Origin of the sequence: Thalassoglobus sp., assembly GCF_048270125.1 — a bacterium.
In the GTDB taxonomy this organism is placed as follows: domain Bacteria; phylum Planctomycetota; class Planctomycetia; order Planctomycetales; family Planctomycetaceae; genus Thalassoglobus.
The window spans coordinates 1-57,671 of record NZ_JBLWTN010000028.1 but is presented as its reverse complement, the minus strand read 5'-3'; the positions used below and the strand labels follow the sequence as shown (position 1 = coordinate 57,671).

The following is a 57,671-nucleotide window of genomic DNA, read 5'->3' as shown; positions in this document are numbered from 1 at the left end:
AGTCCGGCCAGTTTCATCATCGATAATTTGAGCTGAGATGTTGCGATTACTGCGACACACAGTCAAACGAAGCCGACCAGTTGCACGAACACGATTCCGCACATGGTTTCGACGTCTAACACGCTGAACAGCAATTCGCTTTCCAACTTTCATGACTTACTTCCGAACGTTTGATTTCTGTTGCATCAATTAAAAAAGAACAACGATAATACCACCGGTCAAATCGTTTAACTACCGAAGGCCTTACCTGACTTACGACGAACTTGTTCACCTTCGTAGCGAATCCCCTTGCCTTTATAGGGCTCGGGTGGTCGAACACGGCGAATATTCGCAGCAAATTGACCAACAGCTTGCTTGTCTGTGCTCTTCACAACAATTGATGTGGAGTTAGGAAGTTCACAAGTAACATTCTCTGGAACAGGCAACCGCACCGTATTGGCGAATCCTACCTGCAAGGCAAGTTCCTTACCGTTCAATGTTGCCTGGTAACCGACACCTTGAATTTCTAATTTTCTCACGAAGGGTTCATTAACCCCTGTGACCATATTTGCAACCAAAGCTCTAGTCAGACCATGCAAAGCACGGTTTTGAGGTTGATCGTTTGGTCTATTGATCTGAATTTCTCGATCACTGTCATTCCACACTACTTCCATATTTGGATGATGCTCAAATGACAGTTCACCGTTCTTACCTTTTACACGAATCACACCATCTGAGATGGTGATTTCTGTGCCAGCGGCGACTGGAATCGGTTTTTTTCCAATTCTCGACATGACTCTTACCTGAATTTCAGGACTAGAACGTCCTAAGTATTTGTTCTCAGAAGGTGTTGGTGACTACCAAACTTCACAAATCACTTCACCACCAACATGATTCTTTTTAGCTTCGCGATTACTCAAGACGCCTTGATTCGTAGACATCACACAAATGCCCATTCCATCAAGAACTTCAGGGAGATTGCGATAATCAACATAAACCCGACGCCCAGGTTTACTTACTCGAGAGATCTTTTGAATGACCCGCTCGCCGGTCGGACTGTACTTCAAATTGACTCGGAGAATAGATTGAGGTTCTTGCTCAACGAGTTCGAAATCCCAAATATAACCTTCTCGCTGAAGTACTTCAGCGATTCCAATCTTGACTTTTGACAATGGAATGTCAACGAAAGGTCGTTCGATTTGTATAGCATTGCGAATACGTGTCAACATATCAGCAATCGGATCAGTCATCATTATTCGGGAATCCTCGGATCTCGTCTGTCTTCATTGTATTGTTGATTCTGTTTATCGTTCAAACTTCAATCTGCGAGTGAGTATTACCAGCTCGCTTTTTTCATCCCGGGAACAACGCCATCTAAGCACAAGTCACGGAAGCAAATTCGACAAACTTTGAACTTACGATATACCGCACGAGGTCTGCCACACAATGCACAGCGACGCTCAATGCGTGAACTAAATTTAGGAGTTCTGCCTGCTTTCGCGATTTTTGATTTGCTAGCCATGTCTAATCCTAACGCTTCTTACTTGGGTCTTTGAACGGCATACCAAACTCTTTCAGCAAGAGACGCGCTTCATCATCGTTTTCAGCAGAAGTGACAATGGCAATATTCATTCCTTGAATATTCTTGACCTTGTCTGCATTGATCTCAGGGAAAACAACTTGCTCGCTCAGTCCGAGACTATAGTTGCCTCGACCGTCAAATGCATTTGGATTCACACCACGGAAATCTCGTACTCGTGGAAGTACCAGGGTGATCAAACGATCCAAGAATTCGTACATTCTCTGTTTACGAAGAGTCACTGCACCACCAATTCGCATTCCTTCACGGAGTTTGAACTGTGCAATCGACTTGCGCGAACGGCGTACCGAAGGCTTTTGACCAGTGATTTGCATCAGGTACCCCAAAGCCTCATCAAGAACTTTTTGATCTTGAATTGCAGCTCCGACTCCCATGCTGACCACGATCTTTTCAATCTTGGGTAAGCTATGCCGGTTCTGTCGTCCAAGCTCTTCAACGAGCTTGGGGACGATCTCGGTATTGTATTTTTCTTTAAACCGGGCCATTTGAACCCAACCTCACGATACTTAGACAGCGATATATTCTAATTGGTCAGTTACGACTTAATGTATTTTTCGCGGGCAGGAGAAACAACTCCGATACCATTAGAACACTTTCGGCAATAGCGTTCTTTTTCACCATTTTCGTTGTAACGATAACCTAGCTTCACACCCTGTTCACAAGTGGTGCAGTAATAGACCACATTTGAACTTTGGATTGGCTTTTCCATCCGTAATCGTCCACCCTGGGGACTTTTCGGATGGCCACGTTTCACATGCTTGTAAACGAGGTTCACACCTTCAATAAGAACTTTTTGTCCGTTATTAAGGACTTGCTGAACCGGCCTGGGTGTTGATGATCGATCGTCACCTGCTGTGACCAGGACCATATCTCCGCGTTTAATCTTCATCGTTACACCACCTCACTAGCGAGGCTAATGATCTTCATGAACTTATGATCTCGTAATTCTCTAGCAACTGCGCCGAAGATCCGGGTGCCCCGAGGACTTCCGTCAGGATCGACAAGCACGATAGCATTGCTATCAAAACGGACGTAGCTTCCATCCGATCTTCGAGTATTCTTACGAACTCGAACAATAACTCCACGTGTAACCTTTCCTTTTCGGAAAGCTTCAGGAGCACCTGCGATCGACTTTTGAATACTCACGACGATCACATCACCCAGTGAAGCCGTCCGACGACGAGTTCCACCAAGGACGCGAATACAACGGACGGTCTTCGCCCCTGTATTGTCTGCGACATCCAAGACTGTTTGCATCTGGATCATGACGCCATAATTCCTGACAAATAACAGGGTAACACGACCCTGTAGAGTGTTTTAACTTTGGCTGAAATGCACACTTGAAACAGAATGTGTGACACTCTTTGCTATTGAAAAGACCAACTGGACTCTTCACCTGCTTTCGCAGGTCTTACTTTGATTCTTCAACAGAAGGCTCTTCAGCACCTGCATCCTGAACAGCGTTCTCATTATTTCCACTGGCGTCAATCTGCTCCTCAATATCAGCAGCATTCAACTCACCATCGGTAACCTGGTCCTCACGCTTCAACTGACTTGCGACGTCGGAAACGCTCTTAACAATACGGACCAGTTCCCAGCGTTTTGACTTTGATCGAGGACGACACTCAGTGATTTCGATCGTATCACCAATTTTCGAGTCGTTATTCTCATCGTGGACATAACAAACTGTCCGGCCTCGTACAATTTTCTTGTACTTTGAATGCTGATGCAAACGTTCAACATCGACGCGGCGCGTCTTCGAATTTCGATCACTTGTGACAACACCAATCAACGTAGTACGCATATCAGCTGTGCTCTTACAGGCTCGTTGTTTCAATTATTATGACTCTGCACCAGCCAAACGGCTTTCGTGCAGAAGTGTTTTAATTCGCGCGATAGTTCTACGGAGCTTCTTCAGATTACTGGGTGCATCCAGTTTTTCTGTCGACGCCTGAAAACGTAGTCGGAAAAGCTCCTGCTGAGTCAACTTTAACTCAGCCTGAAGCTGTTCTTCATTCATTTCGCGAAGTTCATTTGCTTTCGACATGATTCTTGTCGCATTGCGTATTGTAAAGATGACAGAAAAAAAGTGCCATCAAGAAGAGACAAAAATTAACCGGGTTGACGTTCAACCAACCGAACTCTAACTGGAAGCTTGTGTGCAACGCGGTTGAAGCAATCACGAGCAGCGTCGTGTGTTCCACCAGCAATTTCAAACAAAACTGTTCCAGGCTTAACAACTGCAACCCAGTGATCCGGTTCTCCCTTACCCTTACCCATACGAGTTTCAAGGGGTCGGGCCGTTACGGACTTATCCGGGAAGATACGGATGAAAAGTTTTCCACCCGTTCCGCGAATATATTGAGTTGCCGCAATTCGACAGGCTTCGATGGTTCGGGCTGAGATATGTCCAGCTTGTGTAGACTGCAGACCAAATTCACCGAAAGCAACCGTGTTTCCACGAGTCGCATTACCTTTTATGCGACCTCTTTGCCTTTTTCGATACTTTACCCGCTTCGGCATTAGCGCCATCGGAATTCTCCTCGTCTGCGTAGTCGCCGAGGTCCACCCAGACCTTAACGCCAATCACACCTTGTGCTGTTTTCGATTCAGTAAAACCGTAGTCAACTTTTCTTTGTAGCGTCGATAATGGAATTGATCCTCGACTCGCCTTTTCGCGACGGGACATTTCTGCCCCACCAAGACGGCCTGAAAGTTCAATCTTCACACCCAACACACCAGCTTCCATCACTTGATCAAGTGTTCGCTTGATCGCACGTCGAAAACTACCCCGCTTTGTCAATTGTTGAGCAATGTCTTCAGCAATCAATTGAGCACAGCGATATGGGTTGTTGATTTCAACAATCTTGACCTCCATACGTCGCCCGAATTTATCTTCGAGGCGAGCTTTCAGTCGGTCAATTTCCTGGCCTTTACGACCAATAATAATCCCAGGTCGAGCCGAGAAGAGATGAATAATCACCTGGTCTCGAGTCCGGTCGATCTCAATCTTTTCGATTGCTGCCGACTTATATTCTGACTTCACGAAGAGTCGAATATTGCGATCTTCAACTAAAAGATCACCGTATTCTTTCTTGTTGGCGTACCAACGACTTCGCCAAGGTTCGACGATGCCGACACGGAATCCTCGTGGGTGAACTTTTTGTCCCATGTTCCCGTCCTTATCCTATTCCACTTCTGGTGCGTCAATTGCCACATGAATGTGAGCAAACCGACGACGAATCAGGAATGCCATTCCGCGTGCTCGCGGTTGTAATCGTTTGAACATCGGTCCGCCATCAATACGACATTCCACAATAGGAAGATTGTCGACATTTCGTGCACCACGATCTTCTGCGTTCGCTGCAGCACTCCTGAGAACTTTCTCAAGAAAACGTGCTCCACGATTCGGCTCATACTTCAGAACCTGAAGACCTTCTTCAACAGAAAGTCCACGAATCAGGTCCGCAAAAGGACGAACTTTCGTCGCGGAAATTCTTGCGTGTCGGTGACTCGCTTTGACCAATGCCATAATTCCAAACTCCTGCCTGTCTTATCAACTTCCACGATCAAGTCAGATATTGAACGTGGCGAGAGTTGACTCAACCGACTACCTGTTTCCTTTTGCCCCGTGTCCACGAAATGTTCGGGTCGGAGAAAATTCGCCGAGTTTATGCCCGACCATATCCTCTGTCACATAAACCTGGACGTGTTGACGCCCATTATGGACAAGGAAAGTGTGTCCAATAAATTCAGGAGAGATCGTTGACCGACGAGCCCATGTCTTAATGGGATCTTTACGATCACTCTCGTCCAATTTTGCGATCTTCTTCAGGAGCTTCTCATCAACGTAAGGCCCCTTCTTCAATGACCGACTCATACGATAACCTCTATGCTTGAAGCAATCGCTTCAATCCAATCTGCTGAAATACAGTTTTATGATCTACAGTTTCTTTTGTCCGTAACGACGTGAACGTCGGCGTCGAATAATCGCTTTCGATGATGGTTTCCGTCGCTTCCGAGTATTTCCACCCTTTGCCAACTTTCCAGTTGGACTACAAGGATGTCGTCCACCCGAGTTTCGACCTTCACCCCCACCCATTGGGTGAGCGACAGGATTCATCACCGTACCTCGAACATGAGGACGACGACCTTTCCACCGAGTTCGACCAGCTTTCCCTAGAACAACTTTGGAGTGATCAACATTGCTGACAACTCCAATTGTCGCACGGCAATCAGCAGGGAGTCGGCGAACCTCACCAGAAGGTAAGGTAACCTGAGCCCAACCTTTTTCACTGGCATTTAATACAGCATAGTTTCCGGCACTACGGACTAGTTGTCCGCCACGACCAGGCTGCATTTCAATATTATGAATCTCTGTCCCTTGCGGGATCTTCGACATTGGGAGGCAATTCCCAACAGTCGGCTCGGCATTCTCTCCATTGACGACGACGTCGCCTGCTTTGAGACCATTCGGTGCCAAGATGTAACTTTTAATCAGCTTGCCTGATTCAGGACAGGCATATTCCAACAATGCAATACGAGCTGACCGATTCGGATCATACTCAATGTGAGTCACTTTCATTTCAACATCGTCGAGACGACGCTTGAAATCGATGATTCGGTAGATCTTCCGATGACCACCACCGCGATGACGAACTGTAATTTTCCCGTGGTGATTACGACCACCAGTGCGGGTCAAGCGAACCGTCAGGCTTTTTTCGGGTTGTTTCTTACGATCCGTAATTTCAGCGAAATCGCTGACGGATGCTCCGCGACGCCCTGGCGTGACCGGCTTGTAATAACGAATTCCCATCGAACAGTTCTCAAACTTCTAAATGTCTTCTAATCTACACCAAACGACGCTTTTCACATTTTTAGAAAAACGCGATTCGGTCTTCATCGTGCAATTGGACAATTGCTTTTTTCCAACTCTGTGTATGACCTTGAGTCAAACGATTCCGGCGTGGCTTTCCTTTGCGATTTTGTGTACGCACATCAACCACACGAACTTCCCACAATTCTTCGACAGCTTTGCGGATATCTGCCTTATTCGCCTGCGGGTGTACCGCAAACGCATAAGCGTTATATTTTTCGGATTGATGAACCCCCTTCTCAGTCACGAGAGGGCGGAGGACCACCTGATGCGATTCTAATTCAATGCCTGCCACAATTCACTCCAATGCTTCGCAAAACAATCCACGTCAAATCAACTCAAACCCTTAGCCAACAGCTGCAGATTCTGCAGTCGACGCGAACGCTCCCTGGCGAGCAAGGTCAATAGCTTCTTTCGTGATCAACAAATGCTTCTGATGCAGAAGCGAATACGCATTCAACTCACTTAACGGTGCCACCCAGAGATTTGGAATATTTCTAGCTGAACGCCAGACATCCAGATCATACTCCGGAATCACGAGAAGCACTGAAGCTCCTCCGAGGCCAACTGCGTTCAACATATCAAACACAGGTTTTGTTCGTGGCTCACTCAATTGAAGCTCGTTCAAGACAATCGCTTCACCATCTTGAAACTTACTTAGCATTGCCATACGAGTCGCCAACCGAATCGCCTTCTTTGGCAACCGATAAGAGAAATCTCGTGGACGCTTCGCAAATGCATGACCACCACCGACGCGGACTGGAGACTGCTTGGTACCCATACGGGCATTACCAGTCCCCTTTTGACGGAACATCTTCTTCTTACGACCCGACACTTCACTACGGGTCTTCGTTTTGAACGTTCCCTGACGTCGATTCGCATCATACATCACGACAACATCGTGAAGTAACTGCTTACTAATTCGATCAGCCAAATCATTGCCGTCGAATTCGTACGTCCCAACATCGCCACCAGCTAAGTCGCGAATTGGTGCTGTAATTTTTGTATCGTCTGACATTTCTACCAACCTACTTTGCTGCTCGAATAATGACATACCCACCATTCGGCCCCGGAATGGCACCTTTTACGAGCAACACATTATTTTCGACATCAACACTGACCACCTTAAGGCTCCGAATTGTTGCCCGCTTGTTTCCATACTGGCCAGCCATCCGCTTCCCCTTCCAGACGCGAGCAGGATCGGTTGCAGCACCAATACCCCCTGCCTTACGGTGAACTTTCTTCACACCGTGAGTCGCTCGTTGCCCCTGAAAGTTGTGACGCTTCATCACACCGGCAGTTCCCCGCCCTTTACTCGTGGCGGTGACATCAACTTTTTTCACTTCATCAAGAACGGCAACAGTCAACTCTTGACCAATTTCGTACTCGCGACCTTCCCCATCAATCCGAAATTCCCGGACAACTCTTTTTGGCTCACAACCAGCCTTTGGAGAAGACTCTACACCAGCCTCAGACAATCGCTGTTGACGCTTACTCTTCAACTGAGCAACATGTCCACGCTCTGCTCGATTTGCACGAGACCTTTTACGCTGACTCTCTTCGCGATCTTTATCTTTATCACTCAACTTGTCATCGTAGCCAAGCTGAACACCTTCATAGCCATCCCGCTCAACAGTCTTCAACTGCAGAACAACACAGGGGCCAGCTTCAATGACCGTAACAGGCACAGCGACACCATCATCGTCGTACACTTGAGTCATTCCAACTTTTTTACCAAGGAGCCCCAAAGGCATGGCTCATCCTCTTATTAACAGACAGCTTCCGCTGTTTTTTAAATCAATCTTGCACCCAGCAGCGGGTCACTCAAACTAGAGCAGCACACACACTGACAAACGGCAAAACACACCCAGACTTCACAACACCTTCAACGGAGAACCTGGCAAGCACACATGCCATCGCCACTTCAGCACTGCCTCGCAACCCACTAACCGAGCTACGGGCAACCCCCTACTACGAAGATGCCTTAATCTTAATATCCACACCAGCAGGCAACGAGAGCTTATTCAAAGCATCAATCGTCTTCCCGGTTGGTTGAACAATATCAATCACTCGCTTATGAGTCCGAATCTCGAACTGCTCACGAGACTTCTTATTCACGTGCGGACTTCGCAGTACCGTGTACCGCTCAATCCGTGTTGGCAAAGGAATCGGACCATGAACAATCGCACCAGTCCGTTTCGCCGTGTCGACAATGTCTGACGCCGACTGATCAAGGACAGAATGATCAAATGCTTCCATCCGGATCCGGATACGTTCGTTCGCAGCCACCGCTGTCTTCCTCTACGAAAAAACCACTTCGAAAGTTACTCACCGAGGCATTTCCCTAAACACCTTAAGCACTCCCGTTTAAGCGATTTGTCTAAAAACGACTTAACAGGCGCCACTCACAACACTTACACATCCCGGCCGTGGCCACGCCGAGTATGGGAAACGGAGGATGTTACTGGCGACCATTCTCTTTGTCAACGAAGAGTCGCTGCTCATCTCACCAGTTTTTTGCAGCTTCTTCAACTTCCGCTAACAATCGACTTCGGAACCCTCCCTGGAACGTCTTCAAGGTCGAACACTCGCCATATATTAGCCTCAGGCAATGAGCGTGGACTGACTCTCGAAGCCTCATGATTGTTGCATAATCCCCTAGCGAAGCCAATAAACAGACCACAGTTTTTTCCACTACATCTCCACCTGACACCAAAGGGGCAGCTACCACCCCCATCCACAGCAGTGATAGCCCAATCGCCCCCTTCTCAATCCTAGAAACCTCCCGAAGACCACACCCAGGACGTTTTTTTAATTTTCAAAACCAAAGAAAACCAACAGTCGAGCCCCCATCACCCCCACATTACTTTCAGAACTTCCAGCATCCTCAGACTTCAGAAAATCCTCACGCTTAGCCTGCAATTACATTGCTGTTCACCTGAGGGTAGCACTTCAGCCTCCAGTGGATTACCGGACGCTACACAATCACCACAAACTCACACAGAACACGCTCCACCAACTCTCTAGAAGGTTTTCGCACGCTATCCCCCCAACTTCTCAAGTCACCCCGCACATATTTTCTTCAAAATTGCACCCAAAACCGACAACACCGTATTATCAATGCAAACAACCATCCAGATCTAACGAACTCCACCTGCATGCAACAGTGCCCTTCCAATTCACCAAAGCCTGCATTTTCCCAAGAACTTAGAGAGAGACATCGCCCCGAGAAAGTCCCCGTAAAAGTCAGCATCCGAACCAAATGTCTCTGAACTGCCGAACTTGTCTCCTTTCAGAGATTTTCCTCTCGTCAATCAGTTGCAGTTCAGTTCCTTCTCTGCCATAATAGTGGGCTTGAATTCGCGTTAGATTTTCCAGGTAGACACTATGGCGTCCATGACAAAAGCTGACATCCGCAAGATTCGCAAAAAGCGAGCACGCCTCAAGCGGAAAATGACCTGTCGTTTCTGCCCCGATGGGCAAATTCCACGACCTGTCTATGTCGATTACAAAGACACAAAAACTCTCAAACAGCTCGTTGATCGCGAAGGCCGAATCTTGCCACGACGACGAACTGGAACCTCAGCCATTTACCAACGGGCTGTTCGCAAAGCAATTTTGCGTGCTCGCTTCATTGGCTTGTTGCCATACGTCTCTGACGAATAGTAACAATACAGTCTTCCACTCGCTGTGACAGACTGCGAAGCAAAAAACACTTAAGGGGAGCATTTGCTCCCCTTTTTTTACGTCTTGTGACATGCTTTAACCCCACATTTGTTACAAACCTGACACTTCTCTATGCCTTCAGATCCCTCATTTGCTCACGAAAACCGTCTTCGCGCCAACCTGGAGCATGTTCAGCAACGTATCCAAGACGCCGCTCACAGAGCAGACCGAAACCCCGAAACTGTCAAGCTTGTTGCTGTCACCAAATACACACCACTCGACCTCGTCCAGCTGTTTCACGATCTGAGCAACTCTCCATTAGGCGAAAACCGCCCACAACAACTCATTGAACGCGCAAATCAGCTACCCAAAGACGTCAACTGGCATCTGATTGGGCAACTCCAAAGAAACAAAGTGAAAGCGGTCTTGCCGTATGCAAGCTTGATCCACTCAATCGACACAATGCGGCTACTCAATGCGGTTAATCGCCACGCTGAAGAACTCAAACTCCACCCTCGCGTACTTTTACAAGTGAACGTCTCAGGCGAAGAGACCAAAAGCGGTTTCACGCCAAGCCAATTGACCTCGAACTGGGAAGAAATCGGCCAACTCCGGCATGTTGAAATTCGAGGATTGATGACAATGGCTCCCAACACTCCCGACGAAAAGATCATTCGAGAATCGTTTCGCGGGTTAAGTAGACTCAAAGACGAACTCAATGAAGACTCAGAAGAAGAACGGCTCACAGAACTTTCAATGGGAATGAGCCAGGACTTCGAGATTGCCATCGAAGAAGGGGCCACACTAATTCGACTCGGCTCAGTTCTATTCACTGGGTGCGAGCCAACGCCATGACTCTGGAAATCCTGACGCAGGCAGATGACGTCCAACTACTCCCAATACAGGCACTTCCTGGATCGCGAAGAAACGAAATTATTGGCGAGCATGACGGCCACTTAAAAGTCGCTGTGACTCAGGTTCCGGAAAAAGGAAAAGCGAACAAAGCGATCATCAAATTGCTATCAAAAGAGTTGCAGCTCAGCAAATCACAATTAATGATCATCTCCGGTGAAACCAACCCCAGAAAAAAGCTGCGTATCACAGGGATTTCCAGCGACCAGCTGCGTGAGCGATTAAAAAAAATCCTCAACAGTTAACGCTGAATGAAATCTCTCACCCTAGAGCATCTTTCGAATTGGTTTGCAGGTTCTGCCTCGTGGCGAACAGCATTTTTACCAGAAAAAAGCGTTCATCACGGGCAAACGGTAGAGCAAACTGCTCTAAGGGGATTACTCTTGATAGCCCGCGGAGATGACACGGTGCCCGGGTAAATATTTCCCCTTGCGGTTCCGCCGACGATCAAGCTTGTCATTCCCGTCGGTGTAGGCATCCAGAGGCCAAGGCCCTTCTGAAAGATGGATTCCGGAGTACTCCAAAAGTGTTCCCTTAACGCGATGCATCTCACGAATGGAATTATTGTACTCAACCAGCGTATCGTAATAGTGAGACTCCGAGTCCGCCAAGCGGCGCTGAGCATCAAGCACCAGATCGAGCTGCGCCTGATCCTGTTCGAAGGCTACTTCCAAAGCCCGTACACGTTCCCGAGATGCCTCACGACGATTGTAAACCGTTTGCAAAACATGATACGCACGGTCAACCTCTGAGTAAGCGTTACTCAAGTCAAGAACGACTCGCTGTTCTTGCTCTGTCAGTAACGCCCGTTCGCGAGCGAGCAAGAACTCTGCATTGCGAACGGCTGCATGGGCCTGACGATTTCCTAGAGGAAAGGCAAGCTCAACTCCGATTTGAGTCTCCTGAAAATCGCCATCTGCAAAATTCCCGAGAGCACTCCCGAACCGGTCTGGATCGTCATATCGAGCAAAGTCTTCGCCAAACCCTCGCCAACGCGAAAGAGCCACGACATCCAGTTCGGGTAACAGAAAATTCCGACTCGCAACGAGCTCTAACTCACGACGTTTGATCATCCATTTCTGACGACGCAACTCCGTCCGCTTGGCCAGTGATTCTTCCAAACTGAGATCCCAGTCGAAGACAACCTCTGCACGGGTCGGCTCTTCCGATGGTCGAAGCAACGTTCCGTCCGCCGACGGCAAACCGATCAGGTATCGCAAACGCCGTTCTGTCAAATGCAGCCCCCGACCCGACGGAGAGGTTCCATTTCGAATACGTCCAGTGAGCGCGTTTTCAACTTCTTCCTTGAAGCGATAATACTGCTCGCGGGCCTCAGCTTCTTTATCTTTTTCCCCGCCGATTCGACCTTGCGAGGCAAGAGCCTGGACGCGTTTCCATGTCGAAAGCGCTGCATCGCGAGCAGCAATTTTTGTATCCAAATCTCGATACGAGAAGTAAAGATTCCAATAAGCTTCTTCGACATCATCGATAAAATCACGAACTGAAATTTCGAAGTCAGCGACAGAGACATCGGTATTTGCCCGAGCAATTAGAACACCGTTATACACCCCAGGAACGCGACTTGTGCCAGCAATTCGACCGAAGTCAATTCCGGCTCCTCGCAACAGCGACTGTCGGTATTCTGCTTCAACATTAAAATTCCACGCCCCAGCAAACTGGTTACCCGGTGCGTTGTTGTCGTCGTAATCAATATTATTTCGAAGAGTGAACTGACTACCAAAGGGAGTCCGTTTGGAGATTTGCGTTTGATAGACCATTGCCTCTTGTGCCAGAATCCGTGTTCCTCCACCGAAGAACTCATTGTTCAGAGCACGATCGTTCTTCTCGTAAAAAACACTGGCAGCGAAAGTCGCATCAAAGGCAGACAAGGCAGCCTGGGGACCAAATCGCGGGTCCGTCTCAAGAATGGCAGTGTCCATCGTTGAGCGCGTTGACTCTGGTGACTGCAGAACAATTCCACCGAGGTCACGAAAAATTTTGGAGTTCGCAAGCGAGATTTGAACCGCTTCCTGCAAACTGATTTCTCGAAACTCGGCAGGAACTTCAGTCGACAACGAAACGGGACGAACAGCTAAGTGAGCTTGTTCATCGACCGGAGAGTCCAGTTCCGGAGTCTCAATTGCGGTCGCGGCCTGCAGGTACGCCGATGAATCCGTAACGACGACATCGTGGTGCTTGCAACTGCTCAGAAGCGTTGCCAAAGCAACAGGCGCGACAAGAAATTGGCGAGTCCTGCGGCTAAACCCGAGAACCGCCGTCTCTGTCTGTCGAAGAATTATCTGGCCAATGCTCATGAATCCACGATAACATTCAAACTATCTCCAGCTTGATTTACTGGAGAACCCTTACAATCGCGCTATTACGCACACATCAAAATGTTCATCGGCATCGCTTGTACTGGTCGTGATGGGAATTCGGGTTCTAAGGGCAGGTGAAGTCAGCTTTCAGCCCCACTGCCCCGCATAAAACATCACTCCTGCCTAGTTTAACGTCACCGGTACACTTCAGAAATTTTCCGGAATTCCTTGAAGATCAACTCAAGTATCGCCACGACTCAGAGGAATGGGCACCATTCCCGCAAGTACTCGAGAGCTTCCGCTTTCCCCACTGCATCTGAACTGGGCCCCTCGCAGAGCAGTTGAAGCAAACCTGACAGCAACCTTCGCAAGATTCAGCGTTCCGCCTCAAGCGGTCTTGCCCCCACAAAGATGGCATCCGTGACCACTCAACTGGTTGAGACCTCTTTCCAGTGTGTTGAGAAGCAAAGACGAGGCAGAACATCTCAATATGGCCAATGCAATAGAGCGTCCTTCGAACTGGTTCGCAGGATCTGCCTCGTGGCGAACAGCATTTTTACTAGAGAAATGCGTTCTTCACGGGCACACGGTAGAGCAAACTGCTCTAGCAGTGGCCTCAGACGCCCCTGCACTGATTCAGACAGAATCATGAACACAAGAACCACGAGCGCATAAAAAACCCGGTCACCACATCAGCGGGACCGGGTTCGAAATTTTAGAGACTCATCAAGCAGAGATGCCTGACTCATCTGAACTGGATCAAAAAGTGATCAACCACAAGACTGCACGCCCTCTTGAGCATGTCGCCTACCTGTTGCACTGCGACAATCCAGTCCCGTGGAGAGCCTCCTACAGGACGGCTCTGATTTTCTGTAGAAACTCTTTATTCGTGTCAAACTTGGCCAGTGTCTTACTCAACTGTTCCATTGCTTCAACAGGATTCATTGAAACAAGGCTTCGGCGAAGCATTGTCACACCGTCGAGAATTTCGGGATCGAGAATTTTCTCTTCTCGCCGAGTTCCAGACTTTGAGATGTCGATAGCTGGCCAGATTCGGCGATCAGCAAGATCTCGACTCAAGACGAGTTCCATGTTTCCAGTTCCTTTGAACTCCTGGAAGATGGCTTCGTCCATTCGCGAACCAGTATCAACCAGTGCGGTTGCAACAACGGTTAACGATCCCCCTTCATCAAAGCGGCGTGCTGTTCCGAACATCTTTCTTGGGATGTCCATTGCACGAACGTCAAGACCACCGGTTCCGATTTTCGATTCACGGCCACCAGTCATCCATTTATTAAATGCACGAGCAGTTCGCGTCACACTGTCCATGAGGATCAGGCAGTCTTTGCCAGACTCGGCAAGACGTTTGCCACGCTCGAAGATCAACTGACTGATACGAACATGGCTTTCCACGTTTTCATCCATCGATGATGCAATGACTTCGCCGTTGACCATGCGTCGCATTTCTGTGACTTCTTCCGGTCGCTCATCGATCAGCAGCACAATCAAGTGAACCTCAGGATGATTCTTGCTGACAGACTCAGCAATGTCCTGAAGAAGCATTGTCTTACCAGAACGAGGAGGAGCAACAAGAAGTGCTCGCTGCCCTTTGCCAATCGGTGTCAACAAATCCATCACACGCATTGTGACGGGAGAAGGTCCAATTTCGAGCTTGAGTTGCTCAAATGGATTGATCGGTGTGAGATGATCAAAGTGGCTACGTGATTCGTACTCTTCAATCGTTCCGCCATCGATCGTTTCGATATCAAGAAGTCGTGGCCCCTGGCCGCGTGTTCCCGGTCCGATCTCACCAACAATCTTGATTCCTTCGCGAAGGTGATGCTTTTCGACGAACGAACTTGAAACAAACGGATCCGATTCCCGAGCACCATAATCGTTGGTTGCTGCTCTCAGGAAACCATAACCCTTCGGGTGCAATTCGAGCACACCTTCGATGGTCCCGGTCGTTTGAATTGGCTGAGGAGGAGCGGCGTTCTTCTCGAACTTTGCTGGAGTTCGACCGCGTCCACGTTGGTTGCTGTTGCCGTTACTGTTCCCACCACGCCGACCACGACCGCCAGATTCTCGGTTTGAGTCTCGACCTCCACCACCTTTGGAAGCATTCGAAGCATTTGAGGAACCGGAAGAATTTGCATTCTCACCACCGCGACGACGACGACGACGACGGCGGCGACGAGGCTTGTCTTCTCCGTCTCCTTCGGATGAACCTTCGCGTTTCTCGCCCTTTTCACCGCTTTGACTTTTAGTAGTGGAAGGACTCTCTTCAGCAGACTCGCTTCCGGAATCGTCACGATCTTCGGAGTCGTCACCAAAGTCAAAATCGTCAGAGAAGTCTGACTCCTGAATGTTCGCCTGGCTCACAGGAGCGTCAGCCACATCGACAGATTTCTTCGCGACTGGTTTTTCCTCAACAGTTTTTTCTGTAACTGTTTTTTTTGCCACAGGCTTTTTCTCGACACGGACTTCATCATCGAGGCCGGCGCCGAAGTCTGAATCATCTTCAGCTTGGACGACTTTCTTTTTCTTCGCAGCCTTTTTCCGAGGCTTGCTTGTTTTTGTTGTCGAAGAAGAGACAGCTTTCTTGCGAGTCGTCTTACGTTTTGGCTTGCTCGGCGTCTCGGAAGACGAGGTGCTTTTAGGAGGCATGCATAGACCTAAATCTTAAAGAGAGTAAATGTATTCGGGATCCAGGAGAGACATTGAAGAACTCACCTAATATCCATTGTTGTTTGGCTTGTCGCTCGTTGCGAACTCAGCAATCACCATTTGAAAAAAGGGATTCGAGCGAGTTCCCAAAAGAGTCAAAAGTTTCATTGGGCATCATGCCCACACTTAAAGATGAGGATTCCACTACTCAGTGAGAAAACATTCCGTGAGAAAACAGTTCATGTGATGAGAAACAAATGTTAAGCAAGAGGAAAAACATTCGAGTTCGTACTCGCTTCCCTCTTTGATTCGACTGTTCGCATCGTGTTGAAACGAATCCAAAAACCTGACTTTAGCCACTCGAACACTAAGAAAACCATGTTCCTAGAGAATTCATTCCATCAGGTTTACGAATTGATTCCAAGCTCGCCTGCGCGATGATCCAGATACGGTTTGTTCTGTTTGTTTTGTTTGTTTTCACTAATGCGAAATCTTGCCCACCGCATGCCCAACGAGAGACATTCAGCTTTCCTGCGGCTTCCAGATTTGATTCAAGAAGACTGAATCTCGCTTCTCAATCACTCAGAAAAAGAAACGCCGAAAAGGTCGCAAACTGCAAAACCAAGCTACTGAGAAAACCCCTCATTTTTTGGTTGCTGGATGAGATTCTAAAGAAAACCAAGTGCAAACAGTGATCACTATTTTACCTAGTGTCCACTGGATCACATTCAAAAATGAGGTTTCCCGATAGATCAAAAAGGAACAAAACTGGTCTTGTAATCGACCATCCCTTTTCCACAAACGAAACGCTTTGCTGAATTTGGTAATCGAATGTTGGAGAAAGATTTCCCGCAACTGTTACCAAAGCCAAAACGTCGCTGAAGCATTGACTCTGAGTCGTAATCTTATGCTTAGAAACAAGTGATGTCAATTCACTCGACAACGGAAGTATCGGCGATCTTGGATAGAAAAGTCAAGATAGATCTCCCCAGTTGCTCCAAACTACTTTGCAGCTTTTTCAGATTCTTTCTTTTTCTCTCCTGAAACTTGCTGAATTTTCTCTTCTTCCGCCTCCTCAGCAAGTGCTGGATCTGCTTTATTTTCAGGTAAAGTGAAGACCATTGACTCACGGTAAGCAGCGATCGGGCCTCGCAAACCGTCACGTTCATGCTCATGCAGCGGAACTTCCAAGGTCGATCCGGCAAACTTCACCCCATCATTATGGATCGATCCTTTCTGAAACGGACCGGCTCCCATAACCCACAGGTCGCGCGAAGTCGACTTCCCGGTGAGCATCCCTGATTGCCAAACACGTTCCCGAGATTCTTTTTCGTATGCAAAAACTGCCAGTTTTGCTGCCGAAATCTGATTGCTCCGTTTCGCGATCGCAAGTTCTGGAATTCCAGGAACCGCAGGAGCTTGTGAAAGCGCAGCGACAGCATCGGCTGCCTCATTCAAAATACTTGTTGAGGGAATCCCATAAATCACCTCGTTCGAATCAGTGCCCAATGCTCCGATACGCCCTTCAACAATGAAATCCGCAGTCTCCTCTTTATCTTGAAGCAGCACACCTGCTGCCATCATCTGCTGTCTGGTCGAGCTGATGACATAATCAGAGTTGACGAAGCCAACACCCTTGTAGTCCTTGATGAATTTTGTGTCAAAATACACTTTTTGGTTTTCCAGAGGCGTAAAATCAATCCTTGCAACTGCCCCGTCGACTGCATCCGACATCAAAAGCTGATCCGTCGCAGTGGTGTTTTTCGTCGTTCCACACCCAGCGCAACCAAAGAAAACCGCAGCAACGGCACTCCACAATCCGAGATTGCGGACCACAGATCGAACATACAATTTGCTCTGGAGCGGGAACATGGGCGAATGAGTGAGCGATTTGCTGAAGGAAACAGGGTGGGGGGAAATCTGGAAGGAGGCGTATTCTAACCATGATGCCGAAAGTCAACAAACCCCATTTCCTGGGCGCGAATTCGGATTCACAGATTCTCTTTTGAGAAAGTCAAATTCTTTTTTTGACATCGGTCCTTAGCACTTCTTAGCGTGAAAGACGGCAAAACTTGCAAACTTTCTCTAAACCGAATAAGGATCCTGCCATGATGGATGCGCCCCAATTGACCCCGAAGAACATGTTCTTCACATTGTCCCAATCCGTTGCCGCACTCTGCCTGCTGACTCTCGCGACTCAGCCCTCAAACGCACTCGCACAGGAAAAAAGCGTCGTTCCTCCATCTCCAACCCCTGCAATTGCACCGAAAACTGTCACACCGGAGCAACCTCCTCTTCCTCCGAGAGTCATCAAAGCGATGAAACCGCAATTGCCGGAAAACGCTGTGACTCAGCCACAAAAGGGACAAAAGCCTCTTGATGGCACAGAATGGGCGATGCAAATCACTCCGAGCAACGCCAGGAAAGTGAATGTTAACGAAAAGAACTACGAGTCGATCTACAACTCGATCCCGTATCGTCGTTCAGAGTATCTGGCCAATCCGAGCTACAGACACGACACAACTGTCGAAATCATGTTCGGCAAGATGCGTAACACGGTTGTCCACCGTACCGACACGCCTCAACGTATCGTGAACCCACGCCCAAACATTTACGAGCCAAGACTTTACCGCGAAATGGAATTCTGGAACTACCCAGGCCGGTTCTTCCGATACTTCCCAGGATTCTCGCCACTCGTTAACCCACTGTTCTAACTTCGTATTCAGATTCACGTTTTTCGTACCTGCGAAAACCGTGAAAATCGTTTTCGCTCAGAGAAACGCTGACATAACCACTGGCTCGGCTATGAATTAGCGATCAGCGGATACGTCGCCAGCAAACAAAAAGACTCCCTCGGAAATTGTCCGGAGGGAGTCTTTTTTCATGTTTTCAGTTCGAAAATCCCGATACCAAACGAGCATTCGCTCTGATTCAGGACCTCTTTACGTAAGGCTACTGGAGATCTTCCAGGTCCTCATCGCTTGCTTCACCCGTTGCCCGATACTCTTCAAGAGCCAATCGAAGGTTTGGAAGTTGCATTTCTGGACCAGCTGGAAAGAACTGGACGTCATCACGCAGATAGTATGCAGAGGGCAATGTTTGACCTCCCATCTGTGTTTGACACCCACACAGTCCGCCAGAGACCAACATTCCTACCAAAACCAAGGCATACGGTTTGGAAAAGATTTTTTTGATGTCCATGCCGATCTCGTTCACTGATGAAATTAAAACCCAAGCGGATTGCGTTTGACTGATCAGAATGTAGTGATGAATCCATTCGGAAACTCTCAACATCCATTCCATCTATCGACCAGTAATACCGGCCTCTTCAGCAAAACCGGAAAAATCGGAACTCTTTTACAATTTGCACTCTGACCAGCCACACCGGCAACATCTGCCGGTTTGACGTTGCAAAGCCGGCTCGACCGCAAGATTCACCAGAAATCGTTCGCCATCGAGCCTCGCTATCACCGCGAAACGGTCAAGCGTCTCTGGCAAAGCTGAGCGAACGTAAGCCCTTCTCCGAAAACCTCTGACCTGAGACATCCCCGAACTCATTGGGAGGCCTGATCAGGTTTTCGGATGAGTCCTCAAGATCCTTTGTTCTCATCACCAGATCGGACTACACTCAGCGAGAACTGACGATCACTTTGCCAAACTGTTTCATGTCCTCAATTGCACCAACTCAACCGAATCCTATCACGCATCGCTTGCGGGTCATCTGGTACATTTTGCGAACATGCATCAGTGAACGGCTGATGTATCGTGCTGACTTTGCGCTGGGAACTCTGTTTCGATTCCTCCCTATTGTCACGACGCTGTTTCTCTGGGGAGCAATTTTTGCGGTCGGGACTGACCACGAAGAAACAGACATCGCCGGTTACAGCTATCGTCAGATGATCTCCTACTACCTGCTCGCCATGCTCGCGAGAGCCTTTTCAAGTATGCCCGGACTCGCCTCTGGCATTGCTCGACAAGTCCGCGACGGAAGCATCAAGAAGTTTCTCACGCAACCTATCGACATGCTTTCGTACCTGTTCTGGCATCGAATTGCGCACAAAGTCGTCTATTACGCCGTCGCTGCTGGCCCCTTTGCCCTTGTCTTCTGGCTCTTAAGAAATTATCTCCCTAGCTGGCCGGGGTGGACGATTTTCGGTGCGTTCCTGGCATCGTTAATCATGGCCTTTTTGATTGGCTTTCTGATTGAATCGCTGCTCGGCCTGATTTCATTCTGGTTTCTGGAAGTCAGCTCATTGCTGTTCATCTACATGATGTTCAATTACTTCCTCTCCGGGCACATGATCCCGCTGGATTTCTTACCCCCCGAAATATTGAGAGTGGTCCAGTTCTTTCCGTTCCAATATCTGGCCTACGTTCCGCCAGCCATCTTTTTAGGAAAGTACACTCACCCTGAACTGGTTCAACTCTTGCTGGTCGAATTTGCCTGGATCGTCGCCCTCTTTGTCGCAAACCGAGTTGCGTTCAAATACGGAGTCCGTCGATACAGCGCATTCGGCGGCTAGAGCAGTTTGGCGTACAGCCTGCCCGTGTAGAATGCGTTTTACCAGTCAAAGCGCTGTTCGACATCATGCAGAACCCGATCACCAATTCAAAATTGCTGGCATAGAAGCTTCGCAAAAGAGATTCAGAAATGCCCACACGCAGAGAATCGCTGGATCAAATTCCGCCCCCTTCGAATAGACGGTTTGCGACGATCTCAATAAGATGAGTTCACCAAATTGCGAACTCTGGACAAGAATGATTCGCCCAGCACGGCTTCTCCACGACAAAATCGAAAGTGACCACATTGTCTCTCAATCAAGACTTGACTGCAAAACTGACTAAGTTCGGACAAGCACTTGTGAATCAAGAGCAAGCCCGAGTGATTGTGCCTCCACAACAGAACTCCACAGGCTTCTGGTTCGGTGGGGGGAATATGATTGAGTCAGTCAACAGAGACCTGTACGTGGTCGGCCGCTACCGCAACTTCGGAGACTCACGCACCGGAATCGGATCGGGAGAACGCGGGCTCGAGCTGGCAATCTTCAAGTCGGAAGATCAGGGAGAGACATTCAACAAAGTCGCCAGCTGGTCGAAATCCGATTTAGACGTTGAAGGATGCCCGGTCCTTTCCATCGAGGGGAGTGCCATTCGCTGGACGGATGATGGAGTCGAGCTTTATGTTTCGACCGAAAAAGACAACGTCGGCTACCCTGCTGGTTTTGAAGACTATCTGAAGCCGGGAACCGGCGTCTGGACAATCGACCGCCTTCAGGCAAAAAACATCGAAGCACTGCCCGGATCGCCGGTGAAGCCGTTTTGCTCGAACAACGAGCCAAACCATTTGCACTTGAAAGACCCGTTCGTTTACGAAGGCCAGGAAGATGACGCCATCGTCTTCTTTTGCACCCATCCTTTCAGCTGGTCCAGTTCGAACACCGGCTTTATTGATTCCAACCTCCAGGACGACGGTGTTTTCGGATTCTTTCCGCGAGGAGAGTCCTGGGATGTCGCGATGACCCGCGGGACGTGTCTCGTCGATGTGCCAATGGTCGGAGCCTTCGAAGAGATCGATGCAACACTCGTCTTCTACGATGGCGGAGAGTGTGTTCGCGACCTGGAACAGCACAAGACTGCGGTCACCCGGCCTCGTGGATACTCATGCGAAGAACTTGGTGGCCTCGCCTATTTCGTTGAGGGTGACATCTCACAAATCAACCGAATCTCAAAATACGCTCCCTTATTCGTCAGCCCACACGGAACCGGTTGCAGCCGTTACGTCGATATCCTGACCACCGGAGAAGGCTTGTACGCCACGTGGCAACAGGGACAGGCTGACGGTTCACAACCATTGGTCATGAACTTTCTTTCGAATTCAGAAATCGAAAACATCCTCAGCTAGAGCAGTTTAAGACACGCAGCCTGCACGCAAAGCCGGTAGAGCAAACTGATCTCAGATCAAGATGGCGGAGAAATTCAATCGTTGCCATGCGACATACTTTCTCTCTCACCGGCATTCGCAAAGCCATCTTGTCCCGGCGAATGAAATTGAGTCTTGCGAAGGCATGATGTCGAGCGTAAGATTTCATTGCCCGGCGTCGCTTTGATGGGCGAGTAATCGACGCAACAAAATCTATGAATGCTGACAAAGTTCGGCGGCAAATCACCTTTGAAGCCGCCCGCCTGATGTATACCCGGCAAGAAACCGAGTATTACCGAGCGAAGATGAAGGCTGGTCGCAAAATCTGTCGCGGCTGGGTGAAGCCCTCTTTGCTTCCATCGAACACCGAAATTCGTGACGAAGTTCAACGATTCGTTTCGCTCTACGAGGGAGACAAACGCTTCGACAACCTGCGAGACATGAGATTGACGGCGTGGCGGATGATGTGCTTACTGAAAGCCTTCAAGCCGAAACTGATCGGCAGCACGCTCACCGGATTCGTACGTCGTGGAAGCGATATCGACCTCCACCTTTTCACCAGCAGTATTGAAGCCATCGTCGGGACGCTAGATGAGCAAGGCCTCTTCTTCGACGTTGAGCACAAACGCGTGCGCAAGGACGGAGAGGAACGAGTCTTCACGCACATTCATATTCATGAAAAATTTCCGGTAGAACTGACCTGCTACGCAGCTGATCAGTCTCACTTTGTCTTCAAAAGTTCCATCACGGGAAAAGCGATCGAACGAGCAAATCTCTCTGAGTTCGAAGAGATTCTGCTTCGAGAATATCCGGACCTTGATCTGGACGATGTCATCGAAAACACAGACTACGACATTGATCGCTTCGAGCTGTACCGCTTGCTGCTCATTCCCATGGAAAATGTTGAGCAGAGCAAAAAGTACCACCCGGAAGGGGACGCTCTCTATCACAGCTTGCAGGTGTTCGACCTGGCACTTGAGGCGCAACCGTACGATGAAGAGTTTTTACTCGCTGCTTTGTTACACGATGTCGGAAAAGCGATCGATCCACTTGATCACGTTAACGCAGGATTAGAAGCCCTCGAAGGAGCAATCACTCCGCGCACAGAATGGTTGATCGCGAATCACATGGAGACTCACAAGATTGTCGCAGGAACAATCGGAGCGAGAGCAATGAGACGGTTGCAACAAAGCCCGGACTACGAAGACTTAATCTTACTCGGTGAATGCGACCGAGGCGGACGCGTGCCGGGAGTCGATGTCCCCGATATAGACGAAGCAATCGAAATCATTCGCGAACTCGCCCGAACTTGTTCCGCGTAGTTATTTATCGCTTTGCAATTTTGTCCATCCCCATCCACTTCTGAAGTGCTTCCGGAATTCGGATGCTCCCATCGGCTTGCTGATGATTTTCAATCAACGCGATCATCGCACGAGTAATGGCGATGGCGGTTCCGTTGAGAGTGTGGACGAACTGTGTCCCTTTTTGATTTGCAGACTTGCAACGAATCCCAAGACGCCGAGACTGAAAGTCGGTGCAGTTGGAAGCGGATGTCACTTCGCCATACTCTCCACCGTCGCCACGCCCAGGCATCCATGCTTCCAGGTCGAACTTTCGATAGGCTGGTCCGCCCAAGTCGCCAGCAGCTGTGTCGACAACCTGATACGGAATCTCAAGCGCCTGAAAAATCTCTTCTTCAATGCGAACGATCAGCTGGTGAATTTCATCTGACTTTGCCAAGTCGGGGGCTGTGAACCCGAACATTTCCACTTTCGTGAATTGATGCACACGATAGATCCCCTTCGATGCTTTTCCGTGCCCGCCCGCTTCGGTACGGAAACAGTGCGACAGACCCGCAGCTTTGAACGGCAGGTCTGCTTCGTCGAGAATTTGATCGCGAAGCATTCCCCCGAGTGGAATTTCAGCAGTTGCAATGAGCGACAAATCCGTATTTTCAACGCTGTAAATCTGAGTCTCAGGTCCGCGTGGTTGATACCCGGTCCCTTGCAGGATTTCCTGGCGAGCCAGATCGGGAGTGGTATAAAGAGTAAAACCTTCGCTGCGAACTTTCTCAACGGCAAATTGAATGAGTGCCAATTCCAACAGGACAGCTTCGTTCTTCAGGAAATAAAATCCCGAGCCAGCCACCTTCGCCCCCGCTTCGAAGTCGACCAGATCCAGATCGGCCATCAGTTCAACATGGTCTTTAGGAGTGAAGTCGAACTTTGCAGGCTCTCCCCAAGTGCGGAGTTGCTTGGCGTCCTCTTCTCCCCCCAAAGGGGCATCCGGATGCGTCATATTCGGAAGTTTCGATTGCTCCTCGAACAATTCCGCTTCAACGTGTTTGAGATTGGCTTCATTCGCTGCGACAGCAATCTTCAGTTGCTTGCCACCTTCGATGAGCGCGGGACGTTCTTCGGCAGTCGCCTTGGGAATCTTCCCAGCTGTCTCTTTTTGTTGCCGCCTGATCTCATCTCCTGCGGTAATCAGCGAGCTACGCTGCTGCCGCAACTCCACGATGCGCGGAATATTACACTCGACACCCCTGCTTCGACAGTTCTTCTCAACGAGTTCCGGGTTGTCACAAATGAATTGCAGATCAAGCATAGTTCTTAGTAGATTCGAGTTCAGTCTAATGGAGATTCGCTGGGAGCTTAACTGCTCCACCTTGAGACGAATGATTCTGGCAAGGAGCAGTGCCCATTGCTACCCCAGGGCTATTTCGCCAGCACAATTTCGATTTCCAACATCTTTTACGAAGTGAAATGATGGATCACTGGAGATCCCACGTTCTTACTGCTGTCCCAACTCTTGCCAGAGCCAGGCACTGGAGAGAGTTCCTTGCTGGAAAGAGTCGACGCTGAATTTTTCGTTCGGACTGTGAAGGTTGTCGGTATTTTGCCCCCAACCAAGTAGGAGAGTATCAACACCGAGTAAATCCTTGAATGTGCCGACCACGGGAATTGAGCCACCTTCCCGAATCATCACCGGTGCAGTTCCGAATCCTTTTTCAATCGCCACTTTTGCAGCTTGCATGTACGGGCTGTTCAGATCACACAAAACCGCCGGGCAACCATGGTAGTGTTTGAATTCGATTCTCAGTCCGGGTGGGCAATGCTCTTTCAGAAAGGCTTCCATGCTTTGGACAACCTTGGACTCTTCCTGGTTCGGAACGAGTCGACACGAAATCTTTGCGGTCGCTTTGGCGGGAATGATCGTCTTTGGCCCTTCTCCGGTATAGCCACCAAAGATTCCGTTCACGTCACAAGTCGGGCGTGACCAGCGGCGCTCAAGTGTCGAAAAGCCCTGCTCTCCGTGAGTTGCAGAAACTCCCAGACCTCCGAGATATTCGCCTTCATCAAATGGAAGCGCTGCGAAAGCTGCTCGCTCTTCGTCCGTCAGCGGAAGGACATCATCGTAGAAACCGGGAATCTGAACCGTCCCGTTTTCATCAATCATTTTCCCAATGAGAGAAGCAAGTCCGTTCACAGGATTCGCAATGGAGCCTCCGAAGACTCCGCTGTGCAAATCCTGATTCGGACCATGCAGTGTTACTTCACAGCACATGATTCCTCGCAAGCCGTACGTAATCGCCGGCATCCCGGGTCCGTATTGAGCAGTGTCGCTGACGACAGCGACATCGCAAGCACATTTCTCTTTGTTAGCTTCGATGAATTTTTCGAGGTTATCACTCCCGACTTCTTCTTCACCTTCGATAATGAATTTCACATTGACTGGCAGTTTGCCAACCGCTTGCAGCCACGCTTCAACGGACTTGATGTGAGTGTACATCTGCCCTTTGTCATCGGTCGCGCCACGAGCATAAATGTTTCCATCACGAATTTCAGGCTCGAACGGTGGAGTCGTCCATTCATCGAGCGGGTCTGGTGGTTGAACGTCGTAATGCCCATAAACCAGAGCGGTCGGAGCGCCTGGGCTCTTGGTCCAACTCCCAAAGACAATCGGGTGTCCGTCGGTTTCAACGATTTCCGCATCACACCCGGCATCAATGAGTTTCTGCGAGACGAACTCGGCAGCCTCTTTCATCGAGGAGAGGTATTTCGAATCCGCGCTGATACTGGGAATACGCAGGAGATCTTTGAGCTCATCCAGATTTCGACTTGCGTTCTCTGCAAGATACTTTTGAACCGACTCCATCCCTTTGCTCTCTTCTTCATCTCTCACGTGGGTGACCTTGTGCGATTCATGAACACACAACGCACTCGACGTGAAGTTCCAAGGATTGATCCGAAAACCTGAAGTGACTCCTCAAACAGAGAGGAAGCCCTTCACCACTGAAAGCACGAAGGCGTTCTAAACTCCGACGAAGCCTCGCTGTCGACGGCGACTATACTCTTCCAACGCTTTTTCAATGATCGGAAACGAATCCTCAGCTGGTTGGAAGTCATCAACTTCGACAGTTTTCCCTTCCAGCATCTTGTAGTCCTGAAAGAACCTTCGAACCATCGCGAGTCGGTGCGATGGCAATTCGTCGAACCGTTCAACGTGGCTGTACTCGGGATCATTGGACGCGACGGCCAGAATCTTATGATCCTTCTTGCCTGCGTCGATCATCACCATCAGCCCGATAGCGCGTGCCTTCACCAATGTTAATGGGGCAACAGGTTCCTGACAGATCACCAGAACGTCGAGCGGATCGTCATCTTCAGCATAGGTCTGCGGGATGAAGCCGTAGTTCGCCGGATAGTGAACAGCGGAGTACAACATCCGGTCGACTTTGAGCAGCCCTGTCTGCTTATCAAGCTCGTACTTAATATTCGAGCCCTTTGGAATTTCAATTACTGTCGTGAACTCACGAGGAATATGTTCCCCGGGAGTCACATCGTGCCAAGCGTGTGTCATTCTTCCTAGACTTTTCGATCAGGAGCGGCGATTGAGTTCGAACGGCTCGCGGGAGGATCGTGCTGTTCGGGATAGTGTTTGAGGTTGATGTATGCACCCGTGACAGTACTGGATCGCATCACACCAAAGCAACGCTTTTCAGCGACAATGAAAAAGCATGTCGTAAAAAATTTAGAACAAGCCTAAAACACAAGACCAAGACATTGTCACACACCAAGAAAAAAGCACGCTGTTAAGCGTGCTTCGATTCTTCAGCCAACCAAATCCGACAAGCCTTAGCCATTCATCATCTGGTTCATGCGTGCGCGATTTTTCGCACGACGTTTTTCACGCCGATTCAATTCGCTTGGCTTTTCATAGAACTCACGCTTGCGGAGTTCCTTTTTGATGCCACTGTGTTCAACAATTTTACGGAATCGGCGGACTGCATCCTGAACCGACTCATTATCACGCAAACGCAACCGAACCACTCGTTCCTCCAAATGGGATTCAAACCCGATGAAATGCACTAAATTGTATTATCGCCCGGATTGACTGCACATCTCAAACATACAAATCAGGTGCACATCTGATCAGTCAACATTCAAAGCAAAGATCTTGAAGTCGCCAAGTATACTGTTTTTTTCATGTCAGACAAGCTGCGCTTTGGGGAATCTTTGATGAACTTTCGCGATTCTCCCTGAAATTCACGTAGCGAGATTCGAGAAAATCACCCTGAGTGATTTCCTTACAGCGACTCTCTATTTATCATCGGAATTGACGCAGGTCACCATGTAACCTGTTGTCAATTTGATACAAACTTATCGTCGCTTAGCTTGAAGGTCGTGATCTAATGAGTGAATTTCGAACAGAACGGGACTCAATGGGCGATGTCCAAGTCCCGGCAAATGCCTACTACGGAGCACAAACTCAACGTGCCGTCGAGAACTTCCCTGTCTCTGGATGGAATTTGCACCCGAATCTTATCCACGCGATGGGACTCGTGAAATTCTCCTGCGCGACTGCGAATCGTGACCTTGGCAAACTGACCGGGTCCGGCAAAAACCCGCTGAACGATGCTCAGGTCGATGCCCTTCTGGCGGCGGCCCAGGAAGTCGCAGATGGTCAACACGATGACCAGTTTCCGATTGACGTGTTCCAAACCGGCTCCGGCACATCCAGCAACATGAATGTGAACGAAGTCATTTCCAATCGTGCCATCGAAATCAACGGAAACGACCGCTTCGAAGCCAGCAAAGCGATTCACCCCAACGACCATGTCAACATGGGGCAAAGCACAAACGACACATTCCCAACAGCCATTCATGTTGCTGTCGCGAAAAGTATCCACGAAGCCCTGATTCCGGCACTCGAACGGTTTCAGAAGAGTCTGGCCCAGAAAGCTGATGAGTGGGACCAGATCATCAAGATCGGCCGAACCCATCTCGCAGATGCCACTCCACTTCGGCTGGGGCAGGAATTCTCAGGTTTCGCCCGGCAACTCGAATTGTCCGTGGGACGCGCCAAGCGCGCACTGGAGTCTGTTCTCGAACTTCCAGTCGGTGGAACAGCTGTCGGTTCTGGAATCAACACTCACCCGGAATTCGGTAGTCGCGTCTCTGCGAATCTTGCAGAAAGAACCGGAATCGCATTTACCGAATCTGTGAACCACTTCGAAGGCAACGCTCAGCGTGATGGACTGGTGGAATGTCACGGCGAGCTCAAAGCAATCGCCAGCACTCTCTTTAATGTTGCCAACAACATTCGCTGGCTCGGTTCCGGTCCACGTTGTGGGTTCTACGAAGTGAAGATCCCCGACCTGCAACCAGGAAGTTCCATTATGCCTGGAAAAGTGAATCCAGTGATGTGCGAAAGCTTGATGCAGGTTTGTGCTCGTGTCATCGGCAACGATGGCTGCATCACCCTGAGTGGCGCCGCCGGCGGAAACTTCCAACTCAACATCATGATGCCGGTCATGGGACACACAACACTCGAATCAATTGCCATCATGGCCCAAGGGGTGGACGCTTTCGTCGACTTCTGCATGAAGGACCTCGAAGCAAACGAAGAGGCATGTGGCTCAGCCGTCGAAAAAAGCCTGTCGATGGTGACCAGCCTGAACCCGCACATCGGCTACGAAAAGGCTTCGCAACTTGCCAAAGAGGCATTCAAAACTGGCAAGACGATTCGCGAACTCTGCACCGAACAGGCAATCTTGCCGCCCGATGTTCTCAACGAAGCACTCGATCCAATGAGCATGACAGAGCCGCACGCGTAATCCGGAAGGGCAAACTCTCTTCGAGCAGTTTGCTTTACCGTGTGCCCGTGAAGAACGCATTTCTCTAATAAAATTACTGTTCGCCACGAGGCAGAACCTGCAAACCAATTCGAAAGATGCTCTAAAAAACAATCCCGCTTAGTCGAACACTTGACGTGTTCAGCTAAGCGGGATTTTAGTTGTCATTCCTCTCGGAACCTGGTTTATGGATTTGCGGTTCCGCCAACATCTCCGATCTGCTGAATAAAGCCTTTCCCAAAGATGTCAGTGGAGGAAGTCTCCACATTTTCCGCTGGCGGAACTGGTGCGGGCTTATTCTGTTTCGGCATTGGCTTTGGCATCGGCTTTGGCATCGGTTTCGGAACGTTCCTGTTTTGAACCGGGGCTGCTTCAACCTGCGGAATCGGTTTGGCAGGAAGGTCTCCGGGATCGACAGGCTTCGGCTCTTTAACAGCCTTTGTCGGAACAGCATCCATGGGTGCCGTATCCATTGGAACCGGCTGCATTGGGACTGTCTCCGTTGGAATCATCTCCGTCGGCGGGACAGGCATCGGTGCAGCATTCAACGGATCAGAGGCCGGTGCGAGTTCTTCCTGGTTCGCAAAGTAAACTCCTCCGAACGGAGCGTTTCCTGCAAACGCTTCAGGTTCTTGAACCGTTCTCTTCGCGGGCTTCGCATGCAATCGGGCATCGCTGTTGAACTTGGCATCTTCATAAGCTGCCGGATCCCAGCCACCTTCTTCAAGCATGACGCCATGAGTCCTCAGGAGCGCTCCTTTGCGGAGCTGGAAGGTTGTAATCGCTTTGTTGTATCCCACGAGGTTTTGATAATAGGCGTTCTGTGCTTCACCTTTGCGAATAATGGCTCGCAACAACAAGTCGGCCGGGTCAACTTCAAGGTTTCTCAATCGACGATAATAGATCTCTTCGCCGACTGCATTCATACGATTGTAGCTGAGTTCGGTCGCTTGATAGGCTCGAGCGAGATCCTGGAAAGCGACTGCGAGTTCATGACTGATCTCTTCTTCCTGTTCTTGCAGAACCTTCTGAGCTTTCGCTAACCGGAGTTCATAATTCTGAACCTGCGCCTTCGCAGAACGGAATCCGATATCCCATCGCATCTGCAGCCCCAAATTCCAACCGGTGTAATCCCCATCAGTGACTGTTTGATAATAGTTCCCGAGTGCTGGATCGTTGTACCCGAGCAGGTCGTCACCAAATCCGTTGACTTGATAGCCACCGACAAAATCAAGTCGTGGGCGAGTCAGACTTTCAGAAGCTCGGAGCTGAAGTTGAAGGCTCTTGATGTTCCATTTTTGCTGGCGAAGCTCTACACGTTGCGTCAACGCTTCTGTCAGCGAGCCGTACCAGTCTGCAATCAATTCCACGGAAACGGGAGACTCTTGCGGTCGAAGAATTTCTCCATCGTTCACGGGTAATCCCATCAATCGACGTAGACGGATTTCAAGTTCATAAATACTTGATCGAGCATTTGTAACAGCTGTCTCCGCGGCATAATACTGATCTTCCGCCTGATGCAGGTCGGCACGAGTGAACTCCCGGGCTCCACCTTCAACTCTTAAGTTGATGTATTCACGTAGCTCATCTGTCGAGTTTTTCGCTTGAGTGGCAACATCAAAGAGCTGATACGCCAGATACAAATCCCAATAGGCGTCTTCAACATCTTTCACAAGGTTTCGCACAGATGTTTCAAAGTTGGCGAGCGTGATATCATTGTTGATGCGGGCGATCACGACCCCTTGTGACACTCCGGAAATTCCGCCGAATGACTGACCGATTGGACCAGCAATCCGGGTAAACTCTGTTCCAGCCCCCGCCAGCAACGGCAACTGATACTGCAACTGAAGATTTCCAGTATAGACCGAAGGAAACAGCGACGGAGCGTTGGTTCCTCGATAATTCACGTTGTGGTTCAAGCTGATGCTACCACCGTGACCAAATGATTTTGACAACGAAGACGAAAATGCCCCAGTCTCTTGAGTCAGCGCGGCACCAGCTCCCAAACCACCACCGAAGGCTGTGTTGTTCTGAGCCTGTTCGTCTCGCCCCCAGATCATGCTGGTTTGAAATTGTGCATCAAACGCGGAGAGAGCAGCTTCGACTCCACGACCACCAAACAGCACACCACTTTCCTGAATCGCTGGATCATAGACCGACGAAATATTGTTCGGATTGGTGTAGAGAGCATTCCCCGTCGAAAGGAATGTTCCAGCGCTGCGAATAATCTGGCTGTTCATCAACGATGTTTGAACGGCATGCTGAAGAGTAATGTCCCGAATCGGAAGATTCTCTTTGTCGCGGACAGTCACCGGAGGTCCCGAACTGACCACTTCCGGTGCAAGCGGCTCATCAACGGCCGGATAGTCAATCTCGGTCGCATGTCCTCGATAATAACTGATGTTAGGATCGCCCAGGTAACTGACATCTGACCGAGAATTCGCACACCCAATCCCGATCCCTGCCATCATGATGACAGACAGTCCCCATTTCTTTCGAATCCATTTTCGATTCGTCGACATGAGCAATAGCTCCCCTACGGCAGTTCCTGCCTACACCTTTAAACAAACAGCGACAAACCGACGCTGAAATCACCCAGAAGTCCGGATCAGGACCAAACTCAAGACTCGAATGAGCTTGATCACCAAACTCCTGCTTTCGGTCTATCGACCAAGCAATCCCTAAATGATGATCATTTCCTACAAGAGGCAGGACCGGCATAGAACATTCCGAAAGCAAAGTCTGCCTATTCACCCCAAGTTAACCTCAAGCCCCTTTCGCCTTCTCACCTCCCCCTCAAAAAAAAACAGCCCGCTGAATCCTAAGATTCAGCGGGCTGTGGGTTGGAGCGACCTGGTGTTTATCACAGTCCCGCAACGACTAGACGAGTCATCTCGACGGTCGCTTCGTATTGAACGTCGTCACCTTCCATCATCAGGACGAGGTTCAAGACACCTTGCGATTCTGCGATTGCGGCACTCATTGCTTCTTCCTCAACCATGGGAATTCCATTCGCTTCGAGGATCACCATGCCCGGAGCCAGTCCGACAAGTTCTGCGGGTGAACCGGGTTCAACAGATTCGATTCCAAGACCTTTGCCAGGCAAGAACATTCCCTGCATTCCCAAGTACCAGCGAGCGTCACGGACAATTGTTCCACCGACAACAACATCGCAGCGAACATAATCCCAGTCACAGTAGACGATATCGATTGGACGACAGTCGCGGATTGGAGTGCAGATGTCGAACCACCAGTAGCAGTCGTGGAAGTGTGGTCGTTCGAAGCACCAATCTGGAACGAAGTGTGGGATGTGATGTCCGTGACCATGTCCACCGTGTCCATGTCCGCCATCGTGGTGTCCGTGATCCGGGTTCTCAGGAACATGTGGCGGAATCGGCCGAGGGCGAGGACCTTGCATGTCGTCACCAGGTTTCGGCCCTGGAAGTGGTCGGACTCCTCCATCATTTCCCGGATTTGGTCGAGGGCGTGGTTTAATTCCTCCAACGTTGCCAGGAATCGGACGTGGAAGCGGCTTGATGCCACCAATAATCCCTGGGTTAGGGCGAGGGCGTGGTTTGATTCCACCAACGTTGCCGGGAATCGGACGTGGAAGTGGCTTGATGCCGCCAATAATCCCTGGGTTAGGGCGAGGGCGAGGTTTGATTCCTCCAACGTTACCGGGAATCGGACGTGGAAGCGGCTTGATGCCTCCAATATTCCCTGGGTTAGGACGAGGTCGCGGTTTGATTCCACCAACGTTGCCGGGGATCGGACGTGGAAGCGGCTTGATGCCCCCAATATTGCCTGGGTTAGGGCGAGGTCGTGGTTTGATTCCACCAATATTACCGAGATTTGGTCGTGTCGCACCAATTCCTGGTCGAGTTGGTGACGGACGCAACGGCGTTGGTCGTGTCGTGGAAGGTCTCTTAATCGAAGGTCTCAGGCTTGATGGCCGAGTTGTCGATGGCCTGGTCACCGATGGTCGTGATGACGATGGGCGGGTGATTGATGGTCTTGTCGTACTTGGACGAGTCACAGACGGACGCGTTGTTGATGGCCGTGTTGTACTTGGGCGTGTTGTAGACAGGCGAGAACCAGATGGTTTCGAACTTGATGATTGCCTCGAGCTGCTTTGGCTGCGACCGAACGAAGTTGAACGGCTACTGGAAGAGGGACGGCTAATCGATGACGATTTGCCGCTGAACTTGGACCGGCTCTGAGCTTCAGCGACATCCATTGTCAGCATTCCACAAACAGCGACTGCAAACAGGTATGAGAGAGACTTGCGTAACATTGGACTTCTCCGGTAAGCGGTGAGTTGAGTTTTTGTTGCCAGCCTGATTGGCCGGTAAAACTCTCAGCGGAGATTGCGAGAATCTGTTACAGAAAAAGATTGAAGAAATTGCCAAACGTCACACCGCCATTCACAAAGCACTAATACAAATAGAGTTACAACACATACCATCTCCAATAAATTGCCTCAGGACCTTGATTGAAGTCAAGAAATCAAAGCGAACTCAGCCATTTCGCGAGGCAATCTTCGCTGTTTCAATCCGTTCGGCTGATGCTCTGAGGCCTGTTTGCCCAGAATTCGCCGCCGTTTGAGGTGACAAATCGACTGAAATCGTGTAAATAGGCCCTTTCCCCAAATTGTGCGCACGGATTCTGCTTGGTCAGTTGTGATTTTTGATCAGGAGAATGTGCGATCAGGGTACCAATCCCTGCTCTTTGCAAAAAAATGTCCCCATCATCAGGATGTGGACAAATATTCACCGATAGATTATTTCAGCAGATTTTTCAGTTGTCTCAGGAGACAAACGTGGCGGTTCGGATTCGAATGAAAAAGATGGGACGAACACATCGTCCTTTTTATCGCATCTGCATAATGGATGCTCGCAAACCTCGTGATGGTGAAGCCATCGAAGAGGTTGGAACGTACGATCCCATGAAAATGGACAAGTCACAACGTGTGACTTTGAAAATGGATCGCATCGACCATTGGATTTCCGTGGGAGCACAGCCGTCTGAAAAGGTCGCTGTTCTGATCCGGAAATTCAAAGATAACGATTGGGGTGCAACAAAATCACCTCCTCCGATGGAAGCTCCGAAAGTGAAAAAAGCTCCTGAGCCAGAAGCTAGCGAAGATGCTCCGGCGGAAGAAGCTGCGGAAGCTCCAGCTGAAAGCTAGGTCATTTTCAATAATGACCGACGTGTTCTGTCTTGTGGTGAGCAGTCTTCATGCAGGCCAACAAGCCAGTAGAAGACTTCAACAGAAGTCTTCGTACAGCTCCATCCGGACGTTTACGTATTTTGACAATGCATCAGTGGTCAAGAACCAGTGGTAGATTGTCAAATAATGAATAATCAGCAGTCGCTAATCAGCGGTGATGAGTCAGCGGTGACAGCCCGTGATGTGTCAGTCTCAAGAAACAGCCTCTACGAGAGGCAATTTCATATTTCGCAAAGACGCACTTCACGGATACAGACATAATCAAACAAAACGTTCTAATCGGTTTTCGGAATGCGTTTCGACGTGCTTACGCTATTTCCGGGGCTGTTTGAGGGGTTCCTTCAGCAAAGCTTGCTGAAGAAGGCAATTGACGCCGAACTCATCGACATTCAGCTCTGGAATTTTCGAGACTGGACAAAAGACAAACACCAATCAGTTGACGATACGCCCTATGGGGGCGGCCCCGGAATGCTGATTCGCTGTGAACCGGTTTTTGACTGCGTCGAAGCAGTTCAGGCCGAATCTCAGCACCCTGGCAAGTTGATCATGCTCACTCCGCAAGGAAGAAAGCTCGACCAAAACCTTGCCGAAGAACTTTCGACTGAACAACGGCTATTGCTGTTGTGTGGTCGATACGAGGGATTTGATGATCGAATCAGCCAAGGCCTGAAGCCGCTGGAAGTTTCGATTGGCGATTTCATCTGCAACGGCGGTGAAGTCCCTGCCATGCTGATCATCGAATCGATCATGCGTCTCATTCCCGGAGTGTTAGGGGACGAGGCAAGTGCCAAAGAAGATTCCTTCTCCTCGACAGGGTTGCTGGAACATCCCCAGTACACCCGACCCAGAGAGTTTCGTGGAATGGAAGTTCCCGAAATCCTTCTGAGTGGCAATCATCAAGCGATTGCCAAATGGCGAGAAGAACAAAGTTTAGAACGAACCCGCCAACGGCGGAATGACCTACTTAGCGGCGAAGACCTTCACGAATAATTTAAAACCTGTCCGAAAACCTCTGTAACAGTCGCTTCTCTCAACGCTTGAGAGTACGAATTCAAGGTTCAGGACCAGTTCTAGTATTCAGGCTTCAGCTGCGTCGTCGGGACAGGACGATCAACTTGACGATGTTCCCCTTCCCAACCGGGAACCTCTCGTGACAATTCGAACGACATTGAGAGGAGCAGAAATATGCGCAACCCACTACTCGACCTCGCTGAAAAATCCAGCTTGCGTGAGAATCCACTAAAATTCGGCGTCGGCGATACCGTTGACGTCCACACGCGAATTCTGGAAGGCAGCAAAGAACGAATCCAGATCTTCGCAGGAGTCGTCATCGCTACCCGAGGACGTGGCATGAACGAAATGTTCACCGTCCGCCGCATCGTCGCCGGTGAAGGGGTCGAACGAACCTTCCCGATGAACTCTCCAAAAGTCGCTGACGTCGTCGTCAAACGGCATGCTCGCGTCCGTCGCGCAAAACTCTTCTATCTACGAGACCGAATCGGAAAAGCAACCCGTCTCCGAGAACGACGAGCCCGTGCAGGTGAAGCAGAGACCAACACATAAGCCCGGAACCAATCCAGCTTTTCAAACGGTGTGAACTCCAAAGTTCACACCGTTTTTTTTATGTACTGTTTGACTATGCAATGTTTTGACTGTGTGATATTTCTTCTTGCGCGATAACCTCAACTCCCCAATAGAGATCTCCCTTGCGAATGTCATTCACTTCGATTTCAGCTTGGAGAAAACATAAAACATCTCTCGGGCAATTTGAGCCGAGCGTTCATCGTATGTTGCAGACTCTTCAGGAGTATTGTCTGAGACTTTGGGGTCCACATACGGGATGGCAAATCTTGCATCCGCCCCTGCTACAACCGGGCAGTCTTCATCCGCACTCGAACAAGTCATGACCGCACAAAAGTTGGCAGTCGGGTTCGGAGGCGAGTGATAGATCTTGGAAAAGCATTCCCAATTCTCACCCGTTGAAGAGCAAGAAACTTTGTAACGCGGATTTGGGCGAATCTCATCAGTCGTAAGACTCAGCCCGGCACGCTGCAAGGCTGCGACCGCCCGAGGATTAAACGCAGTTGCCTCGGTCCCACCAGAGTATGACTTAAACTGCTCTACTCCATGATGCGTCGCAGCAACTGCAGCCCAGAGCTGGGCCATGTGACTCCGCCTGGAATTGTGAGTGCAGATAAAGGTCATGTGAATCGGCGAGGCAGTTTCTAATCGCGATTCAATATAGAGAGACAGCTTCTCGAGCTCTGCTTTTCGTGAATCCGGAATCAGCTCAAACTCTGATTGACGTTCCTGGACATACTTCACCAGTTCAGGATGAAGCTCGGAAGCGGCCGTCTGCTTCTCCACGATTCCGACAAAGGCAAGAACAACAACAACGCCTCCAAATAGAATGGAGAATTTATCAGAGAGCAACTGGCGCCTTGATTGATGACTCATCTTCTGGTTCTCACAAGATCTGGTTTAACCGGAGTTCGTTTTAGAATCTTACAGCATAACGACCTTTCCGCCTGTAATCCGCCTCACACATCAACCAACACTCGGTCGAGAAGTCAGCAATGCTTCCTCCCGCGAAATGATTCGCAAGCCTTCCCTTGTCTCGCCCGGATAAACCAGGCAACGAAAGGGACCGCAAGAAGACATTTTCCGAATGCGCAGCAATTTCATTTTATTTTGAATTATCGCGTGAGTTTTTGCGAACCACCACGCATAGTCAAGTAGGTGAGTTCGAACGGCGGAGCCGCGCAAGTTCTGGCACTCTCAAAAAACTGTTCGAATTTCGTCCTGTCGCACATCAACGAGCGAGCCAAATGATACGAACCGCGTAACAGCTCATCCTCCACGGAGCACACGTACCTCTTTCCGGGAAGCCTCAAATGTCCATCAAGCAGCGAACACTCATTAAAAGTTCAATTCTGATTACAATTTGTGTGGGAGGAGTGCTGGCCGGGCTGCGTCCGGCGATGGCCCAAGATGCTGATGAGGGCGTAAAGCCGTCTGCTCAATGGACTCTCGACACAGCCATGAAGCATTTGGAGATGTACCCGAACGATACTTATCTCCAATATGTGACCATGCAACTCGCAAAACGCGAAGGAGTCGAGCAAGAGTTCGCGAAGAAAATCGCCTCGACTCTGAACTCTTCCAATCCCGAGTGGAGACGCCGCGCCGACGGCGTCAATCTGTTCAGCCTCTTCACTGGAACATTGGCGATTCAAGAGAGCCTTCAACTTGAAGCCATGGCAGATGGCCCCGTCAATGCTCGAAACGGTCGCCGCAATCTCCCTTCCGGAAATGCTGATGTAACTCAACAGAACGTACTGGTCAGCACGTTGCAGGGGCCGACGACAAAAAGTCACCCATGGAAAGAGATGCTGGGAAACCAACCTCGAAAGACTTCCCCATTAGCAAGCTACATTCCTGAAGATCAATACTACATTCGCTTTCAGTCGGTCAGCAAACTCCTGGAGGTTCTCGCCCTCAGCGATCAATGGGGAGCGCACCTGATGAGCCAATCGAATCGCAAAGCGTACGCCTCAAATGTCGACGAAGAGCTGCTCACCCAGCTGGCACTTGAGACGAATGACTTACTCAAGCCGTTCTACGATTTGGTCGTCAAAGAGATCGCTGCGACTGGAAATGACCTCTACCTCACTCGCGGAAGCGACATCACCCTGCTCTTTCGATATCAACAGCCAGTCGTCTTCAAAGCCCAGTTGGATACGTTTCTTGCAAAGGCTGCAAAAGCCAATGACAAAGCAGTTCGCGACCATGGGACTTATAAAGGAATCAAATACGAAAGCCTGACGAGTCCAGATCGCAAGGTGAACGTTTACTCGGCTTTCGTGGGAGAGGATCTTCACCTGCGCAGCAATTCTCTCGTCGGGCTGAAGAGAGTCATCGACACCTTTCAGGGTGAGCCGAAAACCCGTCGAGCAAGCCTCGCAGACTCTGATGAGTTCGCGTATATCCGAACTCTGATGCCGCTGGGAGCCAAAGAGGAAGATGGGCTGATTTATCTGTCCGATCCGTTTATCCGCCGGTTGACGGGCCCGGAATTAAAACTGACCGAACGCCGCCGCGTCCTCTGCTACAACCATCTGAGAATGCTCAGCCATGCCTGTGCTCTTTACGAAAGCGAACAGGGCGCGTCGCCTAAATCAATTGAAGACCTGATCGAGAAGGAAGCTTTGCCAGCAGATTTCGGCAAAACAAAATTAGCCTGCCCCAGTGGGGGAACCTACAAGCTCAGCGAGGATGGTCGAACAGGAATTTGCTCACATCACGGCCGGATTGGTTCATTGAAACCATGTTGTGAAATCGCTGTGGAGAAGGTCTCCGATGAGGAAGCCAGGCTCTATAAAGAGTTCGTCACAGCATACGAACGGTACTGGAGAACCTTCTTCGATCCCATCGCTATTCGCGTTTCCGTTCAGCCGGAGGAATACCGGATGGAGACGATTATTCTGCCGTTGATTAACAATTCGATCTATCAAGGAATGGCTGCCACACTTGGAGGAAAAACAACCCCGCTTGAGACCGCCCCTGTGCCCAATCGCAACATCTTCAGCATGAGCTTTCAGATTGACAAACAAGGCCTGCTTCAGAAATCAGGCTGGCAACCGCCAGTTCCTGACCAGCAGGCAGATGCTCAATCACCTGAGTATTTATTTGAAGTCAGCACGCAGCGAATGCAACAGATTGGAATTGCGATGCACAACTATCACGATGCTCACAAGTCCTTTCCTCCCGTTGCGAGTACCGATGCGAAGGGGCATCAGTTGCTGAGCTGGCGTGTTCACCTGCTTCCTTATTTAAATCAAAACGAGCTGTATCAACAATTCCATTTGGACGAACCTTGGAGCAGCCCGCACAATCGAAAACTCATTGGGAAAATTCCTAATATCTATGCGATCACCGGTGAGAAAAAAGCGGAGGGACGAACAAGCTATCAGGTCGTTGTCGGCGAACAGACGCTGTTCACGGGTGGCAAGAATGGTGTCAAAATCAGGGAAACGACTGACGGAACTTCCAACACCGTTCTCTTCGTGGACAGCAACGTGGCTGACGCTGTTATCTGGACACGCCCCGACGACGTCAAAGCGAGCGACAAACGGCTCACAGAGATCATCCTGGGGAAATACAATCAAAAGTCGCTCATTGCCATGGCTGATGGAAGTATCCGTTCCGTTAACAATGGACTTGAGAAGCAGACGCTGGAACATGCCATCACACGCAACGGAGGTGAAGTCCTTCAAAATTTTGGAACTCGCACAAATCTTCGCAATCGTAATCGGTCCGGTTTTGTCTACTGGTTGACTCATGTGCGAGATGGACAGGTTGACAAGAAACTGGCCTACGACTTCGTGACCAAAGGCATCAAAAACCAGATCGGTTTTCACGTCTACGATTCAGAACAGACCTTTGATTTTCAGCTCACTCGCTTCCTAGGTCAAATGTTAGGATCGTTCTCCAATCGAAATAGTTTCAACGACGATTTCATTCCAGTCTTCCTGCTGGTCGCTTCGCTCAACTCACCCGTTTACGTCTCACTGCCGCTGGAAGATGTCGAAGTGACCGATCGGTTCCTTGACCACCTCGATGACCTACTCGCACCGGTTGCACGGAAAACCGTCACGACAGGCTGGTTCAGCACGGAGAATGATTTTTACAAAATCCCTGTGGGGGAAAACGTCCTCGCGCGGACTGAGTGCATCTCGCTCGGACCGATCAAATGGCGGTTTTTCTGGGCCAGAATCGAAAACCAACTCTACATTGCCAGTAAGCCCGAAGTCCTGCATGACCTTGCCAAGCTGCACGCAGAAGGAGTCCGGGGAAGCAACGACCCTGCATCGTCCGCACATGCTATGATCCGTATCCGTCCCGAGAACTGGAATCAGACCCTCTCAAACTTCCAGCTCGGCTGGGCGGAAAATCATCGTCAGGCTTGCCTCGACAATGTCGGACGCCTTTCGAGTTTGAAGAACGCCGTGGTCGCAAAGCAGGGAACCAACCTCATCGAACAGCGAGCCGAACAACTGTACGGACTCGATTTCTACTGCCCCTGCGGTGGAAAATATCATCGACATGGCGAGCATCTCGAATGCTCCGTCCACGGCAGCGCCTACTCTCCCAAACAGGCAGCCATCGGCCAGGAAAAAGGCGCCATTCAAAACGTCCTCTCCAGCTTCGGCGGCATGACCGTCGGCCTCAAATTCCTCGAAGACGGACTGCACGCAACACTAACAGTCAAAAGAAAGAAGTAAGCAGACGCACACAAAGAGTGTCCGACCGGCTTCCTCCGCTCAGTCTCATGTGATGAGCTTTAAAGCGATGTATGGTACAAGATTGAAAACCAGGACGGCAATTTTGTAGTGCGCCAAATACTGGAAATACAACGGAGGAAGCTCAGACTCCTGCACTCCCATCAGGCGGCTATGGATCTTCGAAACAGGCCTCATCAGCAATACGAGCGCGATCGATGAAACGATAAGCACGCCGATATTGATTGCGGAACACCAACCGAAGAATTGAGTCAGCTGATCGATGGACATTTGAACTACTCTCCGATGGAGGGGATGTTGCTCTGGACAGAACTGCAGAGAGGCCCTGACAATGAAGGATCTTTCGCGCCACGACTGTGCCAGTCCTGCAAAATAGAGTGGTCGCTTTTACTGTAAGGTAGACGCTCCCGTATTGTAGAATGTTGCAACTGTACTCGCACTGCACGGCTCGCAGAGACCGTGGCACGCAATCCGATATAAACAAGACCACCATGCCATTGGATTGACGTGTTCACATTGGAGCAATTATAATGAATATATGGGTCTCAGCATGTGTCTGGGTTAGGTAACTTTAACGGTTCTCGTACTGAAATTACCTCAGATATTTGCAGGAGCTGGTTATCCAGATCCTGTTTTCTTTTTCTACCTAATAGGGCGAGCTATGAATCTTCTATTAAATTCCCGTGCGTTGGCTATCGGGATAGTACTTGTCTGCTTTGGGCAGACTACTGAAGCGTCATTTGTCAGCATCAACGGAAATCTGTTCGATACCGATCAGTTTTCTGGGGCAACAGTCACCTATCGTGCAGACGGGTCAGTCACCTTTGATGGCAAAGAATGGGACAATGCCGCTGGAGTTGGGAATCTTTCGCTCGCGGAACTTGCATCGGGACAATATGGAGGGGACCCAGGTGATCAAATCTCTCTCAACGACAGAGCCACCCCAGATTGGCTGCAATTGAATTATGCAGGGAGCGGAATTGAACTCTCTTCAGCAATGCACAACTTGGTAATCTATGAAATCTCAAGCGCTTCCAGCGGCGTTGACACAGAAGGGCTGAGCTTCCGCGTACAATTCAATAATGATTCAACTTGGCACGCCGCTAGCGACGGTGTCGCAACATTTTTTGATGGAGACAATTTATCGAGCTCTGCAGAAAACACGAACCAAATCGTTTTCGATCTTTTGCAATTCGGATTTAACGCTGGAGATCTCTTACAGACAATTCGCATTGAGAACATTGACTCCGGTTCTAGTACCTCAGATCCGGATTTCATTTTCATGGGATTGAGCTCGTCTCCGGTCCCTGAACCCTCCTCGATAATTTTACTTGGAATTTGCCTTCTCAGTTTTTTTTGTGTAAGACGTCAGAGAGCATTGGCGAATTAACTCGCCTCGCTGGCGTCTTTTTTTTTTGGGGGGGGTAGAGCGCAACCCAGAATTAGCCTCAGACTTGCTTCGAGTTCCTAGAGGTTTGCACACTAATAGTGGCCGACCGAGTTATTCGGTCGGCCCCCCCCAAGAATTTCCCTGACACCGGAGGTGGCAGGGGCAGTATCGAAGTGGATGCTCCTGAATGTGCGTTTAACTCGTCCTTGAGTGCCCAAGTGAAGAGAGCCAGTGATGTAGATTGGAGTTGGTCACCCACTAGGAGACCGTGGCACGCAATCCACTCTACACATGGACCACTCTGCCCTTCTACGGTAGTTCTGCTTGTTGCCCACGTGAAGTCGGATTTATAGTCAGACTCAGTGCATCGCATCGCCCAAAGTCGACAGCCAGGGCATTCTCGCCGTGACTTCCCCGGCCCATTGGGCAGATGCGTAGAGGCTTGTCCGCTTATTCAGAGTCGTAGGCCGCGGCAACGATTCGGGGTGAGGGAGAGGGATTTTTCTAATCGATGCAGGACCACCTTCGCTGGATTCGCCCTGAATTTCTACGGGTGGCCGAGTCGGTCTTGCTCGCATTCGTTGGCGGTCATAGTTAAATTTGGCCCGCACCGATTCAGGTTAAGAAAGTTGCCTTTGCCCAGGATCACTTCCCGTTTGCACTGCTGATTTGAGTTAGATCAAGATGTCGCCGTTTTCCGATGATGCTCCGTTACAACGTGTGGGAACGATTGAGACTCACACTGGGGGAGAGCCGACGCGGGTGGTGATCTCGGGAGGGCCAGATTTAGGGACGGGGTCGCTGGCGGAGCAAACTGAGCGGTTCCGTGATCAGTTCGATGAATTCCGCTCTGCTGTTGTGAACGAGCCTCGCGGGTCGGACGTCATGGTGGGAGCTTTGTTGCGTCCACCGGTCGAGGAAAACTCGGTCGCTGGAGTTATCTTCTTTAATAATGTTGGCCCGCTGCAGATGTGCGGGCATGGGACCATCGGCGTGGCAGTCGCACTGGCGTATCTCAACCGTGTTCAGCTGGGTCGCCACCAACTCGACACACCTGTCGGGACTGTTGCCTTTGAACTACTAGACACCAACCGGGTCACAATTCAAAACGTCCCTGCGTATCGGTATCGAAGCGATGTTGAAGTGCATGTCGAGGGGCTCGGACAGATTCGCGGGGAGATCGCCTGGGGGGGTAATTGGTTTTTTCTCGTGAATGATCATGAGCAAGACTTGAATATCAACAATGTCGAAACATTGACTAAAATCACCTGGGCAATCCGACAAGCACTGACAGCAAACGGAATTACGGGTGAGAATGGCAAGGAGATCGACCATGTTGAACTCTTCGGTCCACCTGTTGATCCGCAAAATGACAGCCGCAACTTTGTACTCTGCCCCGGCAAAGCGTATGACCGCTCTCCGTGCGGGACAGGAACGAGTGCCAAGTTGGCCTGTTTGTATGCCGATGGAAAACTGGCTGCGGGAGAGATTTACCGCCAAGAGAGCATCATCGGCAGCCTGTTTGAAGGTTCGGTCCAGGAGGAAAACGGGAAGGTGATTCCCAGCATCACAGGAACAGCTTACGTCAACGCAGAAACAACACTCATTCTGGATCTCAATGATCCATTTCGTTTTGGAATTCGCTCGTGAATGATACTTCTCAACCATCAACACCCCCGTCAACTTCCTCATCTAATGTCGTCATCGTCGGCGGTGGCGTGATTGGGGCTGCGTGTGCCTACTATTTACAAAAGACCGGTGCCACCGTCACGGTGATCGATCGTGGAGAGTTTGGGCAAGCCTGCTCGCATGGGAATTGCGGATACATTTCTCCGAGTCATATTTTGCCACTCTGCAAACCGGGTGCAGTCTCTTCCACGATGAAGATCATGTTTAAGAAGAACTCTCCCTTTAAGGTGAGAGCTCGTTTCGACATGAGTTTATGGAGCTGGATGCTAAGATTTGCACGTAACTGTAATCATGAAAGCATGCTGAAATCAGGCCACGCCCGGCAAGCGCTACTGGACTCATCACGTGAGTTGTATATCTCGTTAATGACTTCGGGAGAGCTGTCGGATTGCGAGTTGCACACTGATGGATTGATCTTTGTGCATGACGACGAGCATCACTTCCACGCATATGAAAAGACAGACAAGCTCTTGAGAGAGGAATTTGGGCTCGCTGCCAAGCCGTACGATGGAAAGGCTCTGGAAGCTCTCGAACCGTCACTTAAGCCGGGCGTTGGTGGCGGGTGGCTGTATGAGTGCGACTCTCATGTTCGTCCCGACAAAGTGATGTCTGCCTGGAAGGAGCGACTGCTCGCGAACTCTGTGAACATTGTCGAGCACTGCGAATTTCAATCACTCACCACCCGCGATGGAAACGTTTCGCAAATTGAGACTTCAACCGGCTCTGTGAAAGCGGATCAGGTTGTGTTTGCGACCGGAGCGTGGTCGCCACAACTCGCGAAGCATTTGAAGGCGACGATTCCGATTCAACCGGGGAAAGGGTATTCCATGACGATGCCGCGACCCAAAATCTGCCCGAAGTATCCGATGATTTTTGAACAACATCGCGTAGCCATCACACCGATGGATACGGGTTATCGAATCGGCTCAACAATGGAATTCGCTGGGTACGACTCATCGATTAATGAAGCTCGGCTGGAGATCTTAACGAATGGTGCAAAACACTATTTGAAAGAACCGCTCGCAGAACCGATTCAAGAGAAATGGTGCGGCTGGCGACCGATGAGTGCCGACGGAACGCCGATTATCGGGAAACTTCCGCAGTTTAAAAATGCCTGGCTGGCTGCGGGACACAGCATGCTCGGGCTGTCGATGGGAGCCGGAACTGGCAAGCTTGTGGCGGAATTAATGACCGATCAAACTCCACATATCGACCCACACCCATACCGCGTCGAACGCTTTTAGAGCAGTTTGCTCCACCGTGTGCCCTTGAATAACGCGTTTCATCCATAAAATTGCTTTACCACGAGGCAGAACGCGAACGCCAATTCATAAGATCCCATAATATCATGAATACGCCAGTCCGAAAAAGCTCTGAGCACGTGCGAACCGTCGCTGTCATTGATGTCGGAACAACTTCCGTCAGAATGGCGATCGCGGAAATCTTTCCCGATGGAGATGTGCGGATGCTCGAATCGCTCTCGCAAGCGGTCACGCTGGGGAAAGACACATTCACAAGGGGTGAAATCGCTCGAAATACCATTGAAGAATGTGTCGCTGCACTGAAGGCATATCGACGTAAACTGAATGAATATCAGATCACTCGAACGGAGGACATTCGAGTTGTCGCGACAAGCGCGGTTCGTGAAGCTATCAACCGCATCATGTTCGCAGATCGGATTTTTGTCGCGACCGGGCTTTCAGTCGAAACTCTCGATGCAGCTGAAGTTCACCGAATCACGTTTCGCGGTGTCCAGCCGATGCTCAAAGAACAGACAGACTTGTTCCAATCGCAATCATTTGTCACCGAGGTCGGAGGGGGAAACACCGAATTGCTTCTCTTGAAGCAGGGAGATGTCGCCTATTCCCATGCGTTCCGTCTGGGGTCGTTGCGTCTTTTGGAGTCGTTGTCGAAGTATCATTTTCCGCGTGAAAAACGACGACAGATCATGCAGACCGAAATACGCAGCCAACTCGAACCGCTCACCGAACTCGTTGAGTCCGACAATCCAACCAGCATGGTGGCGATGGGTGGTGACATCCGGTTCGCTGTCGCTCACCTCTTAAAAACAACCGTCGAAGATGATGAACTCGTTGGGCTTTCTGTTGCCCAGCTCGCCAAATTCACGGACCAAATCCTCTCGATGAGCGACGAAGCGTTAGTTTCCAAATACCAATTGACATTTCCCGAGGCTGAAACGCTGGGATCGGCATTGCTGATCAACCTGACGATGGCACAACTTCTCGGCGTGGAACAAATTCTCGTTTCGAGCGTCAACTTGCGAGACGGCCTTCTCAACGATATGTCCAAGGGCCCGGAATGGAGCGAAGAGTTTCAGCAACAGATCATCCGTTCAGCCTGGGAACTGGCAAAAAAATATGACGTCGACGACGATCACGCCCACTGTGTCGGAGACCTTGCTCGCCAGTTATTCCGTCAACTTCAAGCTGATCACGATCTCGACAGTCGTTATGAAACGCTTCTGTATGTGGCTGCCCTGCTCCACGAAACGGGAGCGTACATCAACACATCGAGCATCCATAAACATTCTATGTACCTGATCATGAACAGCAGTCTCTTCGGATTAACGTCCGAAGATTTGACTCTGGTTTCGCTGGTGGCGCGTTATCATCGAAGAGCGTTGCCCAGATCGAGCCATCAGCAATATGCCTCCATGGATCGCTATCGCCGTGTCGCCATTTCCAAGCTCGCTGCGATCTTACGATTAGCCATTGCGATGGATGCTTCGCGCACACAAAGAGTCAAAGAGATCGAATGCACACGAACTCGGAACCGGCTGGTCATTAGCGTCCCCAACATCGACGATTTATCCGTTGAGCAAATTGCCATGCGAAGAAACCGGCAGTTCTTTGAATCAATTTTTGGGCTGGATGTACTTCTACGAACTCAGGTTAAAGAGCTAAAAATCGAGCCAAGTGCGCAATTGTAGCCCTGATTCGACTCACTTTTCACGAATTGTACCAACAGAACACCGGGCTGCTGTATAAGATTCAGAGTAAGAGACTTGTCCTGTCGAACATCGAGCGACATCTATGAAAATTACATTTCTTGGAGCGGCTGGTGAAGTCACCGGGAGCCAGCATCTAATCGAGACAAGCCATCGTCGCATCTTGCTCGATTGCGGATTCTTTCAAGGCCGACGAGCCGAGTCACGAAAGAAAAACGAAACGTTCCATTGCGATCCGAAGAACCTCGATGCCGTGGTGCTTTCACATGCTCATATCGACCATTGTGGAAACCTGCCACAGCTATACAGCAAAGGCTTTCGCGGCCCGGTATTCTGTACCGATGCGACAGCCGACATCGCTGAAATCATGCTGATGGATTCAGCAAAAATTCAGCGTGAGGATGCGAAGTATCTGTCACGAAAACTCGAAGGCGATCATCCCCCCATTGACCCACTCTACACTGAGAAAGACGTGAAAGGGCTCGTGTCGAATTTTGAGCCATGTTCATTTTCTGAATGGTATCAACTGTGTGATAACGACGAAGTTCGATTGCGATTTCACCGGGCGGGTCACGTCTTGGGATCGGCAATTGTTGAGTTGGAACTGAAAGACGGAACAGAGCATAAACGAGTCGTCTTTTCGGGAGACCTGGGACGTCGCGGAATGCCGCTGCTGCGCGATCCTGATCCAGTCGAAGGGGCTGACGTCCTGATCTGTGAATCGACGTACGGAAGTCGCGTTCACCCACCACCGCAGGACATCAAATCGCAACTCAAAAAAATCATTGGTGAATGTTTCGTCAAAGGGGGACGGGTCATTATCCCGGCCTTCAGTTTCGGACGGACTCAGCAAATTGTTTACTACCTGAACGAACTAACGAACAGCGGAGAGCTGAACTGCTTGCCGATGTTTCTCGACAGCCCATTGGCCAGCCGCCTCACAAACGTTTTCCGCCGCTACAATCACACTCTCGACGCAGATGTTCAGGAGACACTCAAAAACGACGACGACCCGTTTGGATTTGAATGCTTAACGGAAATTGAAAACCAGCAACAGAGTATAGAGCTCAATAAGCGACGAGGGACATTTGTTGTGATCGCTGCCAGTGGAATGTGCGAAAACGGACGTGTTGTCCACCATCTCAAGCAAGCACTTCCCCACGAGAAGAACACTGTCGTTCTCATGGGCTATCAAGCCCCGCATACAACCGGTCGGGAAATCGCAGAGCGAAAGGAACGTGTCCGCATCTTTGGCCGTGATGTCCCTGTCCGGGCAAACGTCGTGCAGCTGGAAGGTCTCTCCGCACATGCCGATATTGTCGATTTCAAATGGTGGTTCGAAGAATCAACGAAACGGGGGCATTTCGGAAAGGTCTTTTTGGTCCACGGAGAGCCGGACTCGGCTCAAGCACTGGCAACCACAATTCGCGACTACTGTGACGAAGACCCAATCATTCCGGCCTTTGGAGAGTCGTTCGAAATCTGAACCGGTTTGCCGAGCAACCGGAGAAGCTGACCAGGAAGAAACGGCAGCTGAGAATCGATAGTTGTAAAGAAGTTCACTGAAGATCAAAAAAGAGGCGCAGCCCGGATTCGAACCGGGGAATAACGGATTTGCAATCCGTCGCCTTAGGCCACTTGGCTACTGCGCCTTCTTGAATTCTGCTTCACTCATTGAAACCCGATGAGCAGAGCTGTTGGCTTTGTATTCAGTCGGGCTGTGTAATATCTGATCGGACAAGGAAAAGCGGAACCTTCGACATATTTCCTGTTTTTCCGCAGGAATTCATGACATCAACATTGGTTGAAATCAGCAAGGTCTATCTGACCCGCAAACTTTCCCATGGATGAGTAACTTAACGATCATTTCATGGAGCGTCAAACCTGTTCTCAAGTTCGCGACAGAGTACGATTTTTCTTTCTCAAACAACTGAAATGTCCTGTGAAACTTGAGCTTGAGAGGCTTCAACAGAAGACAAAACCAGGTCGCGTCACTAGCATAGAGACTGAAGTCAATGATGAACGCAACACATGTTTTCGCATCAGTATCTACGAGTGCGAATTCTGAACGTCTTTTGGGTAGGGATTGAGAAAATGCCAACGACACATGAAATTTACGATCAGGCCGTTGAACTCAAAAATCAGGGGGATCTGGAAGGAGCTGTCAGCAAGCTCAAGGAAGTCCTCGAGATTGATCCAAATCATTCCGACTCCCACTCGGCCTTGGCGGTCTACTTACAACGACTGGGACAATTTGACAGTGCGATTGAGCACGCGAAGAAGGTTTGCGAGATCTCTCCGAATGATTCGTTCTCCTATACGCAACTTTCCGTGATCTACGTGAAGTGTGGAAAGATTCAGGAAGCTGAAGATGCCCGTGAAAAGGCTCATCAGGTCCAGGCTGCGAATGCCGGGTAAGCTTCGAAGCGTTTTCAGAAGAGAGTCGGTTGCCGAAAGGTGATCTCAGCACGACCGGGCCATGCTGGCATTGGCGGAACATCCGGACAGTGTTGATTGACGAGCCCCCAAAGCTTCTCGCCAAGCGCTGGGGCAAAAAGCTCATTAGGAGCATGTGTGAACAGATACGGGCTGAGCCCCTGTTGCAGCCAGCAAGCAGCAATCTCAGCCCAGTCGTTCCACCAATCTTCAACGGCAGCGACATCATTTCTTCCGACAACCCGAACCATCGGATGCTCTCCCGTGACTGTTGTCCGAAACGGAGAGCGCGGTTTGCGTCGCTGAGCTTCTTTCTCGGTTTCGTCCGTCGGTGCTGCTGAAAACAATGACCGTGAATCAAACAGGCAGCGGTCCATCCCGAGATCGGTGAGCAACTGGTCAAGACCTCGTTCGCATTCGCCTTCATCGAACCAGTCACGATGACGGACTTCGACGGCGTAGGAAAACTCTTTGGGCAGCGACCTCAGAAATTGTTCGAGGAGACCAAAGTCCGTTCCTGAAAAATATGGTGGAAGCTGCAAAAACGCCGGACCAAGACGGTCACGCTGTTGGAGCGTCGACAGCAGCGAAAGAAATGCGTCGGTGACGGCTCCGCAGTCAAACAGTTTGGCTTCGTGAGAAATGGATTTTGGGAACTTCAGGCAGAACCGAAACCCGGCCGGAGTTTGATCGCACCATTGTTCGATCGTCTCGCTTCCCGGCAATGCATAGAACGTGCTGTTCACTTCCACAGTATTAAAAACAGAGGCATACTGACTCAGAAACTCTCGACGTGTCGCCTTCGCTGTGAAGAGACTCCCCTTCCATTGAGCAAACGCCCAAATTGGACAACCAATGTAAAGCGATGGACGCTGCGAGTCCGCAAGAGTTGGCTCTGTCATGATTTGACTTCAACTGGAAGAGTTCGTGGATCAGAACCGGTCCGATGAATGACATACTCAGTGCCGAAGAGAGCATCTTCAGGTTTTCGTATTGGTCCTGATACCACTATAGTCATTTGAGGTGAAAATTCTATTAGAGCATGATTAATGCTTGTCGTGCCCGTGAAGTTCATTTTATGACATCATAGGCTGCTCGCCACGAGGCAGTACGTAAAGATCAAAATTGGATGTGTTCTAGTCAGGTTCATGAACGACATTGCCAGATTCATTGAAGGACGCGATATGAAATCACAACTTTGGATCGCACTCGTGATCGTGTTCACGGTTTGCACACCAGGAGAAGCTGCCAAGAAGAATGTGTTGTTTATTGCGATTGACGATCTGCGTCCCGAACTGGGTTGTTTCGGCTCTGATGTTGCCATCTCACCGCACTTGGATGCATTGGCTGCAAAAAGCGTGGTCTTTAAAAATCACTTCGTGCAAGTCCCAACCTGCGGAGCCTCGCGCTACGCATTACTCACAGGCAGAAGTCCCGCGAATTCGGGAGTGACTTCCCAAAACACAGCCGCCTATCGCGGCAAAAGTGCCTTCTCGATGGAGCAACTTCCCGGAGCACAAACGCTTCCCGAGCTTTTCCAGCGGAGCGGTTACCACACGACTTTGATCGGGAAGATTTCTCACACTGCGGACGGATTGGTATACGAATACAACGGTGAAGGAGATGGTCGCCACGAACTCCCGCACGCCTGGGACGAATTGGCAACACCGTTGGGGCCATGGAAACGTGGCTGGGGAATCTTCTTCGCGTACGCGGATGGCAAACATCGTGAAGATGGCGGAGGGCATCTCGACTTGATGCAATTCACGGTCGAAAACGATGATGACCTTCCCGACGGAATGCTGGCAACCACCGCCGAACAAAAGCTTCGAGAGTTCAGCAAGTCTGACAAACCATTCTTCCTCGGCCTGGGGTTCATCAAACCACACTTGCCATTCGTCGCCCCCAAGCAGGACTGGGAGGCTTTCGAAGGCGTTCAAATTTCTGATCCACCACACCCCGAAAAACCAGACAGCCCACACTGGCACAAAAGCGGTGAGTTTTTTAAGTACACATTCCCGTTTCCGAAAGAGCGACCGCTGAGCCCAGAAGAGATTCGCGAATGTCGACGCGCCTATCTAGCCTGTGTTCGATACACAGATCGACAAGTCGGCCGCGTGATGAAAGTCCTCGAGGAGACCGGGCTGGCAGAATCAACAGTCGTCGTTGTCTGGGGAGACCACGGCTGGAATCTCGGCGACTCCAACATGTGGGCCAAACATACTCCCTTCGAACGAGCCGTTCACAGCCCGCTGATCATCTTTGACCCAGACCACATCAACAACGCCCGAACCACCGACGCCCTCGTTGAGACAATCGACATCTATCCCACGCTGATTGACTTGTGCGAGCCCTCATTTACCAAAACGACTCATCCACTCGATGGAAAGTCGCTCTTGCCAATTCTGAACAATACAAAACCATCCGTCCGAAACAGCGCTGTCAGCTACTGGAGAGATTCCGTCACAGTCCGAACAGCGACTCACCGTTTAATCGCAACGAAGAAAAAAGGCTCAAACAGAAAATTTGAACTGTACGATCAAACAACAGACTTCGACCCCGTCAAGAATCTGGCAGAGAGCCAACCTGAAGTCGTCAAAAAACTAACGCGATTACTTCCGTAGAAGCGATTCACAAAACGTACTCCGGTGGCTGGGGACAGGTTGCTGGTTTAGATGTTCATCTCTGGCCTGTGCGTCTTCAGCTATCTGCCCCCAGATAATCGAAAACCCAACACTCTGGGGGCAACCTGCTTGCGCCCCTTCCAGAACGCGAAAATCAAAGAACGCAGGTTGTCCCCAGCCACCGTTGCGATACCTCACCTTGCCATCCCATTTGTTCCGGCTTATATTTAAAGTCTGCTTCAGGGCCAGCATTCTGTCTTTGAGGCAAAATCCCCTTGAATCCCCCATGATAGACAGAAAAATTTCTGTCTATCATTATTTAGCTGGCATGGAGTGCCCACCGCACAATGAGTCTCGTCTTTATAAGCTACTCACACACCGATAGTTCGCATGCCGATGCCATCGTTACAACGTTGGAGGAACTCGGCGTCGAGACGTTTCGCGATGTTAAGGACATCGAATGGGGACAGGCCATCTCGACCAAGGTACGCGAAGGTCTGGAATCCGCTGCTGCAATTATCGTCATCGTTTCCCCCGGCAGCCTGAAATCCCAGTGGGTCGCGTACGAAGTCGGCTTCGGCACGGGCACAGGCAAACGCATCCTGCCTTATCTAACGCACCCGTCGCTCGACCAACCCGGATTCATGGCAGACTTAACCTACGTCAAATCCATCGACGACATCCGTGACTTCTTCGCGACCAACACGGATTGGCACTCGCCAAATCAAACCACAGCCAACGAAACGAAACGTACAGCCACGCTCAGCGACATGCAGGTTGAGTACCTCATGACCATTAGTAAACCTTGCAACGAAGGCATGATCTGCGGTGGCATCGACGAGCAGACAGGTCGTGATGTGGCTCTATACCAAGACGCTCTTGAGCGTTTCCAAGAACTGGGTCTCATGCGATACAATGGAGGCGGGTACAAGTTGACGCCCAATGGGTGGAAACTGGTCGATCAACTGTGGGCGTTGGCAATCGTCGACGCGCTCGAGGTTGACAAGTATCAACATGAATCAAAGATTGCAGAAGCAGTTGGACTCACGGACGGTCAAACCGAAATGGAAGAAGTTCATCGACTTATCGACGCATTGAAGGAACGTGGTTTCGTGAATTCAACTCGCACAAGAAGTGGTGTAAGTGCGGCGTTGACTCAAGCAGGCGCAACCCACCGCAAACACAGGCCACTCGAACTCTGAAATCGCCAGCTAACCGGAGCGGCGGGTGGCTGGGGACAGGTTGCTGGTTTAGATGTTCATCTCAGGCTTGTGCGTCTTCAGCTATCTGCCCCCAGATAATCGAAAACCCAACACTCTGGGGGGCAACCTGCTCGCCCCCTTTCCAGAATACGAAAATCAAAGAACGCAGATTGTCCCCAGCCACCCGTCGTAGAAGCGATTCACAAAACGTACTCTGACGGGTGGCACGACTCAGGTTGCAGCGTGCCACGGTCTCCTTAAGTGAAGCGGGTGCAGTTACAGCATTCTCCTAAACGAACCACGTCCATCAACGGCAAAAGCGATCACTCTGTTCCGTAAGACTGGCACAGATGTGGCACGAAAGATTTCACATCATCAGGGACGTTCTGCCGGTTTTTGACTTTCGAACTCAGGCAAGATATTAAACAGGTTGCCTCAAAAGAGTTGGATTCTCGATCTTCTGGCGGCAACCTGACCAAACGTAGCTTTGAATTGATCTGCCTGTACTTCTCCGGCTCGGCCGACGAAGAAGAACTTTTAAAATCGCTCAAAAGATCCTCTCCATAGCACACTGAAAAAAGTGCCGAACAATATTGGGGGGAGCCCTGCCCTACCGGCTTTCACTGCGGGTTGGCTCAAGGGCAAGAATCTGAGTAAGTTGTGACATGCACAATTCTGGGCTGTCCGTCGAAATAGGCCGCGACCGTACTTGCTCGAATCGAATACGGCCCGACGTTGGCTCCGAAAAGTTCCGCCCATGCGCTATTGATGGTCGCAGTTTTTTGAACTCGTATTGCGTGAGCTTGACCAACACCAGGCGAGGTGTTTGAGCAAAAAATGAACTCATTATTTCCATCGACAGAGACTGTGCCGAGAATTAATTCTCCGTCGAGGTCATCATTGTCATTGACATCTCCACCGCCGATATTTTCGTTCCGCAAAAGTATGACTGGCGTTGCATCATACGGATTCATAGCATCTTGACCAACGATCAAGTTGGCAGCACCTGTCGTCAGCGAATCGTCCCGCGTGGATGCCCGCCCGACGGCGGAATTCGCGCCCGTCCCCCAGGTTTGCACACCGCTTAATGCGGCAGCCTCTATGGCGTTTTTAAGTTCCACTCGGCCTGTCCATAGTCGTGTGGTGTCTACCATCACGCCGAACATGACGACCAATACTGGTAACAAACCAATGAACCAGAGGACTGCAACTCCGCTACGATCTTTGATGCCCGAGACATACAGGTCTCTTCTAATGCATTTTCTCATATGTGCTTCCTCTGGGAGAGCGTCTCTTTCAACCCGTAATCTGAATTATTCATCTGCTTGAGGACCATAACTCACATCCAGCAGTGTTCCTAATGGAGTCGGAGGTGTTTGAATTTCCCAACTTGCTCCACCATTTATTGTCTTCAAAATGTAAGGTGCGACAAGTGGAGCACTGAGATTATTTGTGCCAACGGCGTAGCCGGTATTCGCGTCAATGAAATCAACAGAATTCAAAGTTCCTACTGATACTGGGTGCGTCTGCCGAACCCAGGTTGCGCCTCCATCCGATGTCGAAAGAATTAAGGTGACAGTATTCAGGCCAGAAACCTCTTGACCGACTGCCCAACCGTTCATGGCATCAACAAAATCAACTGAAAGCAGTGATCCCGCGAGAATTGGCGATGGTAATGCAGGTAGCGGCTGTGAGACCCAGGCTCCAACACCTGCTCCACCAGTAGTGGTTTTAATAATCGTTGGAACAGCTCCATCAGACCCAACTGCCCAACCTGTAGCTGTGTCTATAAAGTCGACATCATTCAGAACACCAACTATCCCTACGGGTGAAACATCTGTGAAGCTTCCTGCTCCATTTGCGGATGAAAGAACGTACGCATTCCCTGCGTTGGTACCAACAAACCATCCATTATTTGAATCAACAAAATCGACAGCATTCAGAACCCCACCAGCCGAACCAACGTTGTTACGCGTATTCCACATGTCTCCGCCAGTTGTTGTTCTCATCACGAGCGGAAATAATGATCCGACTTCCGACCCGATCGCAAACCCGACCATGGAATCAATGAAATCAACATCGACAAGAGCCCCATCATCAGGAAATGTTTGAAGCGTCCAGCTTGCTCCGCCGTCTATTGTTCTGACAACGACTGGCAAAACATCCGGCATTAAAGGATCCCCGAATTCTCCAGTACCGACTGCCCAGCCATTCATGTTATCAACAAAATCAACAGCAGAATGAGTGCCGGTGTATGTTCCGGGAGTTGTCTGCGCCGACCAGGCGGGACCTGCTGAGATTTCGTTAATAATTGCGGGACGAATGTTTAGGGCATTGCTTGCATCAGTGCCGGCTGACCAGACAAATCCTGACGGAATCGCTGACCGCTCATATCGAAAAACCGTCGAGTGTGAAATCGTTACGTCAGACAGATCTAAACCAAACGTTGCGAGCAAATTCGGTACATTGCCAGAAAAGGGAACACAAACGGTCACTCGAACGTGTTCATTTGTTAAAGGTAATCCTCCTCCTTGTGGCTCACAAACGCAGCCCGCCGGAGCCACAGCAGGATAGACCTGCACGGTATTCATGACTCCCGCGACATTGTGTTCCATGATGACCTGACATGATTCGCTTAAGCTGCCGTTGGCAAGTAGCTCATCGATTCGTTCTTTCAAAGACTCTCCCAATGGAGGTCCCGGCATCGCTGACGCATCATTGAAATTTTCCAGCCACGGATTTTCTGCCGATGTTCGACTTGACTCAGCAGCGAGCTTGACCCCAACTCGACTAGCGAATGAGACCTGCTGACTCACCTGAAAAAGAATCCCGAACTCGATAATTGCGAGCAGGCAGATGAACAAGATGGGCAAGACGAGTATCGTCTCTAAAACTACAACTCCTCTGCGTAGACGAGATTGATACTCAGAGGGAAACTGGGAGTGATTGATAGTCGCACTCTGGATAATCACAATATTTCACACACCGAAAAGAAAGACCGATATTAGAAAGCTTTAACCCGACCACATTAACTAACACTGATGCGATTATTACCATATCACAACAATGAATCAAGAGGACCTTAATATTAGAGCAATTTCAATGCTTGTCGTACACGTGAAAGCCACCTTCATAGATTGACCGACACGAAGCTGTAGCGACGAGGTGAAAGGAACAGCAGCGGAGGGAATGTCCCTGAATGTGCGCTCGATTAGTCCTTGGCTGTCCAGGTGAATATAAGTCAGCGACGTCGGCTGGGACTGGTCTCAGAATTTCGATTCGACAGTTGGCTAGGGACAGTTTGGCAGGGTGGCCGTGTTGAGAACGGATTGCGAGCCACGGCCTCTGTAAGCCGTGCGGGTGCAGCTACAACATTCTATAATACGAACAGGTCCATCAACAGTAAAAGCGGACACTCTGTTCCGTAAGACTGGCACAGATGTGGCGCGAAAGATTTAACACCATCAGGGCTACACTGCCCATGCGTTTGAAATTTCGAATTCTCAAAATCAGTCTCCGTGAGTTGCTTGTCTGCATAGCATTGCTCGCAGGTTGCCTGGCATTGAGTAAGAGACTTGTTGATCGTGTGACTCATCAGTCAGAAGCCGTGGCCAAAGTCCGCCGCACGATGGGAATGGTTCGATACGACTTTCATGTCGCGGTGCCGCAATGGTGTGTCGATTGGTTCGGCCCTGACCTGTTCGCCACCCCAACTTCCGTCGCCTATTTTGAGGGCGGGGCTTACCCAGAGCATGCACCGGAGAACCATCGCAACTACGCGGCACTTCAAGACTTGCCTGAGCTAGAAGAGATCGATGTTTTCGACAGTGCCTTCCCTATCGATGTTCTTGACGGCATTTCAGGGTTAACACATCTGAAGATTGAGCAGAATGGACTACGCGACGATGACATGGACAGAATTGCACAGCTACAGCGTCTTCGCGTCTTGCAGCTTCCATTCAATGATATCACTGACGTGGGAGCGAAAAAACTGACTCACCTTAAGAACCTGACTGAGCTCGACCTATCCGGAAACCTCGTGTCGGACCTGGCAATTGCAGACTTGCGTGCGGCGCTCCCTGAATGCCGAATCAAAAGCTGGCAGCGATAGCATGGCTGGGGCGCTGATTATGTTTTGAGCAAGAGAGAATCCAGCTTCAAAATCAAACCATGGCAAACAGGTCTAAACAGTGGCGGGACCGTCCACCTCTAGAGCATCTTTCGAATTGGTTTGCAGGTTCAGCCTCTTGGCGGACAGCATTTTTTCTAGAAGCAGTCTCAGAACCTAAGGAATCGCGACCTTTCTCTGTGCCAGAGAAGTGAACAGAAAGCTTTGAGACCAGTTCTAGAGAAATGCGTTCTTCACGACGGGTGGCTGGGGACAGGTTGCTGGTTTGGATGTTCATCTCTGGCATGTGCGTCTTCAGCTATCTACCCCCAGATAATCGAAAACCCAACACTCTGGGGGCAACCTGCTTGCCCCCCTTCCAGAATTCGAAAATCAAAGAATGCAGATTGTCCCCAGAATGTAGGGTCTGCTATGCGGACCGAATACGTTGACCGTTGGATGCAGTAAGGCCCATTGATTTACAGTTCACTCCAACCATAGTATAACTCAAAATTCGCCCTCAAACGAAACACACCAGCCTCAATCTGGTCCGCAGAGCCTGAACGTTTCCCACAATTGTTGGTAGGTTTTACAACTTTGGTTTTGAGTGGATGCGGGTTTGTGGCTTGAATTGCTGGGGAGCTTG

Annotated in this window: 55 protein-coding genes and 1 tRNA gene (1 of these 56 running past the window's edge); 22 read left to right on the top strand and 34 right to left on the bottom strand. The window is 50.0% G+C overall.

What is annotated here, in order from left to right; translation table 11 throughout:
* The 18 genes from rplR to rpsJ all read right to left on the bottom strand — a co-directional run.
* Positions 1–153: the start of a 50S ribosomal protein L18 gene (gene rplR, locus ACN0YR_RS21280; protein ID WP_417851228.1), read on the bottom strand. The gene continues 213 nt to the left of window position 1, outside the view; 153 of the gene's 366 nt are visible here — the first part of the coding sequence; it begins with the start codon at positions 151–153; its stop codon lies off the left edge, out of view.
* A gap of 74 nt (positions 154–227) precedes the next feature.
* Positions 228–773, bottom strand: a complete 546-nt coding sequence (rplF, locus tag ACN0YR_RS21275) for a 50S ribosomal protein L6 (RefSeq protein ID WP_417851227.1) — start codon at positions 771–773, stop codon at positions 228–230.
* A gap of 63 nt (positions 774–836) precedes the next feature.
* On the bottom strand, positions 837–1,232 hold the full coding sequence (rpsH, locus tag ACN0YR_RS21270) for a 30S ribosomal protein S8 (protein WP_417851226.1): 396 nt from the start codon (positions 1,230–1,232) through the stop codon (positions 837–839).
* A gap of 83 nt (positions 1,233–1,315) precedes the next feature.
* Positions 1,316–1,501 (bottom strand): type Z 30S ribosomal protein S14, encoded by a 186-nt coding sequence (locus ACN0YR_RS21265; protein ID WP_417851225.1) that lies wholly within the window; start codon positions 1,499–1,501, stop codon positions 1,316–1,318.
* 8 nt (positions 1,502–1,509) lie between these two features.
* On the bottom strand, positions 1,510–2,064 hold the full coding sequence (gene rplE, locus ACN0YR_RS21260; RefSeq protein WP_417851224.1) for a 50S ribosomal protein L5: 555 nt from the start codon (positions 2,062–2,064) through the stop codon (positions 1,510–1,512).
* 50 nt (positions 2,065–2,114) lie between these two features.
* On the bottom strand, positions 2,115–2,468 hold the full coding sequence (rplX, locus tag ACN0YR_RS21255; protein WP_417851223.1) for a 50S ribosomal protein L24: 354 nt from the start codon (positions 2,466–2,468) through the stop codon (positions 2,115–2,117).
* 2 nt (positions 2,469–2,470) lie between these two features.
* Positions 2,471–2,845, bottom strand: coding sequence for a 50S ribosomal protein L14 (gene rplN, locus ACN0YR_RS21250; RefSeq protein ID WP_417851222.1), 375 nt, complete (start codon positions 2,843–2,845; stop codon positions 2,471–2,473).
* A gap of 145 nt (positions 2,846–2,990) precedes the next feature.
* Positions 2,991–3,383: a 30S ribosomal protein S17 gene (gene rpsQ / locus ACN0YR_RS21245; protein ID WP_417851221.1), complete on the bottom strand. Its 393-nt coding sequence runs from the start codon at positions 3,381–3,383 to the stop codon at positions 2,991–2,993.
* Between the two features lie 36 nt (positions 3,384–3,419).
* Complete coding sequence (gene rpmC, locus ACN0YR_RS21240) at positions 3,420–3,626, bottom strand: 50S ribosomal protein L29 (protein ID WP_145195731.1); 207 nt, start codon at positions 3,624–3,626, stop codon at positions 3,420–3,422.
* 65 nt (positions 3,627–3,691) lie between these two features.
* On the bottom strand, positions 3,692–4,111 hold the full coding sequence (gene rplP, locus ACN0YR_RS21235; RefSeq protein WP_145195729.1) for a 50S ribosomal protein L16: 420 nt from the start codon (positions 4,109–4,111) through the stop codon (positions 3,692–3,694).
* The gene (rpsC, locus tag ACN0YR_RS21230; protein ID WP_417851220.1) at positions 4,050–4,751 is read right to left on the bottom strand and encodes a 30S ribosomal protein S3; all 702 of its coding nucleotides are present in this window, start codon (positions 4,749–4,751) and stop codon (positions 4,050–4,052) included. Before rpsC ends, rplP begins: the two co-directional genes overlap by 62 nt.
* Positions 4,752–4,766: 15 nt before the next feature.
* On the bottom strand, positions 4,767–5,111 hold the full coding sequence (rplV, locus tag ACN0YR_RS21225) for a 50S ribosomal protein L22 (RefSeq protein ID WP_145195725.1): 345 nt from the start codon (positions 5,109–5,111) through the stop codon (positions 4,767–4,769).
* A 78-nt stretch (positions 5,112–5,189) separates the two neighbouring features.
* A complete protein-coding gene (rpsS, locus tag ACN0YR_RS21220) occupies positions 5,190–5,459 on the bottom strand; it encodes a 30S ribosomal protein S19 (RefSeq protein WP_417851219.1) in 270 nt (89 codons plus the stop codon).
* Between the two features lie 63 nt (positions 5,460–5,522).
* Positions 5,523–6,395, bottom strand: coding sequence for a 50S ribosomal protein L2 (gene rplB / locus ACN0YR_RS21215; RefSeq protein ID WP_417851218.1), 873 nt, complete (start codon positions 6,393–6,395; stop codon positions 5,523–5,525).
* A gap of 61 nt (positions 6,396–6,456) precedes the next feature.
* Positions 6,457–6,750 carry a 50S ribosomal protein L23 gene (rplW, locus tag ACN0YR_RS21210; RefSeq protein WP_417851217.1) on the bottom strand — a complete coding sequence of 98 codons (294 nt, stop codon included), beginning with the start codon at positions 6,748–6,750 and terminating at the stop codon, positions 6,457–6,459.
* Between the two features lie 51 nt (positions 6,751–6,801).
* Complete coding sequence (gene rplD / locus ACN0YR_RS21205; RefSeq protein ID WP_417851216.1) at positions 6,802–7,473, bottom strand: 50S ribosomal protein L4; 672 nt, start codon at positions 7,471–7,473, stop codon at positions 6,802–6,804.
* 10 nt (positions 7,474–7,483) lie between these two features.
* Positions 7,484–8,209: a 50S ribosomal protein L3 gene (gene rplC / locus ACN0YR_RS21200; protein WP_417851215.1), complete on the bottom strand. Its 726-nt coding sequence runs from the start codon at positions 8,207–8,209 to the stop codon at positions 7,484–7,486.
* 217 nt (positions 8,210–8,426) lie between these two features.
* Positions 8,427–8,744, bottom strand: a complete 318-nt coding sequence (rpsJ, locus tag ACN0YR_RS21195) for a 30S ribosomal protein S10 (RefSeq protein WP_261341964.1) — start codon at positions 8,742–8,744, stop codon at positions 8,427–8,429.
* A gap of 1,098 nt (positions 8,745–9,842) precedes the next feature.
* Between rpsJ and rpsR the strand changes: the two genes are divergently transcribed.
* From rpsR to ACN0YR_RS21180, 3 genes are all read left to right on the top strand, one after another.
* On the top strand, positions 9,843–10,121 hold the full coding sequence (gene rpsR / locus ACN0YR_RS21190) for a 30S ribosomal protein S18 (protein ID WP_145195713.1): 279 nt from the start codon (positions 9,843–9,845) through the stop codon (positions 10,119–10,121).
* A 132-nt stretch (positions 10,122–10,253) separates the two neighbouring features.
* The gene (locus tag ACN0YR_RS21185; protein WP_417851214.1) at positions 10,254–10,976 is read left to right on the top strand and encodes a YggS family pyridoxal phosphate-dependent enzyme; all 723 of its coding nucleotides are present in this window, start codon (positions 10,254–10,256) and stop codon (positions 10,974–10,976) included.
* On the top strand, positions 10,973–11,278 hold the full coding sequence (locus ACN0YR_RS21180) for a DUF167 domain-containing protein (protein ID WP_417851213.1): 306 nt from the start codon (positions 10,973–10,975) through the stop codon (positions 11,276–11,278). Before ACN0YR_RS21185 ends, ACN0YR_RS21180 begins: the two co-directional genes overlap by 4 nt.
* A 132-nt stretch (positions 11,279–11,410) precedes the next feature.
* Here the strand turns inward: ACN0YR_RS21180 and ACN0YR_RS21175 are convergent, their stop codons facing one another.
* From ACN0YR_RS21175 to ACN0YR_RS21165, 3 genes are all read right to left on the bottom strand, one after another.
* Positions 11,411–13,348 carry a TolC family protein gene (locus ACN0YR_RS21175; RefSeq protein WP_417851212.1) on the bottom strand — a complete coding sequence of 646 codons (1,938 nt, stop codon included), beginning with the start codon at positions 13,346–13,348 and terminating at the stop codon, positions 11,411–11,413.
* Between the two features lie 852 nt (positions 13,349–14,200).
* Complete coding sequence (gene rho, locus ACN0YR_RS21170; RefSeq protein WP_417851211.1) at positions 14,201–16,018, bottom strand: transcription termination factor Rho; 1,818 nt, start codon at positions 16,016–16,018, stop codon at positions 14,201–14,203.
* Positions 16,019–17,020: 1,002 nt separating this feature from the next.
* Positions 17,021–17,890: a DUF6655 family protein gene (locus ACN0YR_RS21165; protein WP_417851210.1), complete on the bottom strand. Its 870-nt coding sequence runs from the start codon at positions 17,888–17,890 to the stop codon at positions 17,021–17,023.
* A gap of 236 nt (positions 17,891–18,126) precedes the next feature.
* Between ACN0YR_RS21165 and ACN0YR_RS21160 the strand changes: the two genes are divergently transcribed.
* Positions 18,127–18,732 (top strand): hypothetical protein, encoded by a 606-nt coding sequence (locus ACN0YR_RS21160; protein WP_417851209.1) that lies wholly within the window; start codon positions 18,127–18,129, stop codon positions 18,730–18,732.
* A gap of 238 nt (positions 18,733–18,970) precedes the next feature.
* Here the strand turns inward: ACN0YR_RS21160 and ACN0YR_RS21155 are convergent, their stop codons facing one another.
* Positions 18,971–19,219: a hypothetical protein gene (locus ACN0YR_RS21155; protein WP_417851208.1), complete on the bottom strand. Its 249-nt coding sequence runs from the start codon at positions 19,217–19,219 to the stop codon at positions 18,971–18,973.
* Between the two features lie 464 nt (positions 19,220–19,683).
* Here ACN0YR_RS21155 and ACN0YR_RS21150 point away from each other — a divergent pair, with 464 nt between their 5' ends.
* From ACN0YR_RS21150 to ACN0YR_RS21140, 3 genes are all read left to right on the top strand, one after another.
* Positions 19,684–20,541, top strand: a complete 858-nt coding sequence (locus ACN0YR_RS21150; protein ID WP_417851207.1) for an ABC transporter permease — start codon at positions 19,684–19,686, stop codon at positions 20,539–20,541.
* Between the two features lie 275 nt (positions 20,542–20,816).
* Positions 20,817–21,920, top strand: coding sequence for an exo-alpha-sialidase (locus tag ACN0YR_RS21145; protein WP_417851206.1), 1,104 nt, complete (start codon positions 20,817–20,819; stop codon positions 21,918–21,920).
* Between the two features lie 233 nt (positions 21,921–22,153).
* Positions 22,154–23,260, top strand: coding sequence for an HD domain-containing protein (locus ACN0YR_RS21140; protein ID WP_417851205.1), 1,107 nt, complete (start codon positions 22,154–22,156; stop codon positions 23,258–23,260).
* Positions 23,261–23,264: 4 nt separating this feature from the next.
* Here ACN0YR_RS21140 and serS read toward each other — a convergent pair whose 3' ends face one another.
* The 4 genes from serS to rpsU all read right to left on the bottom strand — a co-directional run bounded on the left by serS (position 23,265) and on the right by rpsU (position 27,271).
* Positions 23,265–24,545, bottom strand: a complete 1,281-nt coding sequence (gene serS / locus ACN0YR_RS21135; protein WP_417851204.1) for a serine--tRNA ligase — start codon at positions 24,543–24,545, stop codon at positions 23,265–23,267.
* Between the two features lie 186 nt (positions 24,546–24,731).
* Entirely contained in the window at positions 24,732–26,096 is a 1,365-nt protein-coding gene (locus ACN0YR_RS21130) for a dipeptidase (protein ID WP_417851241.1), read from the bottom strand.
* Between the two features lie 156 nt (positions 26,097–26,252).
* Positions 26,253–26,801: an inorganic diphosphatase gene (locus ACN0YR_RS21125; RefSeq protein WP_417851203.1), complete on the bottom strand. Its 549-nt coding sequence runs from the start codon at positions 26,799–26,801 to the stop codon at positions 26,253–26,255.
* A gap of 275 nt (positions 26,802–27,076) precedes the next feature.
* Positions 27,077–27,271, bottom strand: coding sequence for a 30S ribosomal protein S21 (rpsU, locus tag ACN0YR_RS21120; RefSeq protein WP_145195691.1), 195 nt, complete (start codon positions 27,269–27,271; stop codon positions 27,077–27,079).
* A gap of 362 nt (positions 27,272–27,633) precedes the next feature.
* On the opposite strand from rpsU, the gene ACN0YR_RS21115 reads away from it, so the two are divergent.
* Positions 27,634–29,058: a class II fumarate hydratase gene (locus tag ACN0YR_RS21115; RefSeq protein WP_417851202.1), complete on the top strand. Its 1,425-nt coding sequence runs from the start codon at positions 27,634–27,636 to the stop codon at positions 29,056–29,058.
* A gap of 203 nt (positions 29,059–29,261) precedes the next feature.
* Here the strand turns inward: ACN0YR_RS21115 and ACN0YR_RS21110 are convergent, their stop codons facing one another.
* Both ACN0YR_RS21110 and ACN0YR_RS21105 read right to left on the bottom strand, forming a co-directional pair.
* A complete protein-coding gene (locus ACN0YR_RS21110) occupies positions 29,262–31,598 on the bottom strand; it encodes a TolC family protein (RefSeq protein ID WP_417851201.1) in 2,337 nt (778 codons plus the stop codon).
* 341 nt (positions 31,599–31,939) lie between these two features.
* Positions 31,940–32,494 (bottom strand): PDZ domain-containing protein, encoded by a 555-nt coding sequence (locus tag ACN0YR_RS21105; protein ID WP_417851200.1) that lies wholly within the window; start codon positions 32,492–32,494, stop codon positions 31,940–31,942.
* Between ACN0YR_RS21105 and ACN0YR_RS21100 the strand changes: the two genes are divergently transcribed.
* The 4 genes from ACN0YR_RS21100 to rplS all read left to right on the top strand — a co-directional run bounded on the left by ACN0YR_RS21100 (position 32,493) and on the right by rplS (position 35,869).
* Positions 32,493–33,296: a hypothetical protein gene (locus ACN0YR_RS21100; RefSeq protein ID WP_417851199.1), complete on the top strand. Its 804-nt coding sequence runs from the start codon at positions 32,493–32,495 to the stop codon at positions 33,294–33,296. The two genes, ACN0YR_RS21105 and ACN0YR_RS21100, sit on opposite strands and share 2 nt — an antisense overlap.
* Positions 33,297–33,895: 599 nt before the next feature.
* Positions 33,896–34,264, top strand: coding sequence for a 30S ribosomal protein S16 (gene rpsP / locus ACN0YR_RS21095; RefSeq protein WP_417851198.1), 369 nt, complete (start codon positions 33,896–33,898; stop codon positions 34,262–34,264).
* A 333-nt stretch (positions 34,265–34,597) separates the two neighbouring features.
* Complete coding sequence (gene trmD / locus ACN0YR_RS21090; protein ID WP_417851197.1) at positions 34,598–35,296, top strand: tRNA (guanosine(37)-N1)-methyltransferase TrmD; 699 nt, start codon at positions 34,598–34,600, stop codon at positions 35,294–35,296.
* Between the two features lie 195 nt (positions 35,297–35,491).
* Positions 35,492–35,869, top strand: coding sequence for a 50S ribosomal protein L19 (rplS, locus tag ACN0YR_RS21085; RefSeq protein ID WP_145195677.1), 378 nt, complete (start codon positions 35,492–35,494; stop codon positions 35,867–35,869).
* Between the two features lie 156 nt (positions 35,870–36,025).
* Here the strand turns inward: rplS and ACN0YR_RS21080 are convergent, their stop codons facing one another.
* Positions 36,026–36,763 carry a low molecular weight phosphatase family protein gene (locus ACN0YR_RS21080; RefSeq protein WP_417851196.1) on the bottom strand — a complete coding sequence of 246 codons (738 nt, stop codon included), beginning with the start codon at positions 36,761–36,763 and terminating at the stop codon, positions 36,026–36,028.
* Between the two features lie 437 nt (positions 36,764–37,200).
* Here ACN0YR_RS21080 and ACN0YR_RS21075 point away from each other — a divergent pair, with 437 nt between their 5' ends.
* Positions 37,201–40,590 carry a DUF1559 domain-containing protein gene (locus ACN0YR_RS21075; protein WP_417851195.1) on the top strand — a complete coding sequence of 1,130 codons (3,390 nt, stop codon included), beginning with the start codon at positions 37,201–37,203 and terminating at the stop codon, positions 40,588–40,590.
* Between the two features lie 45 nt (positions 40,591–40,635).
* On the opposite strand, the gene ACN0YR_RS21070 is transcribed toward ACN0YR_RS21075, so the two are convergent.
* Entirely contained in the window at positions 40,636–40,878 is a 243-nt protein-coding gene (locus ACN0YR_RS21070; protein ID WP_417851194.1) for a DUF6868 family protein, read from the bottom strand.
* Between the two features lie 391 nt (positions 40,879–41,269).
* Here ACN0YR_RS21070 and ACN0YR_RS21065 point away from each other — a divergent pair, with 391 nt between their 5' ends.
* From ACN0YR_RS21065 to ACN0YR_RS21045, 5 genes are all read left to right on the top strand, one after another.
* Positions 41,270–41,998: a PEP-CTERM sorting domain-containing protein gene (locus ACN0YR_RS21065; RefSeq protein ID WP_417851193.1), complete on the top strand. Its 729-nt coding sequence runs from the start codon at positions 41,270–41,272 to the stop codon at positions 41,996–41,998.
* Positions 41,999–42,682: 684 nt separating this feature from the next.
* Positions 42,683–43,648, top strand: a complete 966-nt coding sequence (locus tag ACN0YR_RS21060) for a proline racemase family protein (protein WP_417851192.1) — start codon at positions 42,683–42,685, stop codon at positions 43,646–43,648.
* Positions 43,645–44,931, top strand: coding sequence for an NAD(P)/FAD-dependent oxidoreductase (locus tag ACN0YR_RS21055; RefSeq protein ID WP_417851191.1), 1,287 nt, complete (start codon positions 43,645–43,647; stop codon positions 44,929–44,931). Before ACN0YR_RS21060 ends, ACN0YR_RS21055 begins: the two co-directional genes overlap by 4 nt.
* 104 nt (positions 44,932–45,035) lie before the next feature.
* A complete protein-coding gene (locus ACN0YR_RS21050) occupies positions 45,036–46,637 on the top strand; it encodes an exopolyphosphatase (protein WP_417851190.1) in 1,602 nt (533 codons plus the stop codon).
* A gap of 103 nt (positions 46,638–46,740) precedes the next feature.
* Entirely contained in the window at positions 46,741–48,141 is a 1,401-nt protein-coding gene (locus ACN0YR_RS21045; RefSeq protein ID WP_417851189.1) for an MBL fold metallo-hydrolase RNA specificity domain-containing protein, read from the top strand.
* Positions 48,142–48,233: 92 nt separating this feature from the next.
* On the opposite strand, the gene ACN0YR_RS21040 is transcribed toward ACN0YR_RS21045, so the two are convergent.
* A tRNA-Cys gene (locus tag ACN0YR_RS21040) sits at positions 48,234–48,307 on the bottom strand.
* A 442-nt stretch (positions 48,308–48,749) separates the two neighbouring features.
* Between ACN0YR_RS21040 and ACN0YR_RS21035 the strand changes: the two genes are divergently transcribed.
* A complete protein-coding gene (locus tag ACN0YR_RS21035) occupies positions 48,750–49,073 on the top strand; it encodes a tetratricopeptide repeat protein (protein WP_417851188.1) in 324 nt (107 codons plus the stop codon).
* A 14-nt stretch (positions 49,074–49,087) separates the two neighbouring features.
* Here the strand turns inward: ACN0YR_RS21035 and ACN0YR_RS21030 are convergent, their stop codons facing one another.
* Positions 49,088–49,993, bottom strand: coding sequence for a DUF72 domain-containing protein (locus ACN0YR_RS21030; protein WP_417851187.1), 906 nt, complete (start codon positions 49,991–49,993; stop codon positions 49,088–49,090).
* Between the two features lie 282 nt (positions 49,994–50,275).
* Here ACN0YR_RS21030 and ACN0YR_RS21025 point away from each other — a divergent pair, with 282 nt between their 5' ends.
* Positions 50,276–51,715, top strand: coding sequence for a sulfatase (locus tag ACN0YR_RS21025; RefSeq protein ID WP_417851186.1), 1,440 nt, complete (start codon positions 50,276–50,278; stop codon positions 51,713–51,715).
* 347 nt (positions 51,716–52,062) lie between these two features.
* Entirely contained in the window at positions 52,063–52,917 is an 855-nt protein-coding gene (locus ACN0YR_RS21020) for a TIR domain-containing protein (RefSeq protein WP_417851185.1), read from the top strand.
* 635 nt (positions 52,918–53,552) lie between these two features.
* Here ACN0YR_RS21020 and ACN0YR_RS21015 read toward each other — a convergent pair.
* Both ACN0YR_RS21015 and ACN0YR_RS21010 read right to left on the bottom strand, forming a co-directional pair.
* Positions 53,553–54,185 carry a TadE/TadG family type IV pilus assembly protein gene (locus tag ACN0YR_RS21015; protein WP_417851184.1) on the bottom strand — a complete coding sequence of 211 codons (633 nt, stop codon included), beginning with the start codon at positions 54,183–54,185 and terminating at the stop codon, positions 53,553–53,555.
* Between the two features lie 45 nt (positions 54,186–54,230).
* Complete coding sequence (locus ACN0YR_RS21010) at positions 54,231–55,889, bottom strand: TadE/TadG family type IV pilus assembly protein (RefSeq protein WP_417851183.1); 1,659 nt, start codon at positions 55,887–55,889, stop codon at positions 54,231–54,233.
* A 509-nt stretch (positions 55,890–56,398) separates the two neighbouring features.
* Here ACN0YR_RS21010 and ACN0YR_RS21005 point away from each other — a divergent pair.
* Positions 56,399–57,028 carry a leucine-rich repeat domain-containing protein gene (locus ACN0YR_RS21005; protein WP_417851182.1) on the top strand — a complete coding sequence of 210 codons (630 nt, stop codon included), beginning with the start codon at positions 56,399–56,401 and terminating at the stop codon, positions 57,026–57,028.
* Positions 57,029–57,671: the final 643 nt, after the last annotated feature.

Excerpts from the sequence above, each read along its gene's own strand:
- ACN0YR_RS21045 (WP_417851189.1), top strand. The coding sequence starts at position 46,741 with ATGAAAATTACATTTCTTGGAGCGGCTGGTGAAGTCACCGGGAGCCAG.
- ACN0YR_RS21100 (WP_417851199.1), top strand. The coding sequence starts at position 32,493 with ATGTCGTCACCAGGTTTCGGCCCTGGAAGTGGTCGGACTCCTCCATCA.
- rpsC (WP_417851220.1), bottom strand. The coding sequence starts at position 4,751 with ATGGGACAAAAAGTTCACCCACGAGGATTCCGTGTCGGCATCGTCGAA.
- rplF (WP_417851227.1), bottom strand. The coding sequence starts at position 773 with ATGTCGAGAATTGGAAAAAAACCGATTCCAGTCGCCGCTGGCACAGAA.
- ACN0YR_RS21165 (WP_417851210.1), bottom strand. The coding sequence starts at position 17,890 with ATGTTCCCGCTCCAGAGCAAATTGTATGTTCGATCTGTGGTCCGCAAT.
- ACN0YR_RS21065 (WP_417851193.1), top strand. The coding sequence starts at position 41,270 with ATGAATCTTCTATTAAATTCCCGTGCGTTGGCTATCGGGATAGTACTT.
- ACN0YR_RS21030 (WP_417851187.1), bottom strand. The coding sequence starts at position 49,993 with ATGACAGAGCCAACTCTTGCGGACTCGCAGCGTCCATCGCTTTACATT.
- ACN0YR_RS21115 (WP_417851202.1), top strand. The coding sequence starts at position 27,634 with ATGAGTGAATTTCGAACAGAACGGGACTCAATGGGCGATGTCCAAGTC.
- ACN0YR_RS21180 (WP_417851213.1), top strand. The coding sequence starts at position 10,973 with ATGACTCTGGAAATCCTGACGCAGGCAGATGACGTCCAACTACTCCCA.
- rplE (WP_417851224.1), bottom strand. The coding sequence starts at position 2,064 with ATGGCCCGGTTTAAAGAAAAATACAATACCGAGATCGTCCCCAAGCTC.
- ACN0YR_RS21005 (WP_417851182.1), top strand. The coding sequence starts at position 56,399 with ATGCGTTTGAAATTTCGAATTCTCAAAATCAGTCTCCGTGAGTTGCTT.
- rplD (WP_417851216.1), bottom strand. The coding sequence starts at position 7,473 with ATGTCAGACGATACAAAAATTACAGCACCAATTCGCGACTTAGCTGGT.
- rplN (WP_417851222.1), bottom strand. The coding sequence starts at position 2,845 with ATGATCCAGATGCAAACAGTCTTGGATGTCGCAGACAATACAGGGGCG.
- ACN0YR_RS21150 (WP_417851207.1), top strand. The coding sequence starts at position 19,684 with ATGTCCTCAATTGCACCAACTCAACCGAATCCTATCACGCATCGCTTG.
- rplS (WP_145195677.1), top strand. The coding sequence starts at position 35,492 with ATGCGCAACCCACTACTCGACCTCGCTGAAAAATCCAGCTTGCGTGAG.
- ACN0YR_RS21130 (WP_417851241.1), bottom strand. The coding sequence starts at position 26,096 with ATGGAGTCGGTTCAAAAGTATCTTGCAGAGAACGCAAGTCGAAATCTG.
- serS (WP_417851204.1), bottom strand. The coding sequence starts at position 24,545 with ATGCTTGATCTGCAATTCATTTGTGACAACCCGGAACTCGTTGAGAAG.
- rpsS (WP_417851219.1), bottom strand. The coding sequence starts at position 5,459 with ATGAGTCGGTCATTGAAGAAGGGGCCTTACGTTGATGAGAAGCTCCTG.
- ACN0YR_RS21105 (WP_417851200.1), bottom strand. The coding sequence starts at position 32,494 with ATGCAAGGTCCTCGCCCTCGGCCGATTCCGCCACATGTTCCTGAGAAC.
- ACN0YR_RS21140 (WP_417851205.1), top strand. The coding sequence starts at position 22,154 with ATGAATGCTGACAAAGTTCGGCGGCAAATCACCTTTGAAGCCGCCCGC.
- ACN0YR_RS21050 (WP_417851190.1), top strand. The coding sequence starts at position 45,036 with ATGAATACGCCAGTCCGAAAAAGCTCTGAGCACGTGCGAACCGTCGCT.
- ACN0YR_RS21080 (WP_417851196.1), bottom strand. The coding sequence starts at position 36,763 with ATGAGTCATCAATCAAGGCGCCAGTTGCTCTCTGATAAATTCTCCATT.
- rplC (WP_417851215.1), bottom strand. The coding sequence starts at position 8,209 with ATGCCTTTGGGGCTCCTTGGTAAAAAAGTTGGAATGACTCAAGTGTAC.
- rplP (WP_145195729.1), bottom strand. The coding sequence starts at position 4,111 with ATGGCGCTAATGCCGAAGCGGGTAAAGTATCGAAAAAGGCAAAGAGGT.
- ACN0YR_RS21125 (WP_417851203.1), bottom strand. The coding sequence starts at position 26,801 with ATGACACACGCTTGGCACGATGTGACTCCCGGGGAACATATTCCTCGT.
- ACN0YR_RS21075 (WP_417851195.1), top strand. The coding sequence starts at position 37,201 with ATGTCCATCAAGCAGCGAACACTCATTAAAAGTTCAATTCTGATTACA.
- ACN0YR_RS21110 (WP_417851201.1), bottom strand. The coding sequence starts at position 31,598 with ATGTCGACGAATCGAAAATGGATTCGAAAGAAATGGGGACTGTCTGTC.
- ACN0YR_RS21160 (WP_417851209.1), top strand. The coding sequence starts at position 18,127 with ATGATGGATGCGCCCCAATTGACCCCGAAGAACATGTTCTTCACATTG.
- ACN0YR_RS21015 (WP_417851184.1), bottom strand. The coding sequence starts at position 54,185 with ATGAGAAAATGCATTAGAAGAGACCTGTATGTCTCGGGCATCAAAGAT.
- rplX (WP_417851223.1), bottom strand. The coding sequence starts at position 2,468 with ATGAAGATTAAACGCGGAGATATGGTCCTGGTCACAGCAGGTGACGAT.
- rplB (WP_417851218.1), bottom strand. The coding sequence starts at position 6,395 with ATGGGAATTCGTTATTACAAGCCGGTCACGCCAGGGCGTCGCGGAGCA.
- ACN0YR_RS21265 (WP_417851225.1), bottom strand. The coding sequence starts at position 1,501 with ATGGCTAGCAAATCAAAAATCGCGAAAGCAGGCAGAACTCCTAAATTT.
- rpmC (WP_145195731.1), bottom strand. The coding sequence starts at position 3,626 with ATGTCGAAAGCAAATGAACTTCGCGAAATGAATGAAGAACAGCTTCAG.
- ACN0YR_RS21020 (WP_417851185.1), top strand. The coding sequence starts at position 52,063 with ATGAGTCTCGTCTTTATAAGCTACTCACACACCGATAGTTCGCATGCC.
- ACN0YR_RS21175 (WP_417851212.1), bottom strand. The coding sequence starts at position 13,348 with ATGAGCATTGGCCAGATAATTCTTCGACAGACAGAGACGGCGGTTCTC.
- ACN0YR_RS21155 (WP_417851208.1), bottom strand. The coding sequence starts at position 19,219 with ATGGACATCAAAAAAATCTTTTCCAAACCGTATGCCTTGGTTTTGGTA.
- trmD (WP_417851197.1), top strand. The coding sequence starts at position 34,598 with ATGCGTTTCGACGTGCTTACGCTATTTCCGGGGCTGTTTGAGGGGTTC.
- rho (WP_417851211.1), bottom strand. The coding sequence starts at position 16,018 with ATGCCTCCTAAAAGCACCTCGTCTTCCGAGACGCCGAGCAAGCCAAAA.
- rpsQ (WP_417851221.1), bottom strand. The coding sequence starts at position 3,383 with ATGCGTACTACGTTGATTGGTGTTGTCACAAGTGATCGAAATTCGAAG.
- ACN0YR_RS21060 (WP_417851192.1), top strand. The coding sequence starts at position 42,683 with ATGTCGCCGTTTTCCGATGATGCTCCGTTACAACGTGTGGGAACGATT.
- rplV (WP_145195725.1), bottom strand. The coding sequence starts at position 5,111 with ATGGCATTGGTCAAAGCGAGTCACCGACACGCAAGAATTTCCGCGACG.
- ACN0YR_RS21070 (WP_417851194.1), bottom strand. The coding sequence starts at position 40,878 with ATGTCCATCGATCAGCTGACTCAATTCTTCGGTTGGTGTTCCGCAATC.
- rpsH (WP_417851226.1), bottom strand. The coding sequence starts at position 1,232 with ATGATGACTGATCCGATTGCTGATATGTTGACACGTATTCGCAATGCT.
- ACN0YR_RS21035 (WP_417851188.1), top strand. The coding sequence starts at position 48,750 with ATGCCAACGACACATGAAATTTACGATCAGGCCGTTGAACTCAAAAAT.
- ACN0YR_RS21025 (WP_417851186.1), top strand. The coding sequence starts at position 50,276 with ATGAAATCACAACTTTGGATCGCACTCGTGATCGTGTTCACGGTTTGC.
- ACN0YR_RS21185 (WP_417851214.1), top strand. The coding sequence starts at position 10,254 with ATGCCTTCAGATCCCTCATTTGCTCACGAAAACCGTCTTCGCGCCAAC.
- rpsR (WP_145195713.1), top strand. The coding sequence starts at position 9,843 with ATGGCGTCCATGACAAAAGCTGACATCCGCAAGATTCGCAAAAAGCGA.